Source organism: Pseudomonas putida (assembly GCA_029953615.1).
GTDB lineage: Bacteria > Pseudomonadota > Gammaproteobacteria > Pseudomonadales > Pseudomonadaceae > Aquipseudomonas.
This window is the reverse complement of record CP124529.1, coordinates 4175632-4233302: the sequence shown is the minus strand read 5'-3', so window position 1 is coordinate 4233302 and position 57671 is coordinate 4175632. Positions and strand designations below refer to the sequence as shown.

The 57671-nt window shown below is 62.4% G+C and carries 44 protein-coding genes and 8 pseudogenes (2 of these 52 only partly in view); 25 read left to right on the top strand and 27 right to left on the bottom strand.

The window, feature by feature from the left end; translation table 11 throughout:
* Window positions 1–221 carry the 3' end of an amidohydrolase family protein gene (locus QIY50_19420; protein ID WGV19505.1) on the top strand. The gene continues 697 nt to the left of window position 1, outside the view, so 221 of the gene's 918 nt are visible here — the last part of the coding sequence; its start codon lies beyond the left edge, outside the window; it ends in the stop codon at window positions 219–221.
* A 157-nt stretch (window positions 222–378) separates the two neighbouring features.
* Window positions 379–872 (top strand): annotated as a pseudogene (locus QIY50_19415) (hypothetical protein).
* 33 nt (window positions 873–905) lie between these two features.
* Here QIY50_19415 and QIY50_19410 read toward each other — a convergent pair.
* On the bottom strand, window positions 906–1943 hold the full coding sequence (locus QIY50_19410) for a sterol desaturase family protein (protein ID WGV19504.1): 1038 nt from the start codon (window positions 1941–1943) through the stop codon (window positions 906–908).
* A 208-nt stretch (window positions 1944–2151) separates the two neighbouring features.
* Here QIY50_19410 and QIY50_19405 point away from each other — a divergent pair, with 208 nt between their 5' ends.
* Window positions 2152–2592 (top strand): GFA family protein, encoded by a 441-nt coding sequence (locus QIY50_19405; protein ID WGV19503.1) that lies wholly within the window; start codon window positions 2152–2154, stop codon window positions 2590–2592.
* Window positions 2593–2671: 79 nt separating this feature from the next.
* Complete coding sequence (locus QIY50_19400) at window positions 2672–3541, top strand: AraC family transcriptional regulator (protein ID WGV19502.1); 870 nt, start codon at window positions 2672–2674, stop codon at window positions 3539–3541.
* Window positions 3542–3886: 345 nt separating this feature from the next.
* Here the strand turns inward: QIY50_19400 and QIY50_19395 are convergent, their stop codons facing one another.
* Window positions 3887–4717 carry an alpha/beta hydrolase gene (locus QIY50_19395; protein WGV19501.1) on the bottom strand — a complete coding sequence of 277 codons (831 nt, stop codon included), beginning with the start codon at window positions 4715–4717 and terminating at the stop codon, window positions 3887–3889.
* Between the two features lie 57 nt (window positions 4718–4774).
* On the opposite strand from QIY50_19395, the gene QIY50_19390 reads away from it, so the two are divergent.
* Window positions 4775–5389 carry a MerR family transcriptional regulator gene (locus QIY50_19390; protein WGV19500.1) on the top strand — a complete coding sequence of 205 codons (615 nt, stop codon included), beginning with the start codon at window positions 4775–4777 and terminating at the stop codon, window positions 5387–5389.
* Between the two features lie 58 nt (window positions 5390–5447).
* Here QIY50_19390 and QIY50_19385 read toward each other — a convergent pair whose 3' ends face one another.
* Window positions 5448–6374 (bottom strand): acetoacetate decarboxylase (ADC), encoded by a 927-nt coding sequence (locus QIY50_19385; protein ID WGV23095.1) that lies wholly within the window; start codon window positions 6372–6374, stop codon window positions 5448–5450.
* A 115-nt stretch (window positions 6375–6489) separates the two neighbouring features.
* A complete protein-coding gene (locus tag QIY50_19380; GenBank protein WGV19499.1) occupies window positions 6490–7293 on the bottom strand; it encodes a type 1 glutamine amidotransferase domain-containing protein in 804 nt (267 codons plus the stop codon).
* A gap of 195 nt (window positions 7294–7488) precedes the next feature.
* Here QIY50_19380 and QIY50_19375 point away from each other — a divergent pair.
* The 4 genes and pseudogenes from QIY50_19375 (at window position 7489) to QIY50_19360 (ending at window position 11483) form a co-directional block, all read left to right on the top strand.
* Window positions 7489–8565, top strand: a pseudogene (locus QIY50_19375) (saccharopine dehydrogenase NADP-binding domain-containing protein).
* Between the two features lie 75 nt (window positions 8566–8640).
* Window positions 8641–9897, top strand: a complete 1257-nt coding sequence (locus QIY50_19370; GenBank protein WGV19498.1) for an NADH:flavin oxidoreductase/NADH oxidase family protein — start codon at window positions 8641–8643, stop codon at window positions 9895–9897.
* Window positions 9894–11348, top strand: a complete 1455-nt coding sequence (locus tag QIY50_19365; GenBank protein ID WGV19497.1) for a coniferyl aldehyde dehydrogenase — start codon at window positions 9894–9896, stop codon at window positions 11346–11348. Before QIY50_19370 ends, QIY50_19365 begins: the two co-directional genes overlap by 4 nt.
* Window positions 11349–11351: 3 nt before the next feature.
* A pseudogene (locus tag QIY50_19360) lies at window positions 11352–11483 on the top strand (catalase).
* 196 nt (window positions 11484–11679) lie between these two features.
* Here the strand turns inward: QIY50_19360 and QIY50_19355 are convergent.
* Window positions 11680–11951 (bottom strand): annotated as a pseudogene (locus tag QIY50_19355) (site-specific integrase).
* A gap of 105 nt (window positions 11952–12056) precedes the next feature.
* On the opposite strand from QIY50_19355, the gene dusA reads away from it, so the two are divergent.
* The 3 genes from dusA (at window position 12057) to QIY50_19340 (ending at window position 16448) form a co-directional block, all read left to right on the top strand.
* Window positions 12057–13067: a tRNA dihydrouridine(20/20a) synthase DusA gene (dusA, locus tag QIY50_19350; protein WGV19496.1), complete on the top strand. Its 1011-nt coding sequence runs from the start codon at window positions 12057–12059 to the stop codon at window positions 13065–13067.
* A 396-nt stretch (window positions 13068–13463) separates the two neighbouring features.
* Window positions 13464–14390: a transaldolase gene (gene tal / locus QIY50_19345; GenBank protein ID WGV19495.1), complete on the top strand. Its 927-nt coding sequence runs from the start codon at window positions 13464–13466 to the stop codon at window positions 14388–14390.
* A 207-nt stretch (window positions 14391–14597) separates the two neighbouring features.
* Window positions 14598–16448: an alkaline phosphatase D family protein gene (locus QIY50_19340; GenBank protein WGV19494.1), complete on the top strand. Its 1851-nt coding sequence runs from the start codon at window positions 14598–14600 to the stop codon at window positions 16446–16448.
* Window positions 16449–16616: 168 nt separating this feature from the next.
* Here the strand turns inward: QIY50_19340 and QIY50_19335 are convergent, their stop codons facing one another.
* The 3 genes from QIY50_19335 to QIY50_19325 form a co-directional block, all read right to left on the bottom strand.
* A complete protein-coding gene (locus QIY50_19335) occupies window positions 16617–17099 on the bottom strand; it encodes an STAS domain-containing protein (GenBank protein WGV19493.1) in 483 nt (160 codons plus the stop codon).
* Window positions 17096–18277: a SpoIIE family protein phosphatase gene (locus QIY50_19330; protein ID WGV23094.1), complete on the bottom strand. Its 1182-nt coding sequence runs from the start codon at window positions 18275–18277 to the stop codon at window positions 17096–17098. The genes QIY50_19335 and QIY50_19330 overlap by 4 nt, the downstream gene beginning before the upstream one ends.
* A 454-nt stretch (window positions 18278–18731) precedes the next feature.
* Window positions 18732–19439 carry a VacJ family lipoprotein gene (locus QIY50_19325; protein ID WGV19492.1) on the bottom strand — a complete coding sequence of 236 codons (708 nt, stop codon included), beginning with the start codon at window positions 19437–19439 and terminating at the stop codon, window positions 18732–18734.
* A gap of 199 nt (window positions 19440–19638) precedes the next feature.
* Between QIY50_19325 and QIY50_19320 the strand changes: the two genes are divergently transcribed.
* Together QIY50_19320 and QIY50_19315 are read left to right on the top strand one after the other, a co-directional pair.
* Window positions 19639–20205, top strand: a complete 567-nt coding sequence (locus tag QIY50_19320; protein WGV19491.1) for a phosphonoacetaldehyde phosphonohydrolase-related protein — start codon at window positions 19639–19641, stop codon at window positions 20203–20205.
* A 122-nt stretch (window positions 20206–20327) separates the two neighbouring features.
* The gene (locus QIY50_19315; GenBank protein ID WGV19490.1) at window positions 20328–20591 is read left to right on the top strand and encodes a DUF4404 family protein; all 264 of its coding nucleotides are present in this window, start codon (window positions 20328–20330) and stop codon (window positions 20589–20591) included.
* Window positions 20592–20623: 32 nt separating this feature from the next.
* On the opposite strand, the gene queF is transcribed toward QIY50_19315, so the two are convergent.
* The gene (gene queF / locus QIY50_19310) at window positions 20624–21454 is read right to left on the bottom strand and encodes an NADPH-dependent 7-cyano-7-deazaguanine reductase QueF (protein WGV19489.1); all 831 of its coding nucleotides are present in this window, start codon (window positions 21452–21454) and stop codon (window positions 20624–20626) included.
* 270 nt (window positions 21455–21724) lie between these two features.
* Here queF and cinR point away from each other — a divergent pair, with 270 nt between their 5' ends.
* On the top strand, window positions 21725–22405 hold the full coding sequence (cinR, locus tag QIY50_19305) for a two-component system response regulator CinR (GenBank protein WGV19488.1): 681 nt from the start codon (window positions 21725–21727) through the stop codon (window positions 22403–22405).
* A pseudogene (locus tag QIY50_19300) lies at window positions 22402–23755 on the top strand (heavy metal sensor histidine kinase). The gene cinR and the pseudogene QIY50_19300 overlap by 4 nt, the downstream one beginning before the upstream one ends.
* A 181-nt stretch (window positions 23756–23936) precedes the next feature.
* Here the strand turns inward: QIY50_19300 and QIY50_19295 are convergent.
* The 3 genes and pseudogenes from QIY50_19295 to QIY50_19285 form a co-directional block, all read right to left on the bottom strand.
* A pseudogene (locus QIY50_19295) lies at window positions 23937–25179 on the bottom strand (lipoprotein-releasing ABC transporter permease subunit).
* Between the two features lie 60 nt (window positions 25180–25239).
* Window positions 25240–25923: a lipoprotein-releasing ABC transporter ATP-binding protein LolD gene (gene lolD / locus QIY50_19290; GenBank protein ID WGV19487.1), complete on the bottom strand. Its 684-nt coding sequence runs from the start codon at window positions 25921–25923 to the stop codon at window positions 25240–25242.
* Between the two features lie 7 nt (window positions 25924–25930).
* The gene (locus QIY50_19285; protein WGV19486.1) at window positions 25931–27181 is read right to left on the bottom strand and encodes a lipoprotein-releasing ABC transporter permease subunit; all 1251 of its coding nucleotides are present in this window, start codon (window positions 27179–27181) and stop codon (window positions 25931–25933) included.
* A gap of 93 nt (window positions 27182–27274) precedes the next feature.
* Here QIY50_19285 and QIY50_19280 point away from each other — a divergent pair, with 93 nt between their 5' ends.
* Both QIY50_19280 and QIY50_19275 read left to right on the top strand, forming a co-directional pair.
* On the top strand, window positions 27275–27859 hold the full coding sequence (locus QIY50_19280) for a PilZ domain-containing protein (GenBank protein WGV19485.1): 585 nt from the start codon (window positions 27275–27277) through the stop codon (window positions 27857–27859).
* Window positions 27860–27890: 31 nt separating this feature from the next.
* Window positions 27891–28613 (top strand): glycerophosphodiester phosphodiesterase, encoded by a 723-nt coding sequence (locus tag QIY50_19275; protein ID WGV19484.1) that lies wholly within the window; start codon window positions 27891–27893, stop codon window positions 28611–28613.
* A 42-nt stretch (window positions 28614–28655) separates the two neighbouring features.
* Here the strand turns inward: QIY50_19275 and sthA are convergent, their stop codons facing one another.
* From sthA to QIY50_19260, 3 genes are all read right to left on the bottom strand, one after another.
* Window positions 28656–30050 (bottom strand): Si-specific NAD(P)(+) transhydrogenase, encoded by a 1395-nt coding sequence (sthA, locus tag QIY50_19270; GenBank protein WGV19483.1) that lies wholly within the window; start codon window positions 30048–30050, stop codon window positions 28656–28658.
* A 202-nt stretch (window positions 30051–30252) separates the two neighbouring features.
* On the bottom strand, window positions 30253–31251 hold the full coding sequence (locus QIY50_19265) for an FAD:protein FMN transferase (GenBank protein ID WGV19482.1): 999 nt from the start codon (window positions 31249–31251) through the stop codon (window positions 30253–30255).
* Between the two features lie 210 nt (window positions 31252–31461).
* Window positions 31462–32925 carry a glyceraldehyde-3-phosphate dehydrogenase gene (locus QIY50_19260; GenBank protein WGV19481.1) on the bottom strand — a complete coding sequence of 488 codons (1464 nt, stop codon included), beginning with the start codon at window positions 32923–32925 and terminating at the stop codon, window positions 31462–31464.
* A gap of 167 nt (window positions 32926–33092) precedes the next feature.
* Here QIY50_19260 and mfd point away from each other — a divergent pair.
* From mfd to QIY50_19245, 3 genes and pseudogenes are all read left to right on the top strand, one after another.
* Window positions 33093–36543, top strand: a pseudogene (gene mfd / locus QIY50_19255) (transcription-repair coupling factor).
* Window positions 36544–36552: 9 nt separating this feature from the next.
* A complete protein-coding gene (locus tag QIY50_19250; protein WGV19480.1) occupies window positions 36553–37125 on the top strand; it encodes a CsiV family protein in 573 nt (190 codons plus the stop codon).
* A 4-nt stretch (window positions 37126–37129) separates the two neighbouring features.
* Window positions 37130–40438: a DEAD/DEAH box helicase gene (locus QIY50_19245; protein ID WGV19479.1), complete on the top strand. Its 3309-nt coding sequence runs from the start codon at window positions 37130–37132 to the stop codon at window positions 40436–40438.
* Window positions 40439–40634: 196 nt separating this feature from the next.
* Here the strand turns inward: QIY50_19245 and nagZ are convergent, their stop codons facing one another.
* The 3 genes and pseudogenes from nagZ to QIY50_19230 all read right to left on the bottom strand — a co-directional run bounded on the left by nagZ (window position 40635) and on the right by QIY50_19230 (window position 42935).
* Entirely contained in the window at window positions 40635–41633 is a 999-nt protein-coding gene (gene nagZ, locus QIY50_19240; GenBank protein WGV23093.1) for a beta-N-acetylhexosaminidase, read from the bottom strand.
* A gap of 22 nt (window positions 41634–41655) precedes the next feature.
* A pseudogene (locus QIY50_19235) lies at window positions 41656–42181 on the bottom strand (L,D-transpeptidase).
* Window positions 42182–42221: 40 nt separating this feature from the next.
* Window positions 42222–42935 (bottom strand): TetR/AcrR family transcriptional regulator, encoded by a 714-nt coding sequence (locus QIY50_19230; GenBank protein ID WGV19478.1) that lies wholly within the window; start codon window positions 42933–42935, stop codon window positions 42222–42224.
* A 215-nt stretch (window positions 42936–43150) separates the two neighbouring features.
* Here QIY50_19230 and lexA point away from each other — a divergent pair, with 215 nt between their 5' ends.
* On the top strand, window positions 43151–43759 hold the full coding sequence (gene lexA / locus QIY50_19225) for a transcriptional repressor LexA (GenBank protein ID WGV19477.1): 609 nt from the start codon (window positions 43151–43153) through the stop codon (window positions 43757–43759).
* A gap of 13 nt (window positions 43760–43772) precedes the next feature.
* Complete coding sequence (sulA, locus tag QIY50_19220; GenBank protein WGV19476.1) at window positions 43773–44249, top strand: SOS-induced cell division inhibitor SulA; 477 nt, start codon at window positions 43773–43775, stop codon at window positions 44247–44249.
* 50 nt (window positions 44250–44299) lie between these two features.
* Here the strand turns inward: sulA and QIY50_19215 are convergent, their stop codons facing one another.
* The 7 genes from QIY50_19215 to QIY50_19185 all read right to left on the bottom strand — a co-directional run bounded on the left by QIY50_19215 (window position 44300) and on the right by QIY50_19185 (window position 52753).
* Entirely contained in the window at window positions 44300–44533 is a 234-nt protein-coding gene (locus QIY50_19215) for a hypothetical protein (GenBank protein WGV19475.1), read from the bottom strand.
* A gap of 50 nt (window positions 44534–44583) precedes the next feature.
* Window positions 44584–45099, bottom strand: a complete 516-nt coding sequence (locus tag QIY50_19210; protein ID WGV19474.1) for a PasA protein — start codon at window positions 45097–45099, stop codon at window positions 44584–44586.
* A 278-nt stretch (window positions 45100–45377) separates the two neighbouring features.
* Window positions 45378–47987 carry a type I DNA topoisomerase gene (gene topA / locus QIY50_19205; protein WGV19473.1) on the bottom strand — a complete coding sequence of 870 codons (2610 nt, stop codon included), beginning with the start codon at window positions 47985–47987 and terminating at the stop codon, window positions 45378–45380.
* 100 nt (window positions 47988–48087) lie between these two features.
* Complete coding sequence (locus QIY50_19200; protein WGV19472.1) at window positions 48088–48339, bottom strand: DUF1653 domain-containing protein; 252 nt, start codon at window positions 48337–48339, stop codon at window positions 48088–48090.
* A 77-nt stretch (window positions 48340–48416) separates the two neighbouring features.
* Window positions 48417–49592: an acetyl-CoA C-acyltransferase FadA gene (gene fadA / locus QIY50_19195; protein WGV19471.1), complete on the bottom strand. Its 1176-nt coding sequence runs from the start codon at window positions 49590–49592 to the stop codon at window positions 48417–48419.
* Window positions 49593–49623: 31 nt separating this feature from the next.
* Window positions 49624–51771: a fatty acid oxidation complex subunit alpha FadB gene (gene fadB / locus QIY50_19190; GenBank protein ID WGV19470.1), complete on the bottom strand. Its 2148-nt coding sequence runs from the start codon at window positions 51769–51771 to the stop codon at window positions 49624–49626.
* A 544-nt stretch (window positions 51772–52315) separates the two neighbouring features.
* A complete protein-coding gene (locus tag QIY50_19185; protein WGV19469.1) occupies window positions 52316–52753 on the bottom strand; it encodes a hypothetical protein in 438 nt (145 codons plus the stop codon).
* Between the two features lie 110 nt (window positions 52754–52863).
* On the opposite strand from QIY50_19185, the gene QIY50_19180 reads away from it, so the two are divergent.
* On the top strand, window positions 52864–53304 hold the full coding sequence (locus QIY50_19180) for a universal stress protein (GenBank protein WGV19468.1): 441 nt from the start codon (window positions 52864–52866) through the stop codon (window positions 53302–53304).
* Window positions 53305–53429: 125 nt separating this feature from the next.
* Here the strand turns inward: QIY50_19180 and QIY50_19175 are convergent, their stop codons facing one another.
* On the bottom strand, window positions 53430–55358 hold the full coding sequence (locus QIY50_19175) for an ATP-binding cassette domain-containing protein (GenBank protein ID WGV19467.1): 1929 nt from the start codon (window positions 55356–55358) through the stop codon (window positions 53430–53432).
* Between the two features lie 221 nt (window positions 55359–55579).
* On the opposite strand from QIY50_19175, the gene QIY50_19170 reads away from it, so the two are divergent.
* Window positions 55580–57505, top strand: a complete 1926-nt coding sequence (locus tag QIY50_19170; protein ID WGV19466.1) for a transglycosylase SLT domain-containing protein — start codon at window positions 55580–55582, stop codon at window positions 57503–57505.
* 115 nt (window positions 57506–57620) lie between these two features.
* Here QIY50_19170 and QIY50_19165 read toward each other — a convergent pair whose 3' ends face one another.
* On the bottom strand, window positions 57621–57671 hold the final stretch of the coding sequence (locus tag QIY50_19165) for an MOSC domain-containing protein (protein ID WGV19465.1). 753 nt of this gene lie beyond the right edge of the window; 51 of the gene's 804 nt are visible here — the last part of the coding sequence; its start codon lies beyond the right edge, outside the window; its stop codon occupies window positions 57621–57623.

Below are 57671 nucleotides of genomic sequence, written 5' to 3'. Positions count from 1 at the left end.
GAGCACCGCTGTTCGAGGACGTCGGCCGAGTCGCCACTGCACTGATCAGCCATCGCCCTGACCGCATGCTATGGGGCAGCGACTGGCCGCACCCGACGCTTGCCGTCGAGCGGAAACCCGACGATGCGCTGATCCTTGACCTGCTGATGCGCTGGGCTCCAAAGGAGCAAACCCGGACCCTGATCTTGCGCGACAACCCCGCTCAGCTCTACGACTTCTGATCACCTGCCAAACCGAAAAGTCGCCCACATCGGACGAATGACGAAACTACTCAGATCTGTGGCGATGAACATGTCCTGCAGGCGTCGTAACGGCCTGGATCAATACTCGTGTTAAAGGTACGAACGTGTTCGCCGTCACGACCTTCGAGCCGGGCTGATGTCCGCTCGCAACCTGATCGGTTATGGCGGCAACCCACCCCACCCGCGATGGCCCGGTGGGGCGCGCGTCGCGATCCAGTTCGTACTCAACATCGAAGAGGGCGCGGAGTCATGCATGCTCAATGGCGATGCACAGTCGGAGGCCTGGCTTCATGAACTACCGGGCCGCCCGCCGCGCGTGAGGGAACCGGACCTGAGCGTCGAGGGCATGTACGAATACGGATCGCGCGCAGGTGTGTGGCGCATTCTGGAGCTGTTCGGCGCGGTGAAGACTTCTTCCGGATGCTAAAGAATGCTTTCGACCTGTTGTGGCAGGAGGGCGCGCACCACCCGAAGATGATGAGCGTGGGTCTGCATGGGCGGATCAGTGGCCATCCTGGTCGTGCGATGGCGCTGGCGCGCTTTCTCGATTACGTGCAGGGCCACGACGGGGTGTGGGTCTACCGGCGCGAAGAGATTGCCAGGCACTGGAAAGCCCAGTTCCCCGCCTGAGCGGTCAGTCGTTCGCAACAAACACGGGATCAGCTAACGACCCGCCCTGCCGGACGCGCCGAGCACAGCCTTGCGCTGGCACTTCACCAGGACCTTGCGGCCGGTTTCGACAAAGGGCGTGACGATCAGGCTATAGACCGTCAGGTAACGCTGGTGGTCCTGCTCGCTGGTGCCGAAGCGGATGTTTTCGGGCGTTGATGTAGTGACATAGAGCGTGCCGAACATCCAGTCCCAGAGGGACAGGTTGGTGCCGAAGTTACGGTTGTAATGGCGCGTGGCGTCACTGTGATGGATCTGGTGCTGGGCCGGGCTGTTGAACACATGTTCCAGTTGCGGGCCGAACGACAGCCAGACGTGGCTATGCCGCAGGTTGGCCGCCAGGCTGTTGAAGATGAACACCAGGTAGGTCACGCCGAACAGGGTGTAGCGGCTGACTTCACCGCCGCAGAGGTACCAGAAGCATCCGGCGTAGAGGCCAATGCAAATGCCGGTGCTCAGTTTCTCGACGATCTTTTCCACGAAATGCACCCGGCTCGCCGTCGCCGGTACCAGCACGGGCGCCGAATGGTGGACCTTGTGAAAGGCCCAGAGCCAGCGGGAGTGAAAGGCCCGGTGCGCCCAGTAATGGATGAAGTCCTTGAGCAGGAACACCCCCAACCCGTAGAGCAAGGACAGTGCGAGGTTTTCGCCCAGGCGCGGGCGCGCGCCCCAGAGGTTGTTGAAAAAGGCCAGGTAATCGCCGGAGCGCAGGATGTAGGGGTCGACCAGTTGGACGACGGGCAGCACCAGCGCGACCTTGAGGATGGCCCGAACGAAGTAGTAGCGGTAGTCCAGCAGCGCCGAGGGATGCAGATGTACCCGGGCGCCGCCGATGAATTGCCAGAACGACTGGGCGTCGCTCAGGCCGCGCCGCTTCCTGAAACGGAACAGGCCGTAGGCTGCGCCATAGGAGATGCAAAGGAACAAGACCCCGAAACGGCCGTTCATATTGAAAATGCCGAGAAACTGCTCGGTAACGGGCGTGATAACCCAATCGGTAAGGTGCTCAGAGAAAAGCGGCAGGGCATCCACGAAACGTCAGCCTCGGCAAAAACGGGGGGTGCAATTGTAAATCAGTTTTATTTACTCAAGCGGTTTTATGCAAGCGCCTGGCACCCTCCACCGACACAGGCAGTACCACCTTGCAGACAAGGTCCGAGGGGGAACTACCCGCTGCGCCCGGTCGACTGATCATGCGAGGGCAGTTACGCTGGCGCTTTCCACCTGCACGGAAGCGCCAATGATCGAAACATACGAAGGAAGCTGCTTGTGCGCAGCGGTCTGTTACTTGCTGCTCACCCCTCCCAAGGCAGTCAGTCATTGCCATTGCAGCCAGTGCCGCAAAAGCCACGGTGCAGCCTTCGCCTCATACGGCAGCGTTCCGCGCAGCAGGCTGCGAATCCTCCGCGGCACCAACAGCATCAAAGCCTTTGCCTCTTCGCCCACGGTAGTACGCGAGTTCTGCGCCGAGTGCGGCTCAACGTTGTTCTGGTCACGTTCCCAGGGTGACTTTGCCGACTGGGTTTCGATAGCACTGGGCACTCTTGATACCCCGTTCCAGCCCAAGAAGCAGAAACACGTTCATGTCGATTCTGCTGCCCCCTGGTACTCAGCCCACTGCCCCCACCTGCAACCACTGGCAACACCGGGCCACCCACAGCACGGTCAATACAATCCTTGATAGAGCAATCACGGCTAGGCACCTCCATGCCTGAACAACGGATGCTAGCGCTCACCGCACCTTCCGGAGATTCCGTTCGTTGACTGACTCACAGCACAACCCGACCTACGCAAAACGGTTCAAAGCCGTGCTTGCCTACATCGACAGCCACCTCGAAGGGGACCTGTCGGTAAATGCCCTGAGCCGTATCGCCAATTTCTCGGCCTTTCACTTTCATCGGCAGTTCACGGCATACATGGGCATTCCGGTTTCACGGTATGTGCAACTGATGAGGCTGCGACGCGCGGCGCATCAACTGGTCGCTTCGCCTGCCATCTCGGTGCTGGAAGCAGCGTTCGACGCCGGCTTCGAAAGCCCCGAAGCCTTTTCCAGGGCCTTCAAGCGTGCTTTTGGCATGGCGCCGAGCGTATTCGCCAAGGCCCCGATCTGGCAGGCCTGGAGTGCGGTTTTCATTGTTCCCCACCATTCCAGGAGCATTACCATGCAGATCCGTATCGTGGATTTCGCCGAAACTCATGTGGCCGCGCTCGAACACCAAGGGGCGCCCAGCCTGGTCAGTGAAAGCGTCGCGCGTTTTCGCCAATGGCGCATTCAAAGCGGTCAGTCACCGGTGGCCAGCAGCCGAACCTTCGGCATTCCCTACGACAACCCCGATACCACCCCGGCGCACGCCTTTCGCTTCGCTGTGTGTGGCGAGATAGACGAAGCCGTGCAGCCGAATGATTTCGGCGTGCACGAACGCATCATCCCGGCGGGCCGCTGCGCCGTGATTCGGCATACAGGGTCGCCTGACTATATTGGTGAAACCATCTATCCGGTTTATCGGGACTGGTTGCCTTCGAGTACCGAGGAACTGCGTGATCATCCGTTGTTCTTTCACTACTTGAGCGTGTATCCGGAAACGCCGCTGGAGGAATGGCAAACGGATATCTACGTGCCGCTAAAGTAGGTGGCTGGTGGGCAGAGATGGCCTCCAGCGGTTCTGAGGTATGCCATCTGCGAGACCTTCGTCCGTTTTTGGCGGAGATTGGCGGAAACTGGTGCCCTCTGCCGGAGGTGACCGGCAGAGGGCTATTGATCCGCGCCCTAAATGGGCTAGATGGAATGGCCGAACTGCCAAATCCATTACATGAAAATGACCGCTTTCGGCCCAAAGTAGACACTCACCAAATACCTCTTTCGGATAAAAAAGCAATTATCTATATGGCACATTTTTGACGGCATTTCGCTGAATTTAAACGCGTCGATTTGGTGGCTTTGGAATAGGGCGGGGTTACCCACCGCCCTATATTGATTAGCTCCTTACGAATGCGAGCAGATCGGCGTTAATCGTATCGGCATTGGTTGTAGGCATTCCGTGCGGAAAGCCTGGGTAGATTTTGAGCGTACTGTTTTGCAGAAGTTTGGCTGAAAGAACGCCGGCGTTCTCATAAGGAACGATCTGGTCATCATCACCATGCATCACCAGGACAGGAATCTTGATGCTCTTCAAATCTTCGGTGAAGTCGGTCTGAGAAAACGCCACGATCCCGTCATAGTGTGCCTTTGCACAGCCCATCATGCCTTGTCGCCACCAGTTCCAGACGATGCCCTCGGACGGTTTTGAACCCGGGCGGTTATAGCCGTAAAAAGGCCCTGCTGGAACGTCGTGGTAGAACTGTGCGCGATTCGCCTGTAGTTGTGCCTGCAAGTCGTCGAAAACTGATTTAGGCAGGCCGCCAGGATTGCTCGGGGTCTGAACCATCAGCGGCGGCACAGCGCTGATGATGGCTGCTTTCGACACTCGGTCTTCACCGTGGCGCGCGATGTAATGGATGACTTCACCTCCGCCGGTGGAGTGACCGACATGGACAGCGCCTTGCACGCCGAGATGATTAACCACTGCCGCGACGTCATCGGCATAGTGATCCATGTCGTGTCCATCCCAGACCTGGCTGGATCGCCCATGACCACGTCGGTCGTGTGCTACAACCCGGAAACCGTTGGCCAGGAAAAAGAGCATTTGCGCGTCCCAATCGTCCGCGCTGAGTGGCCATCCGTGGTGGAAGAAGATTACCTGGGCATCGCGTGGCCCCCAGTCTTTGTAAAATATTTCAACACCGTCTTGCGTAGTGACATACCCCATGTTCGTATCTCCAGAATGAAGTGAGGGCCTATACCGAATCGCGTTCGGAGCATGGCCTTGAATGAACAAAGTGCAGCCCATCCGATAGGCGGTTCAGAGGGCGCGATTGTGGATTGTTGCGCCTGCCCCATGACTTCCATAACGGCTGAGCAACACGTCGCATTTGTGCTGCTTGGCCGCCCGATGACTTTAGGTTTAAAGTCAACTTTAAGGTCAATAGGTTTTTCAGGGTGGGTTATGAGAATAGGCGAACTGGCGAAAATCAGCGGATTGGCGCCGTCACGCATCCGGTTCTATGAGGCAAGCGGCCTGATCAGGTCCGTCGAACGCAAAGCAAATGGCTACAGGGACTACGCGCCTGATACCGAGTGGGTTCTGGAGATCATCACCGGAGCGCAGGCGGCGGGTTTTTCATTGGAAGAAATCCGGCAATTGATGCCGATGAATGCCAGCGGCTGGCAGCACGATGAGTTGCTCAGTGGGCTCAAGCAAAAGGTCGAGGAAATCGGTGTTCTACAGGAACGGCTAGCCCAGAATAAAGCGCAACTTCTGCTCGTCATCAAGGGCATCGAGGGTAAGCCCGAAGGCATGGCGTGTGCGGACAATGCGCAAATGCTGATAAATCGTTTGCGGAAAAAAAGGGGGGCCAAGCTTCCGGCAAACGTGCGGTAACGTCTTCCACGAAAAAAACGCCCGCCAGGCCTCCGAGGCCTGACGGGCGTAACAGGTTTCAGCGCTCGCCAACCAGAGTAGCAAGCGGTTTAGGCGCGTAGAGCGCACTCTGGAACTCAGGCACGTATTCATACTTCATCATTTTCCCGAGTTTCAGGGCTCGGAGGTAATTCGACAGGCTGCCGTCACCCAGAGTGAGGGTGGCCGAATCCGCATCGCGGCTGGAGCCGTGGCTGAGCTGGCGGGAAACAGCGTACCCATAGACCAGTCGGCCCTGATGATCGAGGTTGGTGAAGCTGCTGGTGACGATATCGACATCATGCGAGAGGCCATTTAGCTTCTTCCCTTTGAAGGACACATCGACCTTGCCGGTCTGGCTGTCGGTGATGTCATAGACCACCGATTGCGCACCTTCTTTGCGGTCAATCCCGGTCAGCCATTTCGGCAGGTTATAGCCGACGACACCACGAACCCGCGCAAGCTCTGTATTGACCGGCAGCTTGAGCACATAGCCCCAGAAATCGCCAGACATCGACTGGCCAATCAGCGTGAACGGCCCCAGATTCGATTTGCCGGGCTTGTTGGTGATGATCGACACGGCCACTTCGTTATAGGCGTCGTTATCGCAATGTTCATAGGTGTACGCGGTGAATGCGATCAAACCCCGGCCCGGCCAGACTTGTAGGGGTTGCACGGTGGCCATTATTTCCGGAGGCATCAGGGCCCGCAGTGCGTCCAGATCGGCCGTATAGACCGCCGTAACGCGACTGTTCTGGTAGTAAAAGTTCGGGGAGTATGACTCGAAGCCAATGTCGACCTTGTGCTTTTCCAGTCCTTTGAACCAGCTCACATCAACATCCGGCAGTTCTGCTGCAATCACCGACAAGGGCGGGTTCGAGCGATAACGGTCGTACAGGCCGCCCTTGACGACCGGCACTGTGTGGCCTGCGATATTGATTGTGCTGGTTTCAGTCGGGCTGAGCATTTCAGGCGTCCCCGCCAACACATGGTTGGCAATTGAGCTGAATAGCAATCCTGTTAATACGGCGCTTGCGAGTTTCAATCGGTCTTTCTCCGGGGGGTGGGAACTACTTCAGGGTTCAGCGAGTTACGTTTTCGCCAGAGAGCACCGCCATCACGGCTTCAGCTACGGCTTTGGGCGATTGAGGGTTTTGGCCGGTGACAAGCCTTCCATCCGTGATGGCAAATGACGTGAATGGCAGCCAGCCCTTGCGGTACCGCGCACCCTGGCTCACCAACTTGTCCTCAAGGAAGAAGGGAACCTGGCTTTTCATGCCGGAGAACAGCTCTTCGCGATTAGAGAAGCCGGTGATGTTCTTGCCCTTGATGATCAACTGGCCTTGTTCATCCTTCAGATCCAACAGACCCGCTACGCCATGGCAGACGGCCGAGACGATGCCACCCTGGTTGTAGATGGTTTCGGCGACATGACGCAGGTCGGGATTATTGGGGAAATCCCACATCACTCCATGGCCCCCGGTGAAGTAGATGACGCCGAACTGGGACGGATCGATATCGGCGATCGGCAGCGTGCTTTGCAGGCGAGCGCGAAAGGCCGGGGACTGCAAATGCTCACGGGCGGCCTTGTCCATGTACAGCCAACCGAGGCTGCGCTCGTCCAGTGGCACCGCACCGCCTTTGGGGCTGGCAAAAACTGTGCTGTAGCCAGCCGCCTCCACTACATCGGTGAAATGCGTCAGCTCAGTCAGCCACAACCCCGTGGTATCGGTTCGTGATGGATAGCTGGCGTGATTGGTCAGAATCACCAGAATTTGGCGATTCTTGGCAGTCATTGTGGAAGGGGCGGTGTCAGCATTTGCCAATGTCATGAAAGCGCTACCTATCAATACCAACGCATAAGAAACAAAGGTCTTGAGCATCATCCGGGTTCCATCAATCAAGCAGGTCAGTGCATGCTCACCTTAAACCTCGCTTTAAGGTCAATCCCCACTGCTGCAAATAATTTCCGTCGGCAGTTGCTCACTTCCGCTTGACCTTCAACCTGACTTTAACGCTAGCGTCTGGCACTGATTGGGCAAGGCAATAACGCACGTCATCAATACCGTCCGGAGCAATGCATGAGTCAGCAAGACAACCTGAATATGCAGTTCAAATGGATGATCTATGGCGGCAATGGCTACACCGGCGAGTTGATCGCTCGTGATGCTGTAAAGCGTGGGCTTAAGCCTGTGCTGGCGGGACGCAACCGTGACAAGGTCGAAGCCCTGGGTCGGGAGCTGGGCCTTGAAACCCGAGTGTTCGGACTGGACGATCAAGTGCGGTTGCTTGCTCAGATCAAAGGCCATGGCTTGATTCTGCATTGCGCAGGGCCGTTTTCAGCGACCGCCACCCCTATGATGGAAGCCTGCTTGCGCGTCAATGCGCACTACCTGGTCATCACCGGCGAAATTGCCGTATTCGAGCACGCCCAGTCCTTGAGTGAACGGGCGCGTGCGGCGGGCGTGGTCATTTGCCCCGGCGTCGGCTTTGATGTGGTGCCGACTGACTGTGTCGCTGCCGTATTGAAAAACGCACTGCCGGATGCAACGCATTTGGCGCTGGGGTTTGATTCGCGCTCGAGCTTTTCACCCGGTACTGCCAATACTTCGATTGAAAGGCATGGCGCAGGGCGGCAAGGTTCGTCGTGACGGCAAAATTGTCTCGGTACCGCTGGCGTATCGGGTACGGCGTATCGACTTTGGCGCCGGAGAGAAATTGGCCATGACCATTCCTTGGGGCGACGTTTCCACAGCTTGGCACCACTGGTATTGCCAATATCGAAGTGTTTATTCCAGGCTCAGCGGGGATGATTCGCGGCGCCTGATTCGCCAATTTCATTCGTCCGCTGTTGGTTTTGTCCTTCGTGCAGAGTCTGCTCAAGGCGCATCGGCAAGACAGTAGTCGGCCCGGATCAGGAAAAGCGTGCCGATCAAGGCACCTATGTGTGGGGTGAGGCCCGAAACGCTCGCGGTGACTGCAAAGTCGCACGCGTACACACAGCGAACGTGTACACCCTGACGATCAATGCTGCGTTGGCCGTGGTCGACTACCTACTACAGGTGCGCCCGACTGGCGGCGCTTATACGCCCGCCCAGCTGCTGGGCGCCAATCTGGTGACGCACTTGCCAGGGTCTGGCCAGATGAGGATGGATTGACCTGGAAAAAAAGGTGTTGACCTTAAAGCTGACTTCAATCTTAAGGTGGCCTCATATCCAGTTGAGGACTGCTCCATGAATGTGTTCGACACCCTGATGCTTCCCAACGGTTCGACCGTCAAGAACCGAATCGCCAAAGCCGCCATGGAAGAGAACATGGCGGATGCCGACCAAGCGCCGTCCGAGGAACTCATGCGTCTCTATCAAGCGTGGGCCGACGGTGGTGCCGGCCTGATTATCACCGGCAACGTGATGGTCGACGGCCGCGCCATGACCGGACCGGGTGGCGTGGTATTGCAGGACGATCAACAACTGGACAAGTTCATGCGCTGGGCGCGTATTGGTCGATCCGGTGGTGCGCAGTTCTGGTTGCAGATAAATCACCCAGGTCGGCAGATGCAGTCCAACCTTGGGCAAAAAACCTGGGCGCCGTCGGCCGTGCCGCTGGATTTGGGAAAACTGTCCAAGCGTTTCGCCACGCCTCACGCGATGACCCCTGGCGTGATAGAAGAAGTCATTCAGCGCTTTGCGAACACCGCACGCCTGGGCGAACAAGCCGGATTCACCGGTGTGGAAATCCACGCCGCCCATGGCTATTTGTTGAGCCAGTTCCTTTCGCCGTTGACCAATCAAAGGACGGACGAGTGGGGCGGCTCTCTGGAAAACCGGGCGCGCCTGTTGCTCGAAATCGTCAAGGCGGTCAGGGCCGTGGTTTCTGCGGATTTTGCAGTGGGGGTCAAACTCAACTCCGCCGATTTCCAGCGTGGAGGATTCACCGTCGATGACGCAAAAAAGGTGGTTGAGTTGCTCAACGACCTGAGCGTGGACATGGTGGAGTTATCGGGAGGCAGCTACGAAGTACCCGCCATGCAGGGTGACGCGCGCGATGGTCGCACCCTGGCTCGCGAAGCTTATTTCGTCGAGTTCGCCCGTGATCTCCAGACCGTCGCCAAAATGCCGGTGATGGTCACCGGCGGTATACGCCGCCGCCCGGTGGCCGAAAGCGTCGTGCAGAGTGGTGTGGACATGGTGGGCATCGGAACGGCGTTAGCCATTGATCCGCACTTGCCTCGAGACTGGTTGCAGGGCGAAGACAATGCCCCGCAATTGCCGCCTATCACATGGAAAAACAAAGCCATTGCAGCCTTGGCGAACATGGCAGTAGTGAAGTTTCAATTGCGCAAACTTAGTCAGGCTAAAAAGCCCGACCCAAGAGTTTCACCGTTACGCGCGCTGATTCTGCAACAGCTCTCCATGGCCTTTCGCACTCGCCAATATCGGAAATGGATAGAAAAGTCTTCGCATTACAACGGCCTGGGAGGCGCAAGATGACCATCGCTGTAGTGGACTCCCCAGCTATCGACACCGCCAGTATGCTCGACCAACAAAGAAGGGCATTTCTTAACGACGGGCCACCCGGCCTTAAACGACGCAGGGCCAACCTGGTCAAATTGCGCGCGGTGGTTCTCGCTCACAGGCGTGAAGTAGAGGATGCGATCAGTACTGATTTCGGCAATCGCTCCAGGTATGAAACCGACATCATGGAACTGCTTGGCGTGGTTCAGTCCATTGACTACTTATTGCGACACCTGCGCCGTTTCATGAAGCCCGAACGTCGTCATGTCGCGGCGTTTCATCGCGCCGGCCGCGCCTATGTGGAGTACCAGCCCAAAGGTGTGATCGGAGTGATGGCGCCTTGGAACTACCCGTTCTCCCTAACCTTCATCCCATTGGCAACTGCGCTCGCGGCTGGCAACCGGGTGATGATCAAACCTTCCGAACTTACGCCACGCACCAGTGCACTGATTCAGCGCATGTTGGCGAGCTGTTTTTCTGCCGATGAGGTAGCAGTGGTACTCGGCGGCCCTGAGACAGGCGCCTATTTCAGCAGCCTTCCGTTCGATCACCTGCTGTTCACCGGCAGCACACAGGTAGGTCGAATGGTAATGCGCGCTGCCAGTGACAATCTGGTACCGCTTACCCTTGAACTGGGCGGCAAGAGTCCCGTGGTCTTGGCGCCAGGCCATGCAGGGCGTAGCGCATTGGAAAGCATCGTCTTCGGCAAATTATCCAATGCTGGTCAGACCTGCGTTGCACCGGACTACGCCCTGGTTCATGAAGACGACTTGAGCGAATTCATTACCCAGTACCGCGACGCTGTTGCCCGTTCTTACCCGCAAGGCCCAACCAGTCCCGATTACACCTCGATTATCAGCGACAGGCATTACATGCGGTTGCATACGCTCATCAAAGACGCACACGCAAAGGGAGCAGACGTGATCGAGGTAGGAGTGACCCCAGAGCGTGCGGCAGAACGATCGCGGACATTGGCTCCGGTGTTGATCGTGGGAGCCGAAGACGATGCGTTGGTCATGCAGGAGGAAATCTTCGGCCCACTGCTACCGGTTCGTACCTACCGCTCTCTCGACGAAGTAATCGACTACATCAACGCCAGGCCGCGCCCACTCGCGCTTTACTATTTCGGCAATATGGATGCCGACAGCGAGGCTGTCCTCAAGCGCACCACATCCGGGAATGTCGGCATTAACAACACTCTGCTGCACGTTGCCGTGGATGATCTACCATTCGGCGGTGTAGGGCCGAGCGGTATGGGGGCCTACCACGGCATCGAGGGTTTTCGCTCCCTGAGCCATGCCAAGGGAATATTCGTCCAAGGTCGCTGGAGCCTACCTAGCCTGCTCAGAGCACCTTTCGGCAAACTGGCTGAATTCGCCATAGCAATCACGCTTCGGGCACAGCCAAAACTCCGAGTCGAGCGGTAGAGGAAGTACACCAGCGCGAAGCTGTTTCAGTCTGTTGGCAGACACCCCCCCATGCTCCTGCGTTTCTCCACGGTGTTTGGTGAACGAGGGTTCGGTGAACCTGACCCACGCGGTTTTGCGTTGGAGTCTTACACCTAAGAAGGCATCTGGGGCAACGTGGGCAACAACACGCCAGTGTGCTTCATTTGTGCTCAGCTGAAGTCCACTTTTGGCCGATTTTTGTCTGTTTACGAAGGGCAGCTTTTGGCAGAAAGCGGCCACCCTGCCAGTCGGATAGACCCAAAGCGGTGCACTTCGCCAGGGTAACTGTTCTTGATAGCCAGGGGGCCTGCCGCTTCGTCTTACCCGGCGGCCGGGCTTTCTCGGCTTCCATCAGGTAGCGATCGATCATGTTCTTGACTGCGTGCCACCACGGTTGGCGCGTTCGATCACGCCGGGCTCAGCCAACTCGGTCTCTCGTCGCTTCGCCCAGGCTTGAGCAGCCTGCTTGCAGGCGAATATCTGGGACTGTTGGTAGAATAGGACACCCTTTTTCTTGAGGCGGATCAGGACGGTATAGCTAACCGTTCCATCAGCCTTTTTCGTTGCTCTGATCGTTGCCATGGATTTCCGGTGGTACAAGCGTGGCTGGCGGTGGTACATCGCACTACCGTCACGCCAAAAACGCCCCAAACTCCCGAAAAATGGTACAACAATGCGTAGACCAGAATGCCCCTAGAATCAGCCTCAAAGCCACAAACCACGCGCCCTGAGCCGTCACGCCGCTTCAGCGTTGCACCCATGATGGACTGGACAGACCGCCACTGCCGGTTCTTCCTGCGCCTGCTTTCCAAAAACACCCTGCTCTACACCGAAATGGTCACCACCGGTGCCCTGCTGCACAACGACGCCCACCGTTTCCTGCGCCACGACGTCTCCGAGCACCCGCTGGCGCTGCAACTGGGCGGCAGTGTACCGGCCGACCTGGCCGCCTGTGCCCGCCTGGCCGAGGAGGCTGGCTACGACGAGGTCAACCTCAACGTCGGCTGCCCGAGTGACCGGGTGCAGAACAACATGATCGGCGCCTGCCTGATGGCCCACCCGGCGCTGGTGGCCGATTGCGTGAAAGCCATGCGTGACGCGGTATCGACTCCGGTGACGGTCAAGCACCGCATCGGTATCAACGGCCGCGACAGCTACGCCGAGCTGTGCGACTTTGTCGGCCAGGTGCGCGAGGCAGGTTGCCGGAGTTTTACCGTGCATGCGCGCATCGCGATCCTGGAAGGGCTGTCGCCGAAGGAGAACCGTGAGATCCCGCCGCTGCGCTATGACGTGGCAGCGCAGTTGAAGGCGGACTTCCCCGACCTGGAGATCGTGCTCAACGGCGGGATCAAGACCCTGGCCGAATGCCAGGCACACCTTGAAACCTTCGATGGGGTGATGCTGGGGCGTGAGGCGTACCACAACCCTTACCTGCTGGCGGAGGTGGACCAGCAGCTGTTCGGCAGCGAGGCGGCGGTGGTCAGCCGCAGCGAGGCGCTGGCGCAGTTGCGGCCTTATATTGTCGCGCATATGGAAAGTGGCGGCGCGATGCACCACGTTACCCGGCATATTCTGGGGCTGGCCCAAGGGTTCAAGGGGGCGCGGCGCTTCCGCCAGTTGCTGTCGGCGGACATTCACAAGGCGGCGGAGCCGTTGGCGGTGTTCGACCAGGCGGTGGAGCTGTTGCAGGGGCGGTAACCCGGCCCTGACAAGCGCCGCATTATCTGTGGGAGCGAGCGTGCACTGATACCAGTCAGTTAAGCGATTTGGGGCCGCTTTGCGGCCCATCGCCGGCAAGCCAGGCTCCCACAGGTACGGCGCAGACCCTCAAGATTTCGCGGTACCTTTGGGAGCGGGCGAGCCCGCGAACACCGGCGCAGCCGGTGCCAGCCACCGCGTTGAATTCTTCGCGGGCACGCCCGCTCCCACAAAAGCCGAGCGGTCGCCATGACAGCGCACGCCGTTTTTGTGCATGCGGAACCTCGGGGCCGCTTGCGACTCGAATCTTCACCTTTCGCACCGCGCTTCGCGGGCCCTTGAGTGGCCGTCGGGGCTCGGGTAATGTCGAGTCATTGCACAGGACAGAGCACGCCCATGACCTCCAAGCTGGAACAACTCAAGCAGTTCACCACCGTGGTCGCCGACACCGGTGACCTGGACGCCATCACCCGCCTGAAACCGGTCGATGCCACCACCAACCCGTCGCTGCTGCTCAAGGCTGCGGCCATCCCGGGTTACGCCGAGCTGCTCAAGCAGGTCAAGGCCGATGCCAAGGGTAATGTTGACCTGGCTTGCGACAAGTTCGCGGTGGCCGTGGGCTCGGGCATTCTCAAGGTCATCCCGGGGCGTATCTCCACCGAGGTGGATGCCCGCCTGTCGTTCGATGAACCCGCCTTGCTGGCCAAGGCGCGCAAGCTGATCGAGTTGTACGAAGCCGCTGGCGTTGGCCGCGACCGCGTGCTGATCAAGCTGGCCTCCACCTGGGAAGGCATCCGCGCCGCGGAAAAGCTGGAGAAGGAAGGCATCCAGACCAACCTCACCCTGCTGTTCTCCTTCGCCCAGGCCCAAGCCTGCGCCGATGCCGGGGTGTTCCTGATCTCGCCGTTCGTGGGCCGTATCTACGACTGGTACAAGAAGAGCACCGGCAAGGAATACGTGGGCGCCGAAGACCCGGGCGTGCAGTCGGTCACTCGCATCTACAACTACTACAAGGCCAACGGCTACGACACTGTGGTCATGGGCGCCAGCTTCCGTAATATCGGCCAGATCGAACAGCTGGCCGGCTGCGACCGCCTGACCATCAGCCCAGAGCTGCTGCAGCAGCTCAGCGACGACCAAGGTAACTTGCCGCAGGTGCTGAAGCCGGGCAATGCCGGCGAGCCCAAGCAGCCGCTGAACGAAAGCCAGTTCCGCTGGGCCATGAACGAAGATGCCATGGGTACCGAGAAACTGGCCGAGGGTATTCGCCAGTTCGCGCGGGACCAGGAGAAGCTGGAGAAGTTGATGGCTGAAAAGGCCTGATACATTTCGGGTTTGCCTGACGGGCGGGAAGTGTTCAGCATTTTCCGCCCGTTTTGTTTTGCCGAGTCATAGTTGTGTATTTGTTTCTCGGACCTCTTCGCGGGCACGCCCGCTCCCACAGGGATCTCCACAGTGCTTGAAAGCGCCGCCATACCTGTGGGAGCGGGCGTGCCCGCGAAAGGGCCCGCATAGCCCCCCGAGCTGTCGATGACCTCCCCTACCCCATTGCCCCACGTACTCGCTGGCCCGGTACTCCGCCGCCTGGAACCCCAGCGCCTGGCCATCTGGCTGGTCGCCACGCAACCACTGCAACCCGAATTCATCTTTCCGGCAAGCGAGGCCCGGGTCGATTGCCAGGTGGTCGCGGTGGGCCGGCACGCCTTCATCCACCTGCTGGATATCCACTTCGCCCAGCCACTGCCCTGCAACCAACTGCTCGACTATGACCTGCTCATCAATGGCCAGGGCATCGCCGACTGGGCACCGCACTTGCTCTACAGCGGCACCCAGCGCCCAAGCCTGGTACTGCGCGATCGGCTCGACCACCTGCTGCATGGTTCCTGTCGCAAGCCGCATTTCCCGGCCGCCGACGGCCTGCTGTGCGCCGACCGCCTGCTGCAGGGCTGCGAAAAACCCGCAGAGCGCCCCGCCGTGCTGCTGATGACCGGCGACCAGGTCTATGCCGACGATGTCGCCGGCCCGATGCTGCGGGCCATCCACGGCCTGATTGCGCGCCTGGGCCTGTTCGACGAGCAACTGGAGGGCGCGGTGGTGCCCGACAGCCAGGCGCTGTACCAACACCCGGCCTGCTATTACCACCGCGCCGACCTGCTGCCGGCGCAGGAACGCAACGAGACCCTGCGCGAGCGCTTTTTCGGCGGCAAGCGCAAGCCGATCTTCTCGTCCAGCAACGCCGACAACCACCTGGTGACCTTCGCCGAAGTCATGGCCATGTACCTGCTGGTGTGGTCACCGGTGCCCTGGCAACTGGTAAACCTGGACATGCCCAACGGGCTCACCGCCCCGCGCCAGGCCCGTTACCGGCAGGAGCTGCCGCTGATCCAGGCGTTTGCCGACAACCTCGGCCAGGTAGCGCGGGTGATGGCCCACCTGCCGTGCCTGATGATTTTCGACGACCACGACATCACCGACGACTGGAACCTCTCGGCGCAGTGGGAAGAAACCGCCTACGGCCACCCCTTCTCTCGGCGGATCATCGGCAATGCACTGCTCGGCTACCTGCTGTGCCAGGCCTGGGGTAACGACCCGCAGGGCTGCAAGCCCTTGGTCGGGCAATGCCAGGCGTTGAACAGCCAGACCCAGGATAAGCTGATCGGCGCACTGCTGCGCTTCCAGGGCTGGCAGTTCAGCCTGCCCACCAACCCGCCCTTGCTGGTGCTGGACACCCGCACCCGCCGCTGGCGCAGCGAAAGCAGCCTGGCCAAGCCGTCCGGCCTGCTCGACTGGGAAGCGCTGAGCGAGTTGCAGCATGCACTGCTGGACCACCCATCGGCGATCATCGTGTCGCCTGCGCCGATTTTTGGCGTGAAGCTGATCGAGACCGTGCAGAAGCTGTTCAGCTGGCTGGGCTACCCGCTGCTGGTGGATGCCGAGAACTGGATGGCCCACCGCGGTGCAGCGCAGGTCATTCTCAACATCTTCCGCCATTCGCGCACGCCGGGGCACTACGTGGTGCTGTCCGGCGATGTGCATTACTCGTTCGTCTATGAAGTGCTGATCCGCCACCGCCAGCGCAGCCCACACCTGTGGCAGGTGACCAGCAGCGGGATCAAGAACGAATTCCCGCGGCGCCTGCTGGATGTGCTCGACCGGCTCAACCGCTGGCTGTATGCACCGCGCTCGCCGCTCAACTGGTTTACCAAGCGGCGGGAAATGGAGGTGGTGCCACGTACGCCCAGCCATAGCAAGGCTGGCGAACGGTTATGGAATGGGGCGGGGCTGGGGCAGGTGTTCTTCGATGAACACGGGCGGCCGGCGCGGGTGTATCAGCTGGATGCGGGCGGGGGTGAGGCGACCGAGTTTACGCGGCGGGAGTGATAGGCAGGTATTGCTTGTGTTGGCCTTGCTGGCCTCTTCGCGGGCACGCCCGCTCCCACAGGATCACCACAGGTTTCGAATGCAGTGCAGGGAGAGTGCATGACTCAAGGCTGATGCATAACCTGTGGGAGCGGGTTCACCCGCGAAGAGGCCGGTACAGGCCGAAGATCAGGTCCGCTCCAGCGCACTGACCAGGTCATGGAAAGCTTCGCGGTTGGAATCGTTCAGGCCCATGAGGATCTTGTGCGCCTCCAGCACCTTGGAACGCACCACGTCTTCGTTCTGGTCCTGGGACGGCAGGTCGGTCAGGCATTCCGGGCACGGAATCGGCCGATCGACGATGTTGAACACCTGATCGAAGCCCATCGACTGGAGCAACCGGGAAATGTCCGGGTTGGTGGTAACCACGGTCGGCAACAGGCCCACCTTCTGACGCGACAGGATCGACAGCTTGGCCAGCAGGCCCAAGGTAGTGCTGTCGATGCTTTCGGTTTCGGTCAGGTCGATGACAATCGCCGAGAAGTTCAACGCGGTGAAAATCTTCTCGATCGTCGCATCCAGCGCCGAACACAGGGTCAGGCGCACTTCACCGACGAATTTCAGGACGAAGGTACCACTCTGCTCGGCGAACTGAATTCTACCGGTACTCATTGAAGGTTCCTGCTTAACACCAATAGGGCGATATCATCCGGCATCTCCCCAAGCGTAGCCAATCCAAATCGTTGACGCAGCCCATCCAGGCTGCCACCTGCTGCCCTGACGATTTCCGGCAGGGCGGTTTCTTTATCTTTGAGCGTGTCACCCGGCAAAAGGTCCAGAATGCCATCGGACATCAGGCTGAGGCTGAACCGCGGCGGCAGCTCCACTACCAGGTCCTGGTAGGTGGCCTCGTCGAACAACCCCACCGGCAGGCCGCGGCCTTCCAGGTAGCGGGTGTGCTCGGGGGTGTGCAGCACCGGCAGCGGCAGATGGCCGCCAACGGCGTAGGTCAGCAGGCCGGACTCTTCGTCGATCACTCCGCCAACCATGGTGACATGCTTGCCCAGCTTGCTGTTGATCAGGCCGCGGTTGATATGGCTGAGCACTTCCGAGGGCTTGAACTCACGCATCCTGCTGCGCTTGAGCTCGAACATCAGCCGTGTAGTCATGAATTTCAACAACACGGTGACAAACGCCGACGACGCGCCGTGCCCGGAAACATCAGCGAGGTAGAAGGCAATACGCCGCTCGTCCACACGGAAGTAATCGACAAAATCGCCCGACAGGTACAACGACGGGATGATCTGGTGCTCGAAAACGAACTCGCTGGCCACCCAGGGGCTTTCCGGCAGCATGTTCATCTGCACTTGGCGACCGGCGGTCTGGTCCTCCTGCAGCAGATGCAGGCTGGCCTCCAGTTCGCGATTGGCGGCTTCGAGCTTGTCGCGGTAGCGCTGGTTTTCCAGCACCAGCCGCGAGCGGTCAAGGGCGCGGCGCACCGAATGCTCGAGCACGGCCAGGTCTTCCAGCGGCTTGATCAGGTAGTCGGCAGCGCCCAGGCGCAACGCCTCCACCGCATCGCTCATGACGCCGGCACCGGACACCACGATCACCGGCAACTGCGGGGCGCGCTCGCTGACCTGGCGGATCAGTTCGAGGCCGCCCATCTGCGGCATGCGCAGATCGCAAATCACGAGGTCGGGCTGGTGTTCTTCGAAGACCTGAAGCCCCTGCTGGCCATTGCCGGCCTGGAGGACGCTGAAGCCACTGTCTTCAAGATAGGCGGCGAGGCTTGCACGGACCACGTCGTCGTCATCGATGATCAGCAGCGTTGCACTGGTTTTCTGCATGTGGGCGAACGGCGCCGATTTGGGTTGGTGCAGCGGTGTCGGCAAGGCAGACGGCCAGCTACGGGAATTCTTTGTGGTCACACTCTACTTGAGTTGTAGGACAAGAACACCTGCCAGGCAACTGTCCGGCAACTGTGAGAGCTACCTTGTAAGGCGCAGACGGTACTCCCATCCGCCAAGCGTTTCAAGCATGCAAGGGTCGACCTCGCCGCACTTTACAGGGCAAATCACCGGGAGTTATAAGAAAGCCGACCAGCGCAACCCGATCGGAAGGATGCAGCATGCCCCACACGCCCCCAGAAGTTCGGGTTGCGGATCCTGGCAATGCATTGATTGGGAGCGCCTGCCCAGGCGTCATCGCCGGCAAGCCGGCTCCCACACCGACCGTATCGACCTTGAGGCAGGTGCAATTCCCGGGGGAGCTGGCTTGCCGGCGATGACGCCAGCACAGCAATCAGAAGTCGTCTTCGACCTCGCCATCATTGACCTTGAACTGGCGGTTCTGCAGGTAGGCGTTGCGTATGAAGATGTACTTGTCACCCTGGATCAGCTTCTCGGCCGACAGCAGGTCGGCGCGGGTGTCGATGATATCCAGGGCGAAGATCGAATTGCGCGTCGGCACATGGTCGATGTAGCGGTAGGGTTTGGTGTAGGTGTCCGGGTACTTGGCCACGCCGTCACGCACGGTGCTCGGGCCCAGCAGCGGAATGACCACGTACGGGCCACTCGGCACGCCCCAGTAGCCGAGGGTCTGGCCGAAGTCCTCGTCGTTGCGCTGCAGGCCCATCTTCGTGCCCACGTCGAAGAAGCCGCCCAGGCCGAAGGTGGTGTTGACGATCAGCCGCGCCGTGTCCACGCCCGCCGCATGGGGCTTGAACTGCAGCAGGTCGTTGGCCAGGTTGGTCACGTCACCCAGGTTGCGGAAGATGTTGTGGATGCCATCTTCGAGGAACTGCGGGGTGACCGCCTGGTAGCCCTTGGCCAATGGCTTGAGGGCATAGGTGTCGAGGGTATCGTTGAACCGGAAGATCGGGCGGTTGACCGCTTCCCAGGGATCTTCCTCGGTGGCCGCCTGGGTGGCTGCCACGGGCGCCAGCAGCATGCTGGCGCAGACACAGGCCTGGGTGACTCGTTCGATCACACTGGCACCGATCCTACGCATAGGTGTTTCTCCATCGAATTTCTCGGCCGCAAGCGCAAACGGGTCGCGCTGCTGTACGGCGGCAGTATAGAGGCTTGCGGGCTGATAAACAGCTTTACACAACTCTGTTCAATAATTTGTGAACAACTGTTGCGGCGCCCACTGTCACAGGCTGGTAACAATCGCCGAATAGCCTGCGGACTATTTGAGGGAAGTTGCCATGGACGCTGCACCCGCCTTCACCGCTGTGCTGTTCGGCTTGCGCGGCTGCCTGGTGCAAGCCGCCAAGGGTGGCGCGCCAGCGCCCGCCCCCGGGGCCCTGGCCACCCTCGCCAGCCTGCGCCAGCGCCAGGTGCCGTGCATCTGGCTGGACGACCTCGACGCTAGCCAAAGCAGGCGCCTGGCCCACGTATTGCCCTCCTGGCTGCCGGGGCATTCGGTGAATGGCGTGCGCTGGCCTGCGCCGAACGCCTGTTGGCAGGCCCTGATGACGCTGGACAGCGAACGCCTGGACGGCTGTGTGCTGGTCAGCGGCGACCCACGCCTGCTGCAGTCTGGCCTCAACGCGGGGTTGTGGACGGTAGGGCTGGCCGCCTGCAGCCCGTTCTGCGACCGCAGTTCGCGGCAATGGCAAGCCATGAGCCCACAGGAACAGGACCTGGCCCGTGGCAAGGCGACGCTGGAACTGTTCAGCCTGGGCGCGCACTCGGTGATCGACCACCTGGAAGCACTGGATACCTGCCTGCAGGACATCGCCCAGCGCCGGCGCAAGGGCGAAAAACCCTGACACAGCACCTTTGACGCGGATCATGCAAAGCGACGGCAGGTGGATTACGCTGAAGACAAGCCAGAACCTTTGCCGCTTCGCTGAGGTCCATGGCTTGCCAAGCCATTGATGGAGAACTGCCAATGCCTGCCCGCGAATTGCAAGAGCGCCTGAACAGCTTGCGCGAGCAACTGGATCGCAACGTGCCGCTTTCGGACGAGGAGCTGGCCGCGCTGCACGAAGAAGCGCGCCAGATCGAGGCGCAACTGAAGCTTGAGGAAGCCACGCCAGACAATAACCTGGTGGACGGCGTGAACCTGGCAATCGAACGCTTCGAGGCCGATCACCCCGACCTCACAGCCACCCTGCGCAGCATTGCCAACTCGCTGCACAGCATGGGGATCTAGAAATACCGGGGCCGCTTTGCGGCCCCAATACTTTACTGCCGAACCAGGCGCCGGTTCTCCGGGCTGATCGCCCCCGTGCTGCGATACGGGTTGATATCCAGCCCACCCCGGCGCACATAACGCGCATACACCGTCAGATGCTCCGGCTGCAGCAGGTTCTTCAAGTCCAGGTAGATCCGCTCCACACACTGCTCGTGGAAGTCGGCATGCTGGCGGAAGCTGATCAGGTAGGTCAGCAGGCTGGCATGGTCCAGCGCCCTGCCCTTGTACTCGACCACCACGCTGCCCCAGTCCGGCTGGCCGGTGACCGGGCAGTTGGATTTCAGCAGGTGGCTGTGCAGGGTTTCTTCCACCTGCTGCTCCGGGTTGCAGCGCAGCAGCTCTGGCTGTGGCTGCTCGTAGTTGCTGATGGCAACGTCCAGCTCATCGATGCACTGCCCCGGCAAGCCCACCACGCCGTGTGCCTCGACCTCGGCCAGGGTGCGCACCTTCACGCCCACCGGCTTGCCGGCGGCAGCGGACAGGTCTTTCTCCAGGCACGCCTGCAACTCGCCAGGCGAGGCGAACACTGTCTGGTTCAACGAGTTCAGGTACAGCTTGAACGACTTGGACTCGATGATGTTCGGCGAATCGGCGGGGATGGCGAACTCGCCGATCGCCACCACCGGCTTGCCCGACGGCAGCAGCCAGCTCAGCTCGAAACAGTTCCAGTAATCCACACCCTGCCACGGCAAGGTCTGGGCGGTAACGCCCAGCTCGGCCCACTTGGCGGTACGCGGTATCGGGAACAGCAGCTCCGGGGAATAGGTGGCAATGTATTCGCTGGACTTGCCCAGCGGGGAATGTTCGGCAGCGGGATGCATGGAAACTGACCTGAAGGTTCGAAATTGTTCCTAGTCTACCGGTTTTGCACCGCACCTTGGAGCGCAAGTCAGCGGGATTACATCTTCGTCAGTTTGGGGCGGGCGGGTGCATCGTCACGTATCATCCCGGCCAAAGCCCTGCGCTATAACTGTGGGAGCGGGCTTGCCCGCGAACACCGGCGAAGCCGGTGCCACACACCGCGTCGCATGCTTCGCGGGCACGCCCGCTCCCACAGGTTCCCGCGCTGCCACCTGGAGCTATGCCACTTAATGAAACTGCTGATCGTCGAAGACCAGGCCCGCACCGGCCAGTATCTGAGCCAGGGCCTGAACGAGGCCGGCTTCGCCACCGAACTGGCCACCGACGGCGAGACCGGCCAGTTCCTCGCCCTGACCGGCGACCACGACCTGCTGATTCTCGACGTGATGCTGCCCGACCGTGACGGCTGGCAGATCCTCCAGGCCGTGCGCCAGGCCGGCCTGGACACTCCGGTGCTGTTCCTTACCGCCCGCGATGCCGTGGAAGACCGGGTGCATGGCCTGGAGCTGGGCGCCGATGATTACCTGGTCAAGCCGTTCGCCTTCTCCGAACTGCTGGCCCGGGTGCGCAGCCTGCTACGCCGGGGCAGCAGCCCCAGCCAGGACACCACCCTGGGTCTGGCCGACCTGCGCCTGGACCTGATCCGCCGCCGCGCCGAGCGCGCCGGCCAGCGCATCGACCTGACCGCCAAGGAGTTCGCCCTGCTTGAACTGCTGCTGCGCCGCCAGGGCGAGGTACTGCCCAAATCGCTGATCGCCTCGCAGGTGTGGGACATGAATTTCGACAGCGACACCAATGTGATCGAAGTGGCGATCCGCCGCCTGCGCCTGAAGATCGACGACCCGCACCCCAACAAGCTGATCCATACCGTACGCGGCATGGGCTATGTACTCGAAGAGCGCGTGGAGTGATGCGCCAGGTCTCCCTCGGCAGCCGCCTAGCCCTGCTGTTCGCCGCCTGCACCGCAGCTGTCTCGCTTGGCGCCGGCCTGATATTCAGCCGGGCCAGTGAACAGCACTTCATCGAACTGGACCAGCAGCTGCTGGACTCGCGCCTGTCGCTGTTCCGCACCCAGCTGGCCGGCATCACCACCCCGGCCGAACTGCAGACGCGCCTGCCCGCACTGCGCGATGAACTGGGCCACCAGGCCGACCTGGCCCTGCGCATCAGCGGCAGCGACGGCGCCAGCTGGTTCGAAAGCCGCACAGGCCTGCCGCAGGCACCGCTGCCCGACGGGTTGGCCACCCTGCATGCGCAAGGCACCGACTACCGCAGCCTGGCCGTGCACCTGGCACAAGGCACCGCGAAGTCGCCACAACTGACCCTGTACCTCGACATCACCCATCACCAGCACTTCCTGCAGGGCATGCAACGGCTGATCTGGCTGACGGTGGGCCTGTCGGCGCTGGCCACGGCGTTGCTCGGTGCCTGGGCCGCACGCCGCGGGCTGCGCCCGTTGCGGCAGATGGGCCAGGTGGCGGCCAGCGTATCGGCGCGCTCGCTCACCACCCGCCTGCCGGTGGCACAGATGCCCGAAGAGCTGGCCGAGCTGGCGGCAGCCATGAACGCCATGCTGCAGCGCCTGGACGATGCCTTCCAGCGGCTGTCGGCATTCTCTGCCGACATCGCCCACGAACTGCGCACGCCGCTGTCCAACCTGCTGACCCACACCCAGGTCACCCTCACCCGCCCCCGCAGCCTCGAGGAGTACCGCGAAGCCCTGCACGGCAACCTCGAGGAGCTGCAATGGATGGCCCAGATGATCAACGACATGCTGTTCCTGGCCAAGGCCGACCATGGCCTGCTGGTGCCCGGGGCAAACCCCGCTGGTGCTGCATGACGAGGTGGATGCGCTGCTGGAGTACTACGCACCGCTGGCCGAGGACAGCGGTGTGCAGATGTTGCGCGAGGGTGAGGCGCTGCTGCAGGGCGACCGGCATATGCTGCGCCGCGCGCTGTCGAACTTGCTGGACAATGCCTTGCGCTTTACCCCGGCGGGTGGGCAGATACGGGTAACGCTGGAGCCTGGGCCGAGGGTTAGCGTGGCCAACACCGGGGCGTCTATCGAAGCCGCTGCTTTACCGCGGTTGTTTGACCGGTTTTACCGGGTGGACCCGGCGCGGCGTGAAGGCAGTAGCGAGCATGCAGGGTTGGGGCTGGCGATTACCCGGTCGATCGTGCAGGCCCATGGTGGGCGCATCAGGGCGGAGTGTGCGGACGGATGGACGCGTTTCGTGATCGATTTCACTGAAGACCAGTGACATCGGGGCTGGCACGATCCCTGTGGGAGCGGGCTTGCCCGCGAACACGGGCGAAGCCCGTGCCATGCATCGCGGTGCCTTCTTCGCGGGCATGCCCGCTCCCACAGGATCGCATCAAGCCCAAGGCATGCGCTGTACTTGTGGGAGCTGGCTTGCCGGCGATGAGGCCCTCAGCTGTTACTCAAACCGCCAGGCCTATGGCCGGCTGCACCTGCGACGCGCGATACGCCGGGTAAATGGTCGCCAGGAAACTCATCACCAACCCGGCCGTGCAGATGATCGCCACATCGCCCCACTGCAGCTGCGACGGCAAGCTGCTGACGAAGTACACATCCGAAGTGAAGATGTGCTGCCCGCTCACCCGCTCCAGCCAACCGACGATCTGGCTGACGTTGAACGCGGCGATCACCCCCAGCACGCCACCGATCAGCGTGCCGACAATGCCGATCAGGCTGCCCTGGACCATGAACGTGCCCATGATCTGCGCCGGCGTGGCGCCCAACGTGCGCAGGATGGCAATGTCCGGCCCCTTGTCGTTCACCACCATCACCAGGGGTAGCGATGATGTTGAACGCGGCCACCGCGATGATCATCATCAGCAGCAGGCCAATCATGGTCTTTTCCATCTTCATGGCGCTGAACAGGCTGCCCTGGGTATGCGACCAGTCATCGGCACGGTAGGCATCGCCCAGCCCGGCAGCGATGGCCTTGGACACCTGCGGTGCGGCATACAGGTCGTGCAGTTTCAGGCGCACGCCCTGCACCTGGCCCGGCGCCCAGCGCTGCATGGCGCCAGCATCGGCCACGTGAATGTATGCCTGCGAGCCATCCAGCTCGGCGCCGACCTTGAAGATGCCGACCACGGTCAGGCGCTGCATGCGCGGGGTGATGCCGCCCGGCTCCTTGCTGATTTCCGGCACGATCAGCGTCAGTTTGTCGCCAGTGTTCAGGCGGAAGCGCCGCGCCGTCAGCTCACCGATGACCACGCCGAACTCACCCGGCTGCAAGTCCTGCAAGCGGCCCTGGACGATGTGCTGGCCGACGATCGAAACCTTGCCCTCTTCTACCGGGTCGATACCGCCGACCTGGATCGGCTGCATCGCGCCCTTGTACGACAGCATGCCTTCCATTTCGGTAATCGGCGCCGCCGCCATCACCGCCGGGTCGCGCATGGCCGCCTCGGCCACCTTGTGCCAGTCGTCCAGCGGCTGCACGCCGAGGATGGCGGCATGCGGCACCAGGCCGAGGATGCGCGAGCTCATTTCACGCTGGAAGCCATTCATCACCGACAGCACCACGATCATCGCCAGCACGCCCAGCGACAGGCCGATCATCGAGGTCATCGAAATGAACGAGATGAAGTGGTTGCGGCGCTTGGCTCGGGTGTAGCGCGCGCCGATGAAAATGGGCAAGGGTCTGAACATTACGGAAACACCCAATGAAAACAGGAAAACGGGGCGGCACAGGCCACCCCGTGCAGTCGATCAGATCGCCACCAGGTGGCCGTCGTCGAGCTTCAATACACGGTCCATCTGGCGCGCCAGGTTGAGGTCGTGGGTGACTACCAGGAACGCCGTGCGCGACGCGCTGGACAGTTCCTGCATCAACTCCTGGATGCCCTGGGCGGTGTGGTGGTCGAGGTTGCCGGTCGGCTCGTCGAGCATGACCAGGCCGGGGCGGTTGACCAGTGCCCGGGCAATCGCCACCCGCTGGCGTTCACCACCGGACAGCTCGGCCGGCTTGTGGTTGAAGCGGTGGGCCAGGCCCACGCGCTTGAGCAGTGCCTCTGCACGTTCACGGGCCTCGGGGATGGGTGTACGCCCGATCAGCAACGGCATGCACACGTTCTCGATGGCGGTGAATTCCGGCAGCAGGTGGTGGAACTGGTAGACAAAGCCCAGCTCACGGTTGCGCAGCAGGCCACGGGCACGCTCGCCCAGTGCCGACAGCTCCTCACCGGCCAGCCAGACGCTGCCCTGGGACGGCCGGTCGAGGCCGCCCAGCAGGTTGAGCAAGGTACTCTTGCCCGAGCCGGAGCTACCGACGATAGCTACCCGCTCACCGGCGTGCAGCTCGAGGTTGAGCCCGGACAGCACCTGCACCGACTCCGGGCCCTCGTCGTAGGACTTGCCCAGGTTGCGGCAACTCAGAACGGCTTTATCACTCATGCGCGACTCACTCATAACGTAGCGCCTCTGCAGGCTGGGTGCGGGCCGCACGCCAGGCCGGGTACAGGGTGGCGAAGAAACTCAGGACCAGCGCCGCACCACAGACCATGTACACATCCTGGGCCTGGATCTGCGACGGCAGGTAATCGATGAAGTAGACGTCGGCGTTGAGGAACTTGTGCCCGATCAGTTTCTCGATGCCGGCGATCACCGCACTCACGTTCAGCGCGGCGACGATCCCGACCACAGCGCCGATCAGGGTACCGATCACCCCTATCACCGTGCCCTGGACCATGAAGATCAGCATGATCTGCCCAGGTGTGGCGCCCAGGGTACGCAGGATGGCGATGTCGCCCCGCTTGTCGTTGACCACCATCACCAGGGTGGAAATGATGTTGAACGCCGCCACCGCCACGATCAGCAACAGCAGCAGGCCGATCATGGCCTTCTCCATGCGGATCGCCTGGTACAGGTTGCCGTGGGTTCGGGTCCAGTCACGGCTGTAGAACTCCTGGTCACCCAGGCGCTGGGCGATGTCCCAGGCCACCCGCGGCGCCTGGAACAGGTCGTCGAACTTCAGACGCAGGCCCTGGACCTGGTCGGGCTTCCAGCGGTGCAGGCGGGACAGGTCGCTGATGTTGGTGAGCCCCAGGTAGCCGTCGATCTCGCCCGCGCCCACGTGGAAGGTACCGACCACGGTAAAGCGCTTCATGCGCGGGAACATGCCGGCCGGGGTCACACTTACCTCGGGGGCGACGAAGGTGAGCTTGTCGCCGATGCCCACGCCCAGCTTGGCCGCGGCCTTGTCGCCGATCATGATGCCCCACTCGCCGGGTGCCAGCTGGTCGAGGCGGCCTTGCAGGAGGAACTTGTCGATGATCGACACCTCGCGCTCGCGGGCCGGGTCGATGCCGTTTAGCAGCACCTTCTGCACCTTGCCTTCATGGGTCAGCAGGCCCTGCATCTGGGTGAAGGGCGCAACCGCCACCACCTGCGGATTCTGCTTTACTTGTTGGGCAAGGGCCGGCCAGTCGGCAATGGGCTGGCCGCTCTCCAGCGTTGCATGGGGGATCATGCCCAACACACGGGTACGCATCTCGTGGTCGAAACCGTTCATGACCGACAGCACCACGATCATCACCACCACGCCCAGGGCGAGGCCGATCATCGAGGTCAGGGAAATGAACGAGACGAAGTGATTGCGACGTTTGGCACGGGTATAACGCGTGCCGATGAATGCGAAAAGAGGTCTGAACATGTCGGGGCTTGTTCGGATGAAAGGGAACGTCCTTGTGGCGAGGCGCCTACGGCGGCTTTACACTCGGACCACCGCCGCTACCTTGGGTTCGCCATGACGACATTAGACGAAGAAGATCGCCGCGAATACTACCGCATCGAAGATCAGATCGCACTTCAAATCAGCCCCCTCAGCGCGGCCGAAGCCCTTGACGCAGATGTGTTGCAAGATGATTCGCCATTATTCAACCTGCTCAGCGAACTGCACCTGTCCGACTTCGAGTCGCAGCACCTGCTGCGCCAGCTGAGCGAAAAGGACCGCACCCTCGCCGCCTTCCTGCGCGCGCAGAACAAACGCCTCGATCTGCTTAGCGCGGTGGTTGCCCAGACCCTGATCGGCGAAGTCGGTCAGCCCCAGCCAGTGATCATCTCCGAGGGCGGCATCGAATTCGCGCAAGCCACAGCGGTTGCCCCCGGCACCCGGGTGAAGTTGAAGATGGTGCTGATGCCACGTGCCCATGGCCTGCTGCTGCGCGGCAAGGTCACCCATTGCGACCCGCACCCGGAGGGCGGCTTCGAGGTCGGCACCGAATTCATCGACATGACCGACGCCCAACGGCAACTGCTGGCCCGCCACATCCTGCAGCGCCAGCAACAACAACGGCGCCAGCAGCTGGAACAGAACGACCCCGCCTGCTGAGCCTATTTTTCCCTGATTTGAAGGAACGAACGTGACCCTGATCTACGGCCATCGTGGCGCCAAGGGCGAAGCGCCCGAGAATACCCTGACCAGCTTCCGGCAGTGCCTCGCCCATGGCGTGACCCGCTGCGAGCTGGACCTGCACCTGTCGGCCGACAACGAGCTGATGGTAATCCATGACCCCACCCTGAAGCGCACTACCGGCAAACGCGGCAAGGTGGTCGAGCACCCGGCCGCCGAGCTGGTAAGGATCGATGCCCGCAAAGGCGGCCCAGGCCATGTGCAGCCCTGCCCGATCCCGAGGCTGGAAGAACTGTTCGCGAAATGCCCGTTCGAACACTGGCAGCTGGAGGTGAAAAGCGCCTCGCGCACCCGTGCCGCCACGACCGTGCTGGCGATACGCGAACTGGCCCAGCAGTACGGCCTGCTGGACAAGGTGACCATCACCTCCAGTTCACGCGAAGTGCTGGGTGCCGCTGTGGAGCTGGTGCCGGACGTCAAACGCGGACTGGTGGCCGAATACGCCTGGCTCGACCCGCTGAAAGTGGCCCAGAACTACGGCTGCGAACTGCTGGCATTGAACTGGACACTGTGCACCCCCGAGCGCCTGCTGAAAGCCCAGGCCCAGGGGTTGCACGTGTCGGTGTGGACGGTCAACGAACCGGCACTGATGCGCCGGCTCGCCGACTTTGGCGTGGACAGCCTGATTACAGACTTTCCCGGTTTGGCCAAGACCACCCTCGGGCAGGGTTGAAATCGGTCTCTCCGACCGGCTCAGGCCACCGGTCGGAGCCGCTCAAAAAAGCCGGTTCAGGCCGTCGTAGGCAGCTACCCGATAGGCTTCGGCCATGGTCGGGTAGTTGAACGTGGTGTTGACGAAGTACTTCAGGTTGTTCAGCTCGCCCGGCTGGTTCATCACGGCCTGGCCGATGTGGACGATTTCCGAAGCCTGGTAGCCGAAGCAGTGTACGCCCAGCACTTCCAGTGTTTCGCGGTGGAACAGGATCTTCAGCATGCCTTGCGGCTCGCCGGCGATCTGCGCCCGGGCCATGCTCTTGAAGAAGGCTTTGCCCACTTCGTATGGCACCTTGGCCTGGGTCAGTTCCTGCTCGTTCTTGCCGATCGAGCTGATCTCCGGAATGGTGTAGATGCCGGTCGGCACGTCATTGACGAAGCGCCAGCTGCCGTTATCCACGATACTGCCAGCGGCAGAGCGGCCCTGGTCATGGGCGGCACTGGCCAGGCTCGGCCAGCCGATCACATCACCGGCACCGTAGATGTTCGGCACGCTGGTGCGGTAGGCCTCGTCGACCTCGATCTGGCCACGGCTGTTGACCTTGATACCGATGTTTTCCAGGCCCAGCTTGTCGGTGTTGCCGGTACGACCGTTGCACCACAGCAAGGCGTCGGCCTTGATCTTCTTGCCCGACTTCAGGTGCAGGATCACCCCGTTATCCAGGCCTTCGACGCGCTCATACTCTTCGTTGTGGCGCACGGTGATGTTGTTGTTGCTGAAGTGGTAGCTCAGCGCCTGGGAAATTTCCGAGTCGAGGAAGCTCAGCAGCTGGCCACGGTTGTCAACCAGCTCTACCAATACACCCAGGCCGCTGAAGATCGAGGCGTATTCGCAACCGATCACGCCGGCACCGTACACGATCAGCTTGCGTGGGGTATGGCTGAGGCTGAGGATGGTGTCGCTGTCGTAGACACGCGGGTGGTGGAAGTCGATGTCGGCCGGACGGTAAGGGCGCGAGCCGGTGGCGATAATGATGTGCTTGGCGTTGAGCTTCTCGACCACACCGTTCGGGCAGACCACTTCGACGGTTTGCTCGTCGGCGAAGCTGCCGGTGCCGACGAAGACGTCGACGCGGTTACGGGCATAGTAGCCAGTGCGCGATGCTACCTGCTTGGCGATGACCTTCTCGGCGCTTTTCAGCACGTCCGGGAACGAGAACCAGCGCGGCTCACCGATGGCACGGAACATCGGGTTGGTGTTGAACTGCATGATCTGCCGCACCGAGTGACGCAGTGCCTTGGACGGGATGGTGCCCAGGTGGGTGCAGTTGCCCCCGACCTGACGACGGCTATCGACCATCGCCACCTTGCGCCCTGCTTTGGCGGCGTTCATTGCCGCGCCTTCTCCGGCCGGGCCGGAACCCAGCACCACTACGTCGTAGTTGTAGACAGCCATGCGTACTCCTTCAGAACTGGCCCGCAAGCCACGGTCGCTCGCGGGGCGCGATCATGCCGCCGGGGCGTCATGAGAAAATTCGGGTGCAGTCTAATCAAGCGTGAACGCCGCGCACATTAACCCTTGGTCGCGTCGTAGGCCAATTTTGCCCGCACTACATGTGTGAACCATTCCCTGGCGGCGATCATCCCTGCTTGCGCTTTCACTCGCCTTTCACTGCCCGTTCGAATGCGGGCGTAGCTCGGGAGACGAAGCCACCCTCGGCCCGAGTCACCAATACCGCGGCCAGGCCATGCGCCACGGCAAAATCCCAGCCCCGTTCCGGGCCGAGGATCAACAGCAGCGTCGAATAACCGTCGGCCTGCAGCGCCGAGGCATCGAGCACGGTGACCGCGGCCAGGTCGTGCTGCACCGGGCGCCCGAGGCGGGCATCGAAGGTGTGCGAATAGCGCCGGCCATTCTGCTCGAAATAGTGCCGATAGTCACCCGAGGTCGATACTGAAAGGCCATTGACCGCAATGATATGGCGAGCAATCTGGCGGTCTTCGCGGGGCAGCTCCAGGGCGATGCGCCAAGGGCTGCCATCGGGCTTGCGGCCGACGGCCTTGAGCTCGCCGGTGGCTTCGGCGACAAAGCTGGCCACGCCCATGGCCTGGAGGCGCGCGGCGATCAGGTCGACGGCATGGCCGGCGGCGATACTGTTGAAGTCGAGCTGCACCGGGGCGTCCTTGCACAGGGCCTGGCCCTTGATGTGCAAGTGCCGGTAACCCACGCGCTGGCGCACCCGGGCCAGGGCCAACGGGTCGGGCACCTGCTCGTGACGGGCCTGGGGACCGAAGCCCCACAGGTCGAGCAAGGGCTCGACGGTGAGATCGAAGACGCCATCGCTCTGCTCGGCCAGGTGCTGACCAAGGCTGACCAGTTCGAGCATGTCGGGCGGCAGGGCCAGGCACTGGTTGGCGGGCAACTGGTTGAACAGGCTGACGGTGGAGTCGCCGCGGTAGGTCGAGTAGTGCTGGTCGATGTCATGCAGGATGGTTTCGACCGCTGCTTGCACCTGCTCCGGCGCCGGGCCGCCGGGCTCACGGACGTACTGGATGCTGTAACTGCTGCCCATGGTCGGGCCGCCCAGGCGCTCCAGGGTGGGGCCCTGGTCGCAGGCGGTGAGCAGCATGAGCAAGAAGCAAAGTAATACACGCAATATCGAGATCTCGATTGTCTGCACCGGCCCTTTCGCGGGCACGCCCGCTCCCACAGAGGCATCACTGCTGCCAGGGACAGTGATATCCCTGTGGGAGCGGGCATGCCCGCGAAAGGGCCAGTACAGACACAGTAGAAGCCAGATCGGGTGATCAGGCGAAAAAAAACGGGAACCCGAAGGTTCCCGTTTTTTCATTGCCTTACAAGCGTATCAGCGTGGAAACGCTGGCGGGTTCACACCGGCCATTTCTTCCATCACGCGAACCACCTGGCAGCTGTAACCGAATTCGTTGTCGTACCAGACGTACAGAACAACGCGGTTGTCGTTGCAGATGGTGGCTTCGGCATCGACAACACCGGCGTGGCGGGAACCGACGAAATCGGTCGAAACCACTTCCTGCGAGCTGACGTAATCGATCTGCTTGTGCAGTTCCGAGTGCATGGCGGTCTGGCGCAGGTACTCGTTGATCTCGTCGCGGCTGGTGGCCTTCTCGAGGTTCAGGTTGAGGATGGCCATCGAAACGTTCGGCGTCGGAACGCGAATGGCGTTGCCGGTCAGCTTGCCCTTCAGCACTGGCAGTGCCTTGGCGGCAGCGGTGGCGGCGCCGGTTTCGGTGATGACCATGTTCAGCGGCGCGGCACGGCCACGGCGGCTGCCCTTGTGGAAGTTGTCGATCAGGTTCTGGTCGTTGGTGAACGAGTGAACGGTTTCGACGTGGCCATTGACGATGCCGTACTGGTCGTTGATGGCCTTGAGCACCGGCACGATGGCGTTGGTGGTGCAGGAAGCGGCCGAAATGATCTTGTCATCGGCAGCGATGTCACCGTGGTTGATGCCGTGCACGATGTTCTTCAGCGCGCCCTTGCCAGGTGCGGTGAGGATAACGCGGGCAGCGCCCGGGCAGGCCAGGTGCTGGCCCAGGCCGTCGGCATCACGCCATACGCCGGTGTTGTCGACGATCAGCGCGTTGTCGATGCCGTACTGGGTGTAGTCGACTTCGCTCGGGCTCTTGGCGTAGATAACCTGGATCAGGTTGCCATTGGCGGTGATGGTGTTGTTGGCTTCGTCGATGGTGATGGTGCCATCGAACGGACCGTGCACCGAGTCACGGCGCAGCAGGCTGGCACGTTTGACCAGGTCGTTCTCGGCGCCCTTGCGCACGACGATGGCGCGCAGGCGCAGGCCGTCGCCACCACCGGTCTTCTCGATCAGGATGCGCGCCAGCAGGCGGCCAATGCGGCCGAAGCCGTACAGGACAACGTCGGTACCTTTGCGCGCCGAAGCGTTCTGCTGGCCAACCACCTCGGCCAGTTCTTCACGGACGAACTGCTCGGCAGTACGGCCATTGCCTTCCTGCTTGAACTTGTTGGCCAGCTTGCCCAGGTCGACCGAAGCGGCGCCCAGTTTCAGCTCGCTCATGGCCTTGAGCAGGGGGAATGTCTCGTGGACGGACAGTTCGGTTTCGTCGGCTTGACGATGACGCGCAAAGCGGTGCGCCTTGAGGATCGAGATAACCGAACGGTTGATCAGGCTACGGCCATAAATCGAGCTCACCACGTTGTTGTTGCGGTAGAGCTGACCGATAAGCGGGATCATCGCTTCAGCCAGGGCTTCACGATCGATCCACTCACCAAGACACTGGTCGGGCTTCTGAGTCACGGGAACCTTCCACATGTAGGGACAGAAAAAAGGGGCTACATTATGACGCCCCAATGCGTTACGGGCAATGAGCGCCTGTCGCGGCCATGCAAGCCAGCGTTCATGCCCTTTCGAGCCTGACAGCCGGCACCGTCACCGGTACAATCACTCTCTTTGCCGCAACGCTTGGAGTGCAATCTCCCGTGTCAGTTCTGCGCCTACCGCAAATGTCGGCCACGGCCGGCAAACAAACCTGGGGCAATCTACCCGGTGCCGCCCTCAGCCTGGCCATCGCCGAGGCCGCCAGCAGCGCGGGCCGCTTCACTCTGCTGCTGACTGCCGACAGCCAGGGTGCCGATCGTCTGGAACAGGAACTTCGTTTCTTTGCCCCGGACCTGCCGGTGCTGCCGTTCCCCGATTGGGAAACCCTGCCCTACGACCTGTTCTCGCCGCACCAGGACATCATTTCCCAGCGCATCGCCAGCCTCTACCGCCTGCCAGAGCTGAGCCACGGCATCCTCGTGGTGCCGGTCACCACCGCCCTGCACCGCCTGGCGCCGACCCGTTTCCTGCTGGGCAGCAGCCTGGTGCTGGACGTGGGCCAGACCATCGACGTGGAGCAGATGCGCCTGCGCCTGGAGGCCAGCGGCTACCGCTGTGTCGACACGGTCTACGAGCATGGCGAGTTCGCCGTACGCGGCGCGTTGATCGACCTGTTTCCGATGGGCAGCAAGCTGCCCTACCGCATCGACCTGTTCGATGACGAGATCGAAACACTGCGTACCTTCGACCCCGAGACCCAGCGCTCGATCGACAAGGTGGATTCGGTGCGCCTGCTGCCGGCGCGCGAATTCCCGATGCAGAAAGAAGAAGTGACCCGCTTCAAGGCGCGCTTTCGCGAACGCTTCGACGTCGACTTCCGCCGCAGCGCGATCTTCCAGGACCTGGCCAGCGGCATCATCCCCGCCGGCATCGAGTACTACCTGCCGTTGTTCTTCGAAGAAACCTCGACCCTGTTCGACTACCTGCCGGCCGACACCCAGGTGTTCTCGCTGCCCGGCGTGGAACAGGCCGCCGAACACTTCTGGAACGACGTGCGCGGGCGGTATGAAGACCGCCGTGGCGACCTGAGCCGGCCGCTGTTGCCGCCGGCCGAGCTGTTCCTGCCCGTGGAAGACTGTTTTGCCCGGCTCAAGCAATGGCCACGGGTAGTGGTCAGCAGCGAAGACCTCGACCCGGGCGTGGGGCGCGAACGCTTCCCGGCACGCACCCTGCCCAACCTGGCAATCGAGGCCAAGGCCAGCCAGCCTTTGGCCGAACTGGCCAACTTCCTCGACCAGTTCCCCGGCCGGGTGCTGTTCACCGCCGAATCGGCGGGCCGCCGCGAGGTGCTGCTGGAGCTGCTCGATCGACTGAAACTGCGCCCGCACACCGTCGACGGCTGGGCCGACTTCATCACCGGCAGCGAGCGCCTGGCAATCACCATCGCCCCACTGGACGAGGGCCTGCTGCTGGACGACCCAGGTATTGCCCTGATCGCCGAAAGCCCGCTGTTCGGCCAGCGGGTCATGCAGCGTCGGCGCCGCGACAAGCGTGGCGAAACCGCCAACGACGCGGTGATCAAGAACCTGACCGAGCTGCGCGAAGGCGCGCCGGTAGTGCATATCGACCATGGCGTGGGCCGCTACCTGGGCCTGGCCACCCTGGAAATCGACGGCCAGGCCGCCGAATTCCTTACCCTGGAATATGCCGAGGGCGCCAAACTGTACGTGCCGGTAGCCAACCTGCACCTGATTGCCCGCTACACCGGCAGCGACGATGCCCTGGCACCGTTGCACCGGCTGGGCTCGGAAGCCTGGCAGAAGGCCAAGCGCAAGGCTGCCGAACAGGTACGCGACGTGGCTGCCGAACTGCTCGACATCTATGCCCGCCGCGCCGCACGCAAGGGCTATGCCTTTGCCGACCCGTCCGCCGACTATGCCACCTTCAGCGCCGGCTTCCCGTTCGAGGAAACCCCGGACCAGCAAGCGGCCATCGAAGCCGTGCGCGCCGACATGCTGGCACCCAAACCGATGGACCGCCTGGTGTGCGGCGACGTGGGCTTCGGCAAGACCGAAGTGGCCATGCGCGCAGCGTTCATCGCCGTGCACAGCGGCCGCCAGGTGGCCGTGCTGGTACCTACCACCCTGCTCGCCCAGCAGCACTACAACAGCTTCCGCGACCGCTTCGCCGACTGGCCTGTGACCGTGGAAGTGATGAGCCGCTTCAAGTCGGCCAAGGAAGTGGCCGCCGCCGCCGCAGACCTTGCCGAAGGCAAGATCGACATCCTCATCGGCACCCACAAGCTGCTGCAGGACGATGTACGCTTCAAGGACCTGGGGCTGGCCATCATCGACGAAGAGCACCGCTTTGGCGTACGCCAGAAGGAACAGCTCAAGGCCCTGCGCAGCGAGGTGGACATCCTCACCCTCACCGCCACGCCGATCCCGCGTACGCTGAACATGGCGGTGGCTGGCATGCGCGACCTGTCGATCATCGCCACGCCGCCGGCACGCCGCCTGTCGGTACGCACCTTCGTCATGGAGCAGAACAAGAGCACGGTCAAGGAGGCGCTGCTGCGGGAGCTGCTGCGCGGTGGCCAGGTGTACTACCTGCACAACGATGTGAAAACCATCGAGAAATGCGCCGCCGACCTTGCCGAACTGGTGCCCGAGGCGCGCATCGGCATCGGCCACGGGCAGATGCGCGAGCGCGAACTGGAACAGGTGATGAGCGACTTCTACCACAAGCGCTTCAACGTGCTGGTGGCCTCGACCATCATCGAAACCGGCATCGACGTGCCCAGCGCCAACACCATCGTCATCGAGCGCGCCGACAAGTTCGGCCTGGCCCAGCTGCACCAGCTGCGCGGCCGGGTTGGCCGTAGCCACCACCAGGCCTACGCCTACCTGCTGACGCCAACCCGGCAGAAGGTCAGCGCCGACGCCGAAAAGCGCCTGGAGGCAATCGCCAACACCCAGGACCTCGGTGCCGGCTTCGTGCTGGCCACCAACGACCTGGAGATTCGCGGCGCCGGCGAGCTGCTGGGCGAAGGCCAGAGCGGGCAGATCCAGGCGGTGGGCTTTACCCTGTACATGGAAATGCTCGAACGCGCGGTCAAGGCGATCCGCAAAGGCACCCAGCCGAACCTTGAGCAGCCGCTGGGCGGCGGCCCGGAGATCAACCTGCGCCTCCCGGCACTGATCCCGGAGGACTATCTGCCCGACGTGCATGCGCGGTTGATCCTGTACAAGCGCATTGCCTCGGCCGCCGACGAAGAAGGCCTCAAGGACCTGCAGGTGGAGATGATCGACCGTTTCGGCCTGCTGCCCGAGCCGACCAAGAACCTGATGCGCCTGACCTCGCTCAAGCTGCACGCGGACAAAGCTCGGCATCAAGAAAGTCGACGCCGGCCCGAACGGCGGCAAGCTCGAGTTCGAGGCCGAGACCCCGGTCGATCCACTGACCCTGATCAAGCTGATCCAGGGCCAGCCCAAACGCTACAAGTTCGAAGGCGCCACCCAGTTCCGCTTCCTGGTGCCGATGGAACGCCCCGACGAACGCTTCAATACCCTGGAGGCGCTGTTCGAGCGCCTGACCCCACAGCCTGCCTAAGGAAGATCCATGCGTGCCATCCGTTGCCTGACCCTGCTGCTGGCGCTGTTCGCCCCGGCCGCCTTCGCCGAAGGCCTGTATCAGGTAGAAATGATCCTTGTGCGGCAGAACAGCGTGCCCGCCTTTACCAGCCCGTTCGCCCCTGAAGACTGGAGCGCCGGCGCTCCACGCCTGGCAAAGGACGCCGAGCGCCGTCTGGCGCTGGAAGACGAAGCCACCCGCCTGGAAGCCACCGCCGACTACACCGTGCTGCTGCACAAGGCCTGGCAGCAGCAAGTGGGCAGCGAGCCTAGCCGCATCGCCCTGGGCGAAGGCGCCGAGCAGTTCGGCCACTTCCCCATCGAAGGCAACCTCAGCATCGCCGAGGGCCGCTTCATCGCGGTCGAAGCCAACTTCTGGGTCAACCAGCTGGACGGCAATGGCAGCGTGCTGCAAAGCGAACAGTTCAAGCAGAGCAACAGCAACGTCAAGGGCGGCCAGCTGACCTTCCTCGACGGCGGGCACCTGGCCGTACTGCTGAAGGTGACGCCACCGGGCACGCCGAAAATGCCGATGATGGACCCGGAGATGATGGAGCAGTGATGTAATGAGCCGTGACGCTCTCCAGTTGCTGCGCGAGTACCCGAACTGGACCCAGTCGTTCACCGGCCCGGTCCTGCAACGCGGCGAGCGTTATGCCCGGGAAGACCGGGTAAAGATCGAATACTGCACCGGCGCGCTCATCGAAGCCAGCTGTCGTGGCAGCGAGGGCAGCACTTATCGGCAGAAGATCACCCTCACCGCCCTGGCTGGCCGCTGCCATGTACGCGGCCAGTGCAGTTGCCCCGTGGGGCACAACTGCAAGCATTGCGCCGCCGCGCTGTTTGTCCTGAGCGAACAACAGGCAACGGCGAAAAGTGACGGTGACGCACTGCCGGCCAACCTGCAGCGCTGGCTGAAAGGTCTCGAACAGCCTGCGCAGGAGCCTGCCGAAACCCAAGACAAACGCGGGCGCATGGTTTGCTACCAACTCATGCTGACCGACGAGCCCGGCTGCGCGCTGCGGGTACGCAAAGGCACACGCGAAGACCAGGGGCTGCGCTATAGCCGTGTGCAGTCACTCTACGATTTCCTTTACGAACCCCCGCGCTTCGTCAAGGAAGACGATATTCGCATCTTGCGCCTGCTCTCGGCACTCAATCAGGCCGGCAGCCAGGACCGCGGCTACCAGCTCAAAGGTCGGGAAGGCGGTGAGCTGTTCCAGCGCGCACTGGATACCGGCCGCATGCTCTATGACGAAAACAAGCCCCTGCTGCGCGAGGGCCCTACGCTTGCGGCCGAGTTCCGCTGGGTACGGCTGGACAATGGTCACTATCGGGGCATCTGGTACCACGGTGAAACGCCGCTGAACTGCGTGATTGCGCTGCTGCCACTTTACTATTTCGATTACACCGGCAGCGTGGTAGGCAAGCTCGAGCACAGCCTCGATCCGCATATTGCCCTGCAACTGACCATCGCTCCTGACGTTCCGGAACATCTTGTCGTGCCCCTCAGCCACAAGCTCAACGCCTTGAACCACCAACTTCCTACGCCGACCACACTGGACGAACAACTCGTTGACGACCTGCAGCCCAGCCCGTACTTGACCCTGGGCAGTCTCGAGTTCAGCGCCTACATGCCCAAGACCGGCCGCATGCAACGGCAGATGCAACACCGTGCCGCACTGGCATTCGATTACGACGGCCTGCGTACCAGCGGCAGCGACGACAAGCCGCTGACCCGCCTGGTCGGCGACACCTGCCAGCGCATCCGCCGCCAACCCCAGGCCGAGCAGGCACTGCGCAAGGTGCTGCGCGACCTCGGTTTCAAGGCCGCCACCCGGCAGAGCAAGGCACTGCCTGACAGCGCCGGCGAAATGCTCCAGCTGCCCGATGACGAAGCCTGGCTGCGCTTTGCCCGCGAGGGCCTGCCGCGCCTGCGCGAAGCCGGTTGGCACATCGACATCCACCGTGACTTCGCCTTCAACCTGCAGGAGGTGGACGACTGGTACGCCACCATCGACGAAGCGCCCGGCCATGAATGGTTCGACCTGGAACTGGGCATCGTGGTCGATGGCCAGCGCCACAGCCTGCTGCCGATCGTGCTGCAACTGCTGCGCAGCAACCCGGAACTGCTGCGCCCCAGCGAACTGGCCCGGCGCAGTGACGACGAGCACCTGCTGATCGACCTTAACCGCGGCCGCCTCGATGCCCCGGCCCTGCGCGTTGCCTTGCCCTATGGCCGTATCAAGGCAGTGATGGGCACCCTGGGCGAGCTGTACCTGCACGAAGACGCCGCAGGCCCGTCCCTGCGCCTGGACCGTGCCGATGCTGCACGCCTGAACGACATCGAAGGCCTGCCCCTGCACTGGGAGGGTGGCGAGCATGTGCGCGACCTGGGCCGCCGCCTGCGCGATGCCCGAGACCTGCAGGTAGAACCGCCGACGGGGCTACAGGCCAGCCTGCGCCCGTACCAGCAACAAGGCCTGAACTGGCTGCAGGCGCTGCGTGAGATGGGTACTGGCGGCATCCTTGGCGACGACATGGGCCTGGGCAAGACCCTGCAGGCCCTGGCACACCTGCTGCTGGAGAAACAGGCCGGGCGCCTGAACGCACCGGCCCTGGCGGTAATGCCGACCAGCCTGGTGCCCAACTGGCTGGACGAAGCCCAGCGCTTCGCCCCCGAGCTGCGCGTGCTGGCCCTGCAGGGACCGGGACGCAGCAAGCATTTCACCAAACTGCACGAATACGACCTGGTCCTCACCACCTATGCCCTGGTGCCGCGCGACCTCGAGCACCTGCGCGCCCAGCCCTGGCATGTGCTGGTGCTGGACGAGGCGCAGAACATCAAGAGCAGCACCAGCAAGGCCGCCCTCGCCGTCTACGAACTGCGGTCCAATCAGCGCGTCTGCCTGACCGGCACGCCAATGGAAAACAACCTGGGCGAGCTGTGGTCGATTTTCCACTTCCTCATGCCTGGCTGGCTGGGTGACCTGAAGCGCTTCAACCAGGACTACCGCACACCGATCGAGCGCCACGGCGATAGCGAGCGCATGACCCACCTGGCCAGCCGCATCCGCCCGTTCCTGCTGCGCCGCACCAAGGAGCAGGTGGCCACCGAGCTGCCGGCCAAGACCGAGATGGTGCACTGGGTCGAGCTTAGCGATGCCCAGCGTGACACCTACGAGGCCGTGCGGGTGGCCATGGACAAGAAAGTCCGCGACGAAATCGCCCGCAATGGCGCCGCGCGCAGCCAGATCGTCATCCTCGACGCCCTGCTCAAGCTGCGCCAGGTGTGCTGCGACCTGCGCCTGGTCAAAGGGGTGGAAAGCAAAGGCAACCAGGCCGACAAGGGCAAACTGGGCGCGCTACTGGAAATGCTCGAAGAGCTGCTCAGCGAAGGGCGCCGGGTGCTGTTGTTCTCGCAGTTCACCTCGATGCTGGCGTTGATCGAGCAGGAGCTGGAGAAACGCAAGATCCGCTACAGCCTGCTGACCGGCGACACCCGCGACCGGCGCACGCCCGTGCAGCAGTTCCAGCAGGGTGACAGCGAAGTGTTCCTGATCAGCCTCAAGGCGGGCGGCGTGGGCTTGAACCTGACAGCCGCAGACACGGTGATCCACTTCGACCCTTGGTGGAACCCGGCCAGCGAAAACCAGGCCACCGACCGCGCCTACCGCATTGGCCAGGACAAGCCGGTGTTCGTGTTCAAGCTGATCACCCGGGGGACGGTGGAGGAGAAGATCCAGCTGTTGCAGCAGGAGAAGGCGGCGCTTGCGGCGAGCCTGCTCGATGGCGGGCAGGCCGGGCAATGGCGGCTGGGGGATGAAGAGATCGAAGCGCTGTTTGCACCGCTGCCCGGGAAGCGCGGGCGGTAACCCGGAAGCCTTCGCTGCCTGTACCGGCCTCTTCGCGGGCACGCCCGCTCCCACAGGGATATCAGAGCCCTCAAGGGCGGTGCCGTACCTGTGGGAGCGGGTTTACCCGCGAAGAGGCCGGCACAGGTACAACACTAATTTCGAAACCAGCGCTGCACCTGTGGGAGCGGGCGCGCCCGCGAAAAGGTCGGCGCGGTCAATCGACCAGCTGCGCCTCCCGCAACGCCCCCAACGCCTCCAGCCACCGTGGCTGCTGGCGATAATCCGTCCGCGCAAACCCTTGCCCACGCATCCGCGCAATCCGCGGCGACGGCTTTACCTTCATCCGCTGCGCCGCACTCAGCGCCAGCTCCGCCGCCGCCCGGTCGTTGCAGACCAGGCCCATGTCACAACCAGCGCTCAACGCCGCTTCGATCCGGCTGGCCGCATCCCCGACGACATGTGCACCGGCCATCGACAGGTCATCACTGAAGATCACCCCGTCAAAGCCCAGCTCACCACGCAAGATGTCCTGCAGCCAACGGCGCGAGAAACCAGCCGGCTGGTTGTCGACCTGCGGATAGATGACATGCGCCGGCATCACTGCTGCCAATTGCCCGCTCAGGCGGGTGAACGGCACCAGGTCAGCCTGGCGCAGCTGTTCGAGGCTGCGCTCATCGGTGGGGATGGCCACATGCGAGTCCGCCTCGGCCCAGCCATGCCCCGGGAAGTGTTTGCCACAGGCCGCCATGCCCGCCGCATTCATGCCACGGATGAACGCCCCGGCCAGGTGCGTGGCGCGCAGCGGGTCACCTTCGAAGGCGCGGCTGCCCACCACGGCGCTGCGCTGGTGGTCCAGGTCGAGTACCGGGGCAAAGCTGAGGTCCAGGCCAACCGCCAGCACCTCGGTCGCCATCAGCCAACCGCACTGCTCGGCCAGGTACTCGGCGTTGTCATTGTCGGCCAGAGCACGCATGGCCGGCAGGCGCACAAAACCCTGGCGCAGGCGCTGCACGCGGCCGCCCTCCTGGTCCACCGCCAGGATCAGGTCGGGGCGGATGGCGCGGATCGACGCGCACAGCTCACGCACCTGGCGCGGGCTGTCGATGTTGCGGGCAAAGATGATCAGGCCGGCCACTTCAGGCTGGCGCAACAGGTGACGGTCTTCGGCGGTCAGCCATTTACCGGCGATATCCACCATCAGGGAGCCTTGCAGGCTGACAGTCATAGTTAATCCTTCATTGAAGACTGAGAGAAGCCCACTGGGGGCAGGCGGCCTGCTCGATGCGTACCGGGCAATGGGCCGGCACCTGCTCGAACAGGCTTAGCAAATCGGTATTGCGCAGGCGTATGCAACCATGGGACAGCGCTACGCCCATGGGTTCCGTATCCGGTGGTGCCGTGCAAGTAGATATAGCGGCGGAAGGTATCGACCGCGCCCAGGCGGTTGACACCCGGCTCACAGCCACTGAGCCAGAGGATGCGGGTGAGGATCCAGTCCCGGCCGGGGTATTGCGCATTCATGGCCGGCGACCACACCTCGCCGGTCCAGCGTCGCCCGGCCAATACCGCATTCAGCGGCAAACCCGCGCCGATCTTCGCCCGCACCTGGTGCAAGCCACATGGCGTGCAACCCGAGCCGTTGCGCTCGCCGGCGCCGTTGCGCGCCGTGGAAACCGGCAGGCGCACGCGCAGCTGGCCCTGGGCAAAACCATAGAGGCGTTGGTCGGCGAGGGAAATGTGCAGGAAGTCGAGGTCAGGCATGGGCGCTAGCTTAGCCGAAGCGCCCTGCCCCGCCCAGCCTTCAGGCCTTGACGGTGGTCGCGCTTGCGCTGGTCTTGGTACGCGGGCGCAATTGTGCGGCGGCCATGGCGTCGTCGGTAACCCCGCTATCGGCACGCATGCCCGCAGCCAGGAACGGCACCATCAGGCGCATTACCTGCTCGATCGAGGTGTTGATGCCGAAATCGGTCTCGGCAATCGCACGCAGGGCCTTGATGCCGGACATGCTGAAGGCGGCGGCACCAAGCATGAAGTGCACGCGCCAGAACAGCTCCAGCGGCGGGATGCGCGGTGCGGCCTCGTTGACCAGCAGCATGTAGCGGCGGAACACCTTGCCGTACATGTCTTCCAGATAGCGCCGCAGGTGGCCCTGGCTCTGGCTGAAGGCCAGGCCCAGCAGGCGCATGAAGATCGACAGGTCGTTGTTGCTGCGCGGCTGCACGACCAAAGCCTGCTCGACCAGCATTTCCAGCAGCTCTTCGAGGCTGGGCTTTTGCTCCGGCTTGGCCTGGCGCCGCTCCAGCTCACGCTCGAGGCTGGCGCAGAATGGCCCGAGGAAGCGCGAGAACACTGCCTGGATCAGAGCCTTCTTGGAACCGAAGTGATAGTTGACCGCCGCCAGGTTGACCCCGGCCTTGCTGGTAATCAGCCGCAACGAGGTTTCTGCGAACCCCCTTTCCGCGAACAGCTGCTCGGCAGCATCGAGAATGCGTTCAACGGTTTCCGATTGGGCCATGACTACTCCGACTACTCCGCCAGACAAACAGGTGTTTGAAACATACGTTTCAGCCCTGCTTCTGTCAAGGCTCGGTGACCGGTCGGTCGCCATTTAAAAGCGCCAGACGGGCGGCTGCAAGCGCCATTCCTGCTGTTTATTACAGGTTTTGGCTTGCAGCGCATCCAGTACTGTATATAATCCCAGTCACTGTACAAAAAGACAGAGCGCTCATCATGTTGAAACTGACGCCACGCCAAGCCGAAATTCTCGCGTTCATCAAGCGCTGCCTGGAAGACAACGGCTTCCCGCCGACGCGCGCCGAGATCGCTCAGGAGCTGGGCTTCAAGTCGCCCAACGCCGCCGAGGAGCACCTCAAGGCCCTCGCCCGCAAGGGCGCGATCGAGATGACCCCGGGCGCCTCCCGTGGCATTCGCATTCCCGGTCTCGAAGCCAAGGCCGAAGAAAGCGGCCTGCCGATCATCGGCCGGGTTGCGGCCGGTGCGCCGATCCTTGCCGAACAGCACATCGAGCAATCCTGCAACATCAACCCCGACTTCTTCCACCCCCAGGCCGACTACCTGCTGCGCGTACACGGCATGAGCATGAAGGACGTCGGCATCTTCGATGGCGACCTGCTGGCGGTGCATACCTGCCGCGAAGCCCGCAACGGCCAGATCGTCGTGGCCCGTATCGGCGACGAAGTTACCGTCAAGCGCTTCAAGCGCGAAGGCAGCAAGGTTTGGCTGCTTGCCGAGAACCCCGAATTCGCCCCCATCGAAGTTGACCTGAAAGAGCAGGAGCTGGTGATCGAGGGCTTGAGCGTCGGCGTCATTCGCCGCTGATCCAGGAGGCGTCATGCAGCAGTTCATTCACGCACCCGAGCAAGCCCAGTTGCCATTGTTCGAAGCATTCCTCGCCCAGCCCGTACTGCCTGGCCTGAAAGCCAGCGAAGTGGCGCGCAAGAGCAGCCAGCCCGAGCTGTTCAGCGAACTGTCGCTGCGCGGAGCCCCCGGGCACTGCCAAAGCCTGCTGGCACCGGTGCTACGCGAGCTGAGCGAAGAGGACGAGACCCGCTGGCTGACCCTGATCGCCCCACCATCGAGCCTGACCCAGGCCTGGCTGCGCGATGCCGGGCTTAACCGTGAACGCATCCTGCTGCTGCAACCTCGCGGCAATCAAAGCCCGCTTCAACTGGCTTGCGAAGCCTTGCGCCTGGGCCGCAGCCACACCGTGGTCAGCTGGCTGGGCAACGTCAACGCCACTGCACGCCAGCAACTGCTGCGTGCAGCCAGCGCCGGAAATGCACAAAGCCTGAACATCCGCCTTGGCTGATGTTCAGGCTTTGCCTGTCATTGCATGGAACCTGATACCCCTGCTGCACCTCAGTGCAACACGCGTGGCCCTTCATCATGCTCAAGCTCGCCATCCATCAGGCGACCGGCCATCTGCACGCCCACGCTGAGCATGGCCTTGGCCACTTCCACATGCTGACCCTGCAGGAACGCCTTGGCGTCTTCCGAGAAATCCAGGGTTACCAGAGAGCCCTCATCCTCGGCGCGACGCAGTTCGATGCGGCCATCAGGCAACTCGACAATTTCCAGAAACGACGTAGACATAAATGGCAGTTCTCCGCGAAAGGCCAGCATTGTACCAGCCGTAGCGGCTATCAGCACTCACTCAACGCGTCACGGAAACGCCTCACCAGGCCCTTGAGGTTGTTGCGCCAGCTTTCCAGTTCGGCGCGCGACAGCGCCGGATGCTCGTTCTCATCGAGATTGACCGCCTGGATCAGTGGCTGGGTAACGTCGGTTTTCGCTGCTTTCTTCGCGACCGGTGGTCGGAACAAATCGGCATAAGCACCCAACATTTGCGCCAGCCAGGTTTCGCGCTGGCGCGCCAGTTCCAGCAGTTCAGCTACTTCCGGGATGGCGATGCCGTTCAGGGCATCGTCGGCCAGCGCTTGCTCTACCGTTGCTACGACAGGCAGGCGGTAGAAGCCACCGATCTCATGGCACAACCCCAGCAGCGCACCATACAGGTGGAACAGTGCCGCCTCGCGTTCGGCCTGGACCAGGCCCTGGGCATTCATGGCCTGGCTTTGCTCAGCCTTGGCCATGGACTCGAGGGCAAGGCCGGCGAAGAACAGTTTCTGGTTGGTGCGGGTGTAGAGTTCCTGGGCCATTTCTGTGCCCTCCCTAAGGCTGCGAGGCGGATAGCTGCATCATAAATGATTGGGGCCGCTTTGCGCCCCATCGCCGGCAAGCCCCGCCTGACCGGTTAACGCGGTCACTGTAGGAGCGGCCTTGTGTCGCGAAAGGGCTGCAAAGCAGCCCCAGCAATTTGTGCATCTGCCCTGAAATCCTGGGGCTGCTTTGCAGCCCTTTCGCGACACAAGGCCGCTCCTACAAGGACCCGCGCAGGTCAGAGACTTATGCAAGAACCGGCTTGCGCACTGAAGAATCAGCGCTTGTCTTCAACCTTCCACGCATTGCCGTCATAGAACGCCTTCCAGCCGGTCGGCTTGCCATCAACCTCGGATTGCACATACTGCTCCTTGGTCTTGCGGCTGTAGCGAATCACCGCAGGGCGACCTTCCGGGTCCTTCTGTGGCGCATCGCACAGGAAGTGGTACTTCGGGTCGATCTCGTGTTTGTGCGGCACGATCTCCAGCACCAGCGGTGCGCGGGTTTCGCGGTTCTTGGGGAACTGGCTGGCGGCCAGGAACAGCCCCGAAGCGCCATCACGCAACACGTAGGTATCGTCGACCTTCTCGCACTTGAGCTCCGGCATGTCCACCTTGTCCATCTTCGGTGGCGCCGCCTCGCCACTCTTGAGCAGCTTGCGGGTGTTCTTGCACGCCGGGTTGGTGCAACCGAAGAACTTGCCGAAACGGCCAGTCTTCAACTGCATCTCGCTGCCGCACTTGTCGCACTCCAGGCTCGGCCCTTCATAGCCCTTGATGCGGTAATTGCCTTCCTCGATCTCGTAGCCGGCGCAATCCGGGTTGTTACCGCAGATGTGCAGCTTGTGCTTCTCATCCAGCAGGTAGGCATCCATCGCCGTGGCGCAGATCGGGCAGCGGTGCTTGCCCAGCAACACGCGGGATTCCGATTCGCCCTCGTCGTCAGCGGCAATTTCGTCGCCCGGCACCAGGTTGACGGTGGCCTTGCAGCGCTCTTTCGGCGGCAGGCTGTAGCCCGAGCAACCGAGGAACACGCCAGTGGAGGCGGTGCGGATCATCATCGGCCGGCCACATTCCTTGCACGGAATGTTGGTCATGGTCGGCTGGTTGGCGCGCATGCCGTCTTCGCTGGATTCGGCAGTCTGCAGCTTCTTGCTGAAGTCGCCGTAGAACTCGTCGAGCACGTTCTTCCAGTCACGCTCGCCCTGGGCCACGTCGTCGAGGTTCTCTTCCATGTCGGCGGTAAAGCCGTAGTCCATCAGGTTGGAGAAGCTCTCGGACAGGCGCTCGGTGACGATGTCGCCCATCTTCTCGGAATAGAAGCGGCGGTTGTGCAGGGTCACATAGCCACGGTCCTGAATGGTCGAAATGATCGCGGCATAGGTCGACGGGCGGCCGATGCCGCGCTTTTCCATTTCCTTGACCAGGCTGGCTTCGGTGAAACGCGCCGGTGGCTTGGTGAAATGCTGGCTCGGGTCGATCTGGATCAGCTTCAGCGCTTCACCCTGGACCATTTCCGGCAACACATCGTCTTCGCCCGGTTTGCTCTGCTGCGGCAGCACACGGGTGTAACCGTCGAACTTGAGGATACGGCCCTTGGCACGCAGCTCGAAGTCGCCTGCGGCCACGGTAACGCTGGTGGACAGGTACTGCGCCGGCGGCATCTGGCAGGCCAGGAACTGGCGCCAGATCAGCTCGTACAGGCGCTCGGCGTCGCGCTCCATGCCACTGAGCTTGGTCGGGTGGGTATTCACGTCGGAAGGACGAATCGCTTCGTGCGCCTCCTGGGCGCCTTCCTTGCTGCCGTACACCAGCGCTGCTTCGGGCAGGTACTGCTTGCCGAACTCGCGCTCGATGTAGCTGCGCGCCATGTCCAGGGCGTCGGCCGACAGGTTGGTCGAGTCGGTACGCATGTAGGTGATGTAGCCGGCTTCATACAAGCGTTGGGCCATCATCATGGTTTTCTTCACACCGAAGCCCAGGCGGTTGCTGGCTGCCTGCTGCAGGGTGGAGGTAATGAACGGAGCCGACGGCTTGCTGCTGGTCGGGCGGTCTTCGCGCTTGACCACGCTGTAGCTGGAAGCCTTGAGCTTCTCGAGCGCTGCCATGGCCTGCGCTTCGTTGAGCGGCTTGAAGGCCTCACCTTTCTCGCGCGCCACTTCGAAACGCACCTTGGCGTTCTTGGCGGTGCCGAGGTCGGCGTGGATTTCCCAGTATTCTTCCGGGATGAACGCCCGGATTTCGCGCTCGCGCTCCACCACCAGCTTCACCGCCACCGACTGTACACGGCCGGCGGACAGGCCACGGGCGATCTTGGCCCACAGCAGCGGCGAAACCATGTAGCCGACCACGCGGTCGAGGAAGCGTCGCGCCTGCTGGGCGTTGACCCGGTCGATATCCAGCTCGCCTGGCTGCGAGAAGGCATCCTGAATGGCCTTCTTGGTGATTTCGTTGAACACCACACGCTTGTAGCGGGTGTCGTCGCCGCCGATGGCCTCGCGCAGGTGCCAGGCGATGGCTTCCCCTTCGCGGTCCAAGTCGGTTGCGAGATAGATGGTGTCGGCATCCTTGGCCAGGCGACGCAGCTCTTCGATCACCTTTTCCTTGCCAGGCAGGATCTCGTACTTGGCCTTCCAGCCGTGATCGGGGTCGACGCCCATGCGTGCCACCAGCTGGCGGCGGGCCTTTTCTTTCGGCGACAGGGCCGGAGCCTCACCCGCGGCCTTGCCACGCTTGGCGGCTGGCTCTTTGCTGGCGCTGGCCGAACCGCTGGTGGGGAGGTCTCGGATATGGCCGATACTCGACTTCACCACGTACTGGTTGCCCAGGTACTTGTTGATGGTCTTGGCCTTGGCCGGGGATTCCACAATGACCAGCGATTTGCCCATGGATCGGAGTATTCCTGAATCTGAAGATAAAAAACGCGTCAGGTGCCAGACGCGGCACCGCTATATATAGTGGCAAAAGTGTGAGGTCAAGTTCGGACGTTCACTCGTGCGACTTGCCCAGCAGCCCGGGCAGCCCCTCTTCGGCCTTGACCAAAGCAAAGCGTGGCACCTGCTCGCCGTCAACCTCGACGGACTCCTGGAACATCGAAAGTGGTCGTACCCAGAAGCTGTAATCACCATACAGGCATTGGTAGAACACCATCCACTCTTCGCTCTCGGAATGCCGCGCAACACTGAAGACACGGTACTCAGGCCCTTTGTAATGCCGGTACACGCCTGGTTGTATCTGCATGTTGCCCACCCTCTTGAATAAAACCTGAAAAAAACAAAACCGGGGCACAAGGCCCCGGTCGCTGTCCCGCTACGCGATCAGACGCGTTCGAAGACAGTGGTGATACCTTGGCCGAGGCCGACGCACATGGTCGCCACCCCCAGGGTGCCGCCATTCTGCTTCATGACGTTGAGCAGGGTGCCGGAAATCCGTGCCCCAGAGCAACCGAACGGGTGGCCCAAGGCAATGGCCCCGCCGTGCAGGTTAACCTTCTCATCCATCTTGTCGAGCACTTTCAGGTCCTTCAGCACTGGCAGGGCCTGTGCGGCAAAGGCTTCGTTGAGCTCGATGAAGTCGATGTCGGCCATGGTCAGGCCGGCACGCTTGAGGGCCTTCTGGGTCGACGGCACCGGGCCGTAGCCCATGATCGCCGGGTCGACACCGGCCACCGCCATGGAACGGATGACCGCCAACGGCTGGATACCCAGGTCCATGGCACGCTGGCCGGACATGACGATCATGCACGATGCACCGTCGGTGATCTGCGACGAGGTACCGGCAGTGACGGTACCGCCTTTCGGGTTGAACGCCGGCTTCAGCGATGCCAGGCCCTCGAGAGTGGTTTCCGGGCGAATGGTTTCGTCGAAATCGAACACCTTCAGGAAGCCGTTCTCGTCATAGCCCTGCATCGGGATGATTTCGTCCTTGAACTTGCCTTCGACCGTGGCCTTGTGGGCCAGCTGGTGCGAACGCAGGCCGAACAGGTCCTGCTGCTCACGGGTAATGCCGTGCATCTTGCCAAGCATTTCCGCGGTCAGGCCCATCATCCCGGAAGCCTTGGCGGCATGCAAGGACAGGTGCGGGTTGGGGTCGACGCCATGCATCATGCTGACGTGGCCCATGTGCTCCACGCCACCGACCACGAACACATCACCGTTGCCGGTCATGATCGCCTGGGCGGCGGTGTGCAGGGCACTCATCGACGAGCCGCACAGGCGGCTGACAGTCTGCGCCGCGGAGGTATGCGGGATCTGGGTCATCAGCGAGGCCATGCGGGCGATGTTCCAGCCCTGTTCGAGAGTCTGGTTGACGCAGCCCCAGATCACGTCCTCGACTTCTTTCGGGTCGACCTTGTCGTTACGTTCCAGCAGCTTGCTGATCAGGTGCGCCGACATGTCTTCGGCGCGGGTATTGCGGTGCATGCCACCCTTGGAGCGGCCCATCGGCGTGCGACCGAAGTCGACAATCACCACGTCTCTTGGATTCAGGCTCATATCAAATCTCTCGCTCTAGCTCGTTGACCGCTCAGTTGAAGAAGCGCTGGCCGTTCTTGGCCATTTCACGCAGCTTGGCGGTCGGGTGGTACAGCGGCCCCAGGTCAGCGTACTGATCGGCCAAGGCAACGAATTCGGCCACACCGATCGAGTCGATGTAGCGCAGCGCACCACCGCGGAAGGGAGGGAAGCCAATGCCGTAGACCAGACCCATGTCGGCTTCGGCAGCGGTTTCGACGATGCCGTCTTCCAGGCAGCGCACAGTCTCCAGGCACAGCGGGATCATCATCCAGTTGATGATGTCCTCGTCGCTGACTTCACGCTGCTCGAAGACGATCGGCTTGAGCACGTCGAGCACGCTGGCGTCGGCGACCTTCTTCGGTTTGCCGCGCTTGTCGGTTTCGTAGGCGTAGAAGCCCTTGCCGTTCTTCTGGCCCAGGCGGTTGGCCTCGTACAGTGCGTCAACGGCCGAGCGGCGCTCGTCCTTCATGCGATCCGGGAAGCCTTCGGCCATCACGTCGCGGCCATGGTGGCCGGTGTCGATGCCGACCACGTCCATCAGGTACGCTGGGCCCATCGGCCAGCCGAACTTTTCCATGACCTTGTCGATACGCACGAAATCGACACCGGCGCTGACCAGCTTGGCGAAGCCGCCGAAGTACGGGAACAGCACGCGGTTGACCAGGAAGCCCGGGCAATCGTTGACCACGATCGGGTTCTTGCCCATTTTCTTGGCGTAGGCCACGGTGGTAGCGACCGCCACCTCACTGGACTTTTCGCCACGGATCACTTCCACCAGCGGCATCATGTGCACCGGGTTGAAGAAGTGCATGCCAACGAAGTTTTCCGGGCGTTTGAGCGCCTTGGCCAGCAGGTTGATGGAAATGGTCGAGGTGTTGGAAGCGAGGATCGCATCGTCCTTCACCTGGCTTTCCACTTCGGCCAGCACGGCCTGCTTGACTTTCGGGTTCTCGACCACGGCCTCGACGACGATGTCGACATTGGCGAAATCGCCATAGGACAGGGTCGGGCGAATGGCGTTGAGTGCCTCGGCCATCTTGGCCGGGGTCAGGCGGCCCTTCTCGACGCGGTTGCCGAGCAGCTTGGAGGCCTCGTTCAGGCCCAGCTGGATGGCTTCCTCGCGGATGTCCTTCATCAGGATCGGGGTGCCCTTGACCGCCGACTGGTAGGCGATGCCGCCACCCATGATGCCGGCGCCGAGCACGGCAGCCTGCTTCACGTCGTGGGCGATTTCATCATGCGCCTTGGCCTTGCGCTTGAGCTCCTGGTCGTTGAGGAACAGGCCGATCAGGCTCTGGGCAACCGAGGTTCTGGCCAGCTTGGCGAAGCCTGCGGCTTCAACTTCCAGAGCCTTGTCACGGCCGAAGTTGGCGGCCTTCTGGATGGTCTTGATGGCTTCGACCGGGGCCGGGTAGTTCGGGCCGGCCTGGCCGGCGACGAAGCCCTTGGCAGTTTCGAAGGCCATCATCTGCTCGATGGCGTTGAGCTTGAGCTTTTCCAGCTTGGGCTGGCGCTTGGCCTTGTAGTCCAGCTCACCACTGATGGCGCGCTTGACCAGGTCAAGGGCACCGGCCATCAGCAGTTCAGGTGCAACCACGGCGTCGACGGCACCCACTTTCAGGGCGTCTTCGGCGCGGTTCTCCTTGCCGGCGGCGATCCATTCGATGGCGTTGTCCGAACCGATCAGGCGCGGCAGGCGCACGGTACCGCCGAAGCCCGGGTAGATACCCAGCTTGACTTCCGGCAGGCCGATCTTGGCGCTGGTGGACATGACCCGGTAGTCGGCGGCCAGGCACATTTCCAGGCCGCCGCCCAGGGCGATGCCGTTGATGGCGGCGACGGTCGGCACTTCGAGGTCTTCGAAGGCGTTGAAGATGCGGTTGGCTTCCAGGTTGCCGGCGACCAGTTCGGCCTCGGGCAGCTTGAAGTTGTCGACGAACTCGGTGATGTCGGCGCCGACGATGAACACGTCCTTGCCACTGCTGACGATCACGCCCTTGACCGAGGCGTCGGCCTGGATGGCATCGACAGCCTGGCGCAGCTCGTTCAGGGTCAGGCGGTTGAACTTGTTGACGGACTCACCCTTGAGGTCGAACTTGAGCTCGACGATGCCACTTTCAAGAGCCTTAACCGTGATGGCTTTACCTTCGTAAATCATCAACTGATCTCCACGATATGGAAGCTGAACTGTACACGCCGATCGCTGCAGCAAAAGCAGGTTCAACTGCCCTGCCCCAGGCACACCCGTCAGCGCGCTAGTCGGAAGTATGGCTTGGCGTCATGACATACAAACGCTCAATTCATACGCCCGTTTGATTTGGGTGTGCACACATTCTCCGAAAAGATCGGCATTGTCAAATGCTCGCAAGCACGGTGAAAAATCGACTTTCCGGTCATTTTGTAGCGTCCAGGTACTAAACATGATGACGGTGATCGCTGGCCATTCATGTAGGCGATTGACCATGAGCCGCAGGAGACTGCTGCAGCTTCTGCCTTGCGCGGTGATCTCGAACGGCTACACTGGCACTTGCTTGAATGCATACCCGGCCTGCCTGGCCTTTTCTGCGCAGCAGAACGCAAAGCGGCGACCTGGCACCCCACCCCTTCAGGGGATCGGCCAGGCCGCCGCTTTGTCGTTAATGCCCTGGAAGACGCCGCAGCCCTGTGGGAACGGTGTCAGCCCTTAGCCACGTGATGGATGGTCAGGCCAGGGTTTCGAGGACATAGGCAACATCCTGCAACACAGCCGTATCGCCCCGCTCGGTCCAGTACAGCGCGATCATCCGGGCATCTGCCTCGACCTTGTAGACACTCGCCGGCAAGCGCGCCAGGGCCTCCATGAAGCGTGGGTCCTCGCACGGTTCACGCCACTGGTTCCACCACACACCAGGGGTGATCTGCCAGAAGCTGAAGCAGTCCTCATGCCCGCGGCGCCGTGCCCGGTGGTATTGCGGGCACGGGCTTGGTGGCTCCTTTTCCAGCCAGTGCGGCCACTGTTGCGGCGCCAGCTGCATGGCCAGACCCATGCGCCGCGCCTCCAGGCGCAGCTTCATCTGCTCACTCTGCTTGCGCGAGGTGCGCAGCCAGGAAAGCGGGCTGAGAATCAGCGCAAGGATTGACACCACCAGCAATACCGTCATATCAGTAGTTCCCATAAAACGTTGCAAATGAGCTGGTTAGCCATTTTTCACGGAAGACCCGCCCGAAAGCGACCATACTTCTTCTATCGCGATTGTCAGGAGTTCCGCTCATGCAATACGAACATTTGTTGGTCGCCGTCGACCTGACCGAAGAATGCGACCCGGTGATCAAACGCGCCATGGCGCTAGCCGCGCCGTCGAATGCCAAGGTTTCGCTGGTACACATCGTCGAGCCGATGGCCATGGCGTTCGGCGGTGACGTGCCGATGGACCTGTCGCAGCTGCAACAGCAGCAGTTCGACCAGGCCAAGGAGCGCATGGAGCGCCTGTTCAACAAGTACCCGGATATTCATCGCGGTGACTCGCACCTGACCTACGGCCAGCCGCGCCAGGAAATCCACCAGCTGGCCAAGGACCAGAAGTGTGACCTGATCGTGGTCGGCAGCCATGGCCGTCACGGCCTGGCGTTGCTGCTGGGCTCCACGGCCAATGACGTGCTGCATGGCGCCCCGTGCGATGTACTGGCGGTGCGGTTGCAGAAGAAGGAATGATTCAACCTGTGCCGGCCTCTTCGCGGGCTTGCCCGCTCCCACAGGTTCTCCACATGCCTTCAAAGCTGTGGTGATCCTGTGGGAGCGGGCAAGCCCGCGAAGAGGCCGGGTCAGGCTAACGCCGATCAGCCTTCCAGCTCGGCCCAGCGCTCTACCAGCACATCCAGCTCACCCTGCAGCTTCTCGATTTTCGCCAGCACTGCCGAAGTTTCCGCAATCGGCCGCTGATAGAAGCCCGCCGCATTCACTTCTTCCTGGGCCTCGGCCATGCGCTGCTCCAGCTCGTCGATCTGCCCCGGCAGCATTTCCAGTTCACGTTGCAGCTTGTAGCTGAGCTTTTTCTTCGAAACCTCTTCCGCCGCCGGAGCAGCCACTGGCGCCGGCTTGGCCTCGACCTTCTCCACCACCGCGCTGTTGAGCGCAGACTTGCCGCCCTTGCTCTCGGTCACTCCCAGCAGCTTCGGTGAGCCCCCCTGGCGGATCCAGTCCTCGTAACCACCGACGTACTCGCGCACCTTGCCTTCGCCTTCGAACACCAGGGTGCTGGTCACCACGTTGTCGAGGAAGGCCCGGTCGTGGCTGACCATCAACACGGTGCCCTTGTAGTTGGACAGTACCTCCTCGAGCAGCTCGAGGGTTTCCACATCCAGGTCGTTGGTCGGTTCGTCAAGCACCAGCAGGTTGGCCGGCTTGCTGAACAGTTTTGCCAGCAACAGCCGCGCCCGCTCGCCACCCGACAGCGCCTTGACCGGCGTGCGGGCACGTTGGGGGCTGAACAGGAAGTCACCCAGGTAGCTCAGCACATGGCGGTTCTGGCCGTCGATCTCGATGAAATCGCGGCCTTCGGCCAGGTTGTCGATCACGGTCTTTTCCAGGTCGAGCTGGTGGCGCATCTGGTCGAAATAGGCCACTTCCAGCTTGGTGCCGCGCTCCACCTTGCCGGCGGTCGGTTCCAGGTCGCCGAGCATCAGCTTGAGCAGGGTCGTCTTGCCGGTACCGTTGGCGCCCAGCAGGCCGATGCGGTCCTCACGCTGCAGGACCATGGAGAAGTCCTTGACCAGCACCGGCCCTTCGGGGTGATGGAAGCTGACATTCTCCAGCACCATGACCTGCTTGCCGGACTTTTCCGCAGCCTCGATCTGGATGTTGGCCTTGCCCTGGCGCTCGCGGCGTTCGCTACGCTCCACGCGCAGGGCCTTCAGCGCGCGTACGCGGCCTTCGTTGCGGGTACGGCGGGCCTTGATGCCCTGGCGGATCCACACTTCTTCCTGGGCCAGGCGCTTGTCGAACAGCGCGTTGGCGGTTTCCTCGGCAGCCAGCGCGGCCTCCTTGTGCACCAGGAAGCTGGCATAGTCGCCATTCCAGTCGATCAGGCCGCCGCGGTCCAGCTCGAGGATGCGGGTGGCCAGGTTCTGCAGGAAGGAACGGTCGTGGGTGATGAACAGCACCGCGCCGTTGAAGCCACGCAGCGCCTCTTCAAGCCAGGCGATGGCACCGATGTCCAGGTGGTTGGTCGGCTCGTCGAGCAGCAGCAGATCGGGCTCCGACACCAGCGCCTGGGCCAGCAGCACGCGGCGGCGCCAGCCACCGGACAGCTCGGCCAGGGTCTTGTCGGCCGGCAGCTGCAGGCGGCTGAGGGTGCTTTCCACCACCTGCTGCAGCCGCCAGCCGTCACGGGCTTCCAGCTCGTGCTGGACGTGCATGAGTTTTTCCAGGTCTTCATCACCCTGGATGTTCAGGCTCAGGTGATGGAACTGCGCCAGCAACTCGCCCACGCCATCCAGGCCTGCGGCCACCACGTCGAACACCGTGCGTTCATCGGCCACCGGTAGCTCCTGCGGCAGCTCGCCGATCTTCAGGCCAGGGGCACGCCAGATTTCGCCGTCGTCGCCCTTCTGCTCGCCCTTGACCAGGCGCAGCATGCTCGACTTGCCGGTGCCGTTGCGGCCGATGATGCACACCCGCTCGCCACGAGCGATCTGCCAGGACACCTTGTCCAGCAGCGGCATGGCGCCGAATGCGAGGGACACATCGCTGAATTTGAGCAGGGTCATGTTGGTCTCCATAAATCGGGCGCGCATTCTACCTGACTTGGCCCACGACGGCATCCGCCTGGCCACCCGGCGAGGGCATTACGACATCTGGTCGAACTTAATATCCCGATACAAGCACAGTGCTTTCACCCGCCGCCGGCAAACGGCTAAGCTAAGGCAATAGCTTCCAACAGTGCTGGCTCCGCCGTCACTTCCCCATGGTTCAACTGCCCGGACGTATCATGCGCAGCCGCCTGTTACATATTGCATCCTGCCTGCTGCTCACCGCCGCCACCTGCGCGGCGCAGGCCACCGACCTTACCCTGCAACGCCAGTACTATGACGAGGCCAAGCGCGCACTGGCCAAAGGCGACAAAGGCCCGTACCTGCGCTATGCCCAGGCCCTCAGCGACTACCCGCTGACCCCCTATCTGGCCTACGACGAGCTCACTGCCCGGCTGAAAACCGCCAGCAACCAGGAAATCGAAGGCTTCCTCGCCAAGCATGGCGACCTGCCCCAGGCCAACTGGATGAAACTGCGCTGGTTGCGCTGGCTGGCCGAACGCGGCGAATGGGACACTTTCGTCAAGTACTACGACCCCAAGCTCAACTTCACCGAACTGGATTGCCTCAACGGCCAGTACCAGCTCAGCCACGGCCTGCGCGCCGAGGGCTACGCCACCGCCGACAAACTGTGGAATGTCGGCAAGTCGCAGCCGGCCACCTGCGACACCCTGTTCGCCATGTGGGCGGCCGAAGGCCAGCTGACCGAGGCCAAACGCTGGCAACGCACCAAGCTGGCGGCCCAGGCGCGCAACTACAGCCTGGCCAACAACCTGGTCAAGACCCTGACCACCCTCGCCCCGCAGGGGCGCCTGCTGGTCGATGTGGCGCAGAAGCCCGAGCTACTCAACCAGCCATCGCGTTTCAGCCCGGTCAACGAAGCCATGTCCGACGTAGTCAGCCTCGGCCTGCGCCGCCTGGCCCGGCAGGACCCGGAGCGGGCCATGGCGCTGCTCGACGACTACGCCCAGCGCATGCACTTTTCCCGTGACGAGAAGGTGGCCATCGCCCGCGAAATCGGCCTGACCCTGGCGCGCCGCTACGACCCGCGCGCGCTCGACCTGATGACCCGCTATGACCCGGAACTGCGCGACAACACCGTCAGCGAATGGCGCCTGCGCCTGCTGCTGCGCCTGGGCCGCTGGGAGGACGCCTACCAGCTGACCCGCCGCCTGCCCCAGGACCTGGCCAGCAGCAGCCGCTGGAAGTACTGGCAGGCGCGCAGCCTGGAACTGGCGCAGCCGAACAACCCGCAAATCCCGCTGCTGTACAAGACCGTGGCGCGTGAGCGCGACTTCTACGGTTTCCTCGCTGCCGACCGGGCACAGACCCCATACCAGCTGAACAACAAGCCGCTGGTGCTCAGCCCGCAACTGGTCAACAAGGTACGCAACACCCCGGGCATCCGCCGCGCGCTGGAGTTCCACGCGCGCGGCCAGATCGTCGAAGGCCGCCGCGAGTGGTACCACGTCAGTCGCCACTTCAGCCGCGATGAAATGGTCGCCCAGGCGCGCCTGGGCTACGACCTGCGCTGGTACTTCCCGGCCATTCGCACCATCAGCCAGGCGCAGTACTGGGACGACCTGGACATTCGCTTCCCGATGGCCCACCGCGACACCCTGGTACGCGAGGCCAAGGTCCGCGGCCTGCATTCGAGCTGGGTATTCGCCATTACCCGCCAGGAAAGCGCCTTCATGGAAGATGCCCGCTCGCCGGTGGGTGCCAGCGGCCTGATGCAGCTGATGCCGGCCACGGCCAAGGAAACCGCGCGCAAGTTCAGTATTCCGCTGGCGTCCCCGGCGCAGGTGCTCAACCCGGACAAGAACATACAGCTGGGCGCGGCCTACCTGAGCCAGGTGCACAGCCAGTTCAACGGCAACCGGGTGCTGGCTTCGGCGGCCTACAACGCCGGGCCGGGGCGGGTGCGCCAGTGGCTGAAAGGCGCCAAGCACCTGAGCTTCGATGTGTGGGTGGAGTCGATCCCGTTCGACGAAACGCGCCAGTACGTGCAGAACGTGCTGTCGTATTCGGTGATCTATGGGCAGAAGCTGAACTCGCCGCAGCCGCTGGTGGACTGGCATGAGCGGTACTTCGATGACATGTGATCGTCGCTGAGCCTGTGCCGGCCTCTTCGCGGGCTTGCCCGCTCCCACAGGTATTGCACCGGTTCTGAATGCGGTGCAGTACCTGTGGGAGCGGGCAAGCCCGCGAAAGGGCCACCTATTCCAGAATCTCGACCGGCATCCCCACCTCCAACCACCCGCTGCCATC

Coding starts and splice junctions, on each gene's coding strand:
- topA (WGV19473.1), bottom strand. CDS start 47,987: ATGGGCAAATCGCTGGTCATTGTGGAATCCCCGGCCAAGGCCAAGACC.
- sulA (WGV19476.1), top strand. CDS start 43,773: ATGCAGCAGTTCATTCACGCACCCGAGCAAGCCCAGTTGCCATTGTTC.
- sthA (WGV19483.1), bottom strand. CDS start 30,050: ATGGCTGTCTACAACTACGACGTAGTGGTGCTGGGTTCCGGCCCGGCC.
- QIY50_19280 (WGV19485.1), top strand. CDS start 27,275: ATGACGACATTAGACGAAGAAGATCGCCGCGAATACTACCGCATCGAA.
- QIY50_19320 (WGV19491.1), top strand. CDS start 19,639: ATGGACGCTGCACCCGCCTTCACCGCTGTGCTGTTCGGCTTGCGCGGC.
- cinR (WGV19488.1), top strand. CDS start 21,725: ATGAAACTGCTGATCGTCGAAGACCAGGCCCGCACCGGCCAGTATCTG.
- QIY50_19325 (WGV19492.1), bottom strand. CDS start 19,439: ATGCGTAGGATCGGTGCCAGTGTGATCGAACGAGTCACCCAGGCCTGT.
- QIY50_19170 (WGV19466.1), top strand. CDS start 55,580: ATGCGCAGCCGCCTGTTACATATTGCATCCTGCCTGCTGCTCACCGCC.
- QIY50_19315 (WGV19490.1), top strand. CDS start 20,328: ATGCCTGCCCGCGAATTGCAAGAGCGCCTGAACAGCTTGCGCGAGCAA.
- QIY50_19175 (WGV19467.1), bottom strand. CDS start 55,358: ATGACCCTGCTCAAATTCAGCGATGTGTCCCTCGCATTCGGCGCCATG.
- fadA (WGV19471.1), bottom strand. CDS start 49,592: ATGAGCCTGAATCCAAGAGACGTGGTGATTGTCGACTTCGGTCGCACG.
- QIY50_19380 (WGV19499.1), bottom strand. CDS start 7,293: ATGATGCTCAAGACCTTTGTTTCTTATGCGTTGGTATTGATAGGTAGC.
- QIY50_19230 (WGV19478.1), bottom strand. CDS start 42,935: ATGGCCCAATCGGAAACCGTTGAACGCATTCTCGATGCTGCCGAGCAG.
- tal (WGV19495.1), top strand. CDS start 13,464: ATGACCTCCAAGCTGGAACAACTCAAGCAGTTCACCACCGTGGTCGCC.
- QIY50_19405 (WGV19503.1), top strand. CDS start 2,152: ATGATCGAAACATACGAAGGAAGCTGCTTGTGCGCAGCGGTCTGTTAC.
- QIY50_19330 (WGV23094.1), bottom strand. CDS start 18,277: ATGCAGAAAACCAGTGCAACGCTGCTGATCATCGATGACGACGACGTG.
- QIY50_19185 (WGV19469.1), bottom strand. CDS start 52,753: ATGACGGTATTGCTGGTGGTGTCAATCCTTGCGCTGATTCTCAGCCCG.
- QIY50_19200 (WGV19472.1), bottom strand. CDS start 48,339: ATGCAGATACAACCAGGCGTGTACCGGCATTACAAAGGGCCTGAGTAC.
- lexA (WGV19477.1), top strand. CDS start 43,151: ATGTTGAAACTGACGCCACGCCAAGCCGAAATTCTCGCGTTCATCAAG.
- lolD (WGV19487.1), bottom strand. CDS start 25,923: ATGAGTGATAAAGCCGTTCTGAGTTGCCGCAACCTGGGCAAGTCCTAC.
- QIY50_19395 (WGV19501.1), bottom strand. CDS start 4,717: ATGGGGTATGTCACTACGCAAGACGGTGTTGAAATATTTTACAAAGAC.
- QIY50_19215 (WGV19475.1), bottom strand. CDS start 44,533: ATGTCTACGTCGTTTCTGGAAATTGTCGAGTTGCCTGATGGCCGCATC.
- QIY50_19250 (WGV19480.1), top strand. CDS start 36,553: ATGCGTGCCATCCGTTGCCTGACCCTGCTGCTGGCGCTGTTCGCCCCG.
- QIY50_19365 (WGV19497.1), top strand. CDS start 9,894: ATGACCATCGCTGTAGTGGACTCCCCAGCTATCGACACCGCCAGTATG.
- QIY50_19340 (WGV19494.1), top strand. CDS start 14,598: ATGACCTCCCCTACCCCATTGCCCCACGTACTCGCTGGCCCGGTACTC.
- QIY50_19370 (WGV19498.1), top strand. CDS start 8,641: ATGAATGTGTTCGACACCCTGATGCTTCCCAACGGTTCGACCGTCAAG.
- queF (WGV19489.1), bottom strand. CDS start 21,454: ATGCATCCCGCTGCCGAACATTCCCCGCTGGGCAAGTCCAGCGAATAC.
- dusA (WGV19496.1), top strand. CDS start 12,057: ATGCCCCTAGAATCAGCCTCAAAGCCACAAACCACGCGCCCTGAGCCG.
- QIY50_19335 (WGV19493.1), bottom strand. CDS start 17,099: ATGAGTACCGGTAGAATTCAGTTCGCCGAGCAGAGTGGTACCTTCGTC.
- QIY50_19385 (WGV23095.1), bottom strand. CDS start 6,374: ATGCTCAGCCCGACTGAAACCAGCACAATCAATATCGCAGGCCACACA.
- QIY50_19245 (WGV19479.1), top strand. CDS start 37,130: ATGAGCCGTGACGCTCTCCAGTTGCTGCGCGAGTACCCGAACTGGACC.
- QIY50_19210 (WGV19474.1), bottom strand. CDS start 45,099: ATGGCCCAGGAACTCTACACCCGCACCAACCAGAAACTGTTCTTCGCC.
- QIY50_19260 (WGV19481.1), bottom strand. CDS start 32,925: ATGTGGAAGGTTCCCGTGACTCAGAAGCCCGACCAGTGTCTTGGTGAG.
- fadB (WGV19470.1), bottom strand. CDS start 51,771: ATGATTTACGAAGGTAAAGCCATCACGGTTAAGGCTCTTGAAAGTGGC.
- QIY50_19180 (WGV19468.1), top strand. CDS start 52,864: ATGCAATACGAACATTTGTTGGTCGCCGTCGACCTGACCGAAGAATGC.
- QIY50_19285 (WGV19486.1), bottom strand. CDS start 27,181: ATGTTCAGACCTCTTTTCGCATTCATCGGCACGCGTTATACCCGTGCC.